This window comes from Bacteroidota bacterium (assembly GCA_016718825.1).
Lineage (GTDB): Bacteria > Bacteroidota > Bacteroidia > J057 > JADKCL01 > JADKCL01.
In genome coordinates this window covers 1-46,371 of sequence record JADKCL010000044.1, presented here as the reverse complement: position 1 = coordinate 46,371, position 46,371 = coordinate 1, and the positions used below count along the sequence as shown (strand labels likewise).

Here is a 46,371-nt window from a genome sequence, read left to right as displayed (position 1 = left end):
TTTGGACGTGGTGAAGTCTGGCATTCGGTCCCAAATCCAATACCTTGAAATCCTTTTCGAAATCGACAAATTGCGCCTTGGGCTGTTGTTCCGGCAAGCTGTAAAAATGGCGGGCATAGTCACTTTGGGCCTCCTTTTGGGGTTTGGGTGCAACAAATCCAGGCTTCTCAAGTTTCTCTTTTTTGGGGAATCCCATTTTGGATTCAAACATCAGATAGTTCTGACCGTAATATTTTATAGCTGCATCCACGACTTGCTGTTTGGTGACCATCCCGATTTTCTTGGGATAATCGACAAATTCCTCCCATTTGCGTCCTTGTACAAAGGCATCCGCCATCATCAAGCCCCTTCCGTTGTTGGTCTCGAGCGACCTTTCAAAGTCCAGGCGCAACTTGAGTTTTGCAGCTTGCAAGGTCGCTTCGGAGAATTCACCGTTTTTGAGCTTTTGCAATGCTGCCAATACCAATCCTTCGGCATTTTCCGTGCTTTGGCCAATGATTTTGGGTATGATAATGAGGAAGTTACCGCCATGGTCGTTGTAATCCATCGCCATCACCAAGGCCGCAAGTACCTCGTGGTCGAGTTGCAATTTGTTGAGGAATCCGGTTTCACCCTCGTTGTACAGCAAATGGCTGACGAGGTCCAAGGCAGGCTGATCGGGATGGCCATTCGGTACGGTGCGAAAACCCATGATTCCGGCCTTGACGGGAGTATAATTTCCGGAAACATATTCCCGTCCTTTGAACGGTGCCTCCGGATACTCCGGGAATTTGGGAACCTCTCCTTGTTTGAGTACCCCGAATTTTGCGCGAATCATCGGGAGGATTTTTTCTGATTCGAAGTCGCCACTCATCACCAAAGCCATGTTGTTAGCCACATAATAGGTGTTGAAGTAGTCGTACATCTTGGTAAGCGAAGGGTTTTTCAAGTGGTCGGTCAAGCCAAGAATTTCCTGCTGCCCATAAGGATGGTTCTTGAAAAATGTGCCGATGAACTTCTGGAAGACTTTGTAGGTGAATTCATCCATCGCCCGATTTTTTTCTTCGTAGACGGTTTCCAATTCGCTTTGAAAGAGGCGGAAGACTGGACTTTGGAAACGGGCTGCGTAGATATCAAGCCATTTTTCCACCTGATTGGGTGGAAACGAATTGTGGTAAACGATTTGCTCGTAGTCGGTGAAGGCATTCACACCCTCGCTGCCGATGGATTCAAGCATGCGGTCGAGTTCGTTGGGAATCGCGAATTCTGCTGCCGCAACGGCATTTTCATTGATTTGGGTTTGGATCGCCTTGCGTTGCACTTCGTCTGTTGTTTTTCCGAGCTCCTCATACAACGCATCAATTTTGTCGAGGAACGGCTTTTCCTTTTCGTAGTTGCTCGTCCCCATGGTATTCGTTCCCTTGAACAACATGTGCTCGAGGTAATGTCCCATGCCGGTTGCATCCTTCGGATCATATTTTCCGCCAGCCTTCACGACGACTGCACCAAAAATATTGGGGGCGGAATGGTCTTCGATCAAAAAGACTTCGAATCCGTTGGGCAGCGTAGTCTTTTGAACCGCTGCGGGATCGACCGTTGCAATTTGGGAAAAGGAATATCCTCCAAGAAGGAAGAACAGACAGACAAGAAAAGCTAGCTTTCGCATAGAATTGGGTTCGACAACTGTAGAGAAAAAAATTAACGCGCGAGGATCACCCGCACCGAACTGGACCAAGCAGCGCCCGTGACGCGCAACATGTAGGCGCCCGCGGGTAGGTCACGCGTGGAGAGAACATGCCTTTCGGAAAACGTCCATTCCTTTTTCAGAATCCTGCCCGTCATGTCCAGCAATTCGATGCAAGCGGATTCATTCAAGGGTTCAGGGAAAGCGATCATCAATTGATGATCAAACGGATTCGGATAGACGCGCAGGTTGGGTCCGGCATTCGAAGGCGAAACTGAAACCGCACAAGGTGTAAAATAAGGTCCGCCGGGCGAGCCTTCGGGGCAGCCTGCAAACCAGTTCGCGGGATCGCTGTAATTGCCGGCCGCGTTCAGCACTTCCAATGTATATCCTCCGCCATCTGGACTTGTGGGCCACGGGGCAAGATCCTCGAAGCGCATGGAAACCTGTTGGGTGTAATAAGCATCAAACAAGTTGATGTTGTCGCCGCCATTGCTGAGCACAAAATTGAATGGGCCCGCAATCGGATTTACCATCGGATGACGGGCATGAAAGGCTGCAGTGTCGCTGCAAACGACAAGGTACCCGCCGGCCGGGATCGTGGTTCCCGCTGGAAAAGTAAAAAGATTGTCAGGATTCTCATTTTTGAACCGCCATTCGGTCAGGGTTACCGTGGTGGTCCCTGCATTATGCAGTTCAAACCAATCGCCGGAATAGGCAGTGGGAGAGGAGTTGTAGTTGACTTCGGTGAGCTGAATGTCATTGGCGCCCGGGCTGCTGCACGTCGTCGAACTTCCAGGGAAGTTGGCGTCAAGCCAAATCATGCGGTTGGTGATCCATGTCTTGATGTAGTCAATTTCTTCGGCATAGGTATTTCCCACGAAATAATTCCAGTTCACATAGACTCCCAAGATCGGCCAACGCGCGAAGTTGCGTTCCTTGGATTCGTCGAGCACCGTGGCGACACTGTCGATCCAAGCCGTGAGCGTGTCGGTATGCAGGGGACCGTCACGCAAAAAGTCCCAACGGCAACGCAATTCGTTTTGCCAGCGGCTGTCTTGCATAAACTTTGCCCACCAAAAGGGAACTTCGGGGACGTAGCCTTGGCAGACATTTCCGAAGTTGAATTGGTAACCAGAGTTGAGATAGGCATCACAATAGTCTGCATTTCCGAAGCTCAGGTTAAAATCCCACATCGGTCCGGCGCTGAGTTTGCCGCCATAGCTGTCCCGTTGTTTGTGCAAGAAACAGCTGGACCGATAGCCATCCACCGTGCGCCCAACTTCTTGCATGATCATGAAGTCCATGAACGATTGCACGTCGATGTATTTCCGGTAGCCATTGATCGGATCGGCGTAGTTGGGTCCATTGTGGGCAACTTCGAAGTCGGAGACAAAGTCCTCGATATAATTTTTCTGTGTTTGGACCAGTTCGGTTTCCTCAGGATCGTGGAACTGGAAATAGACATTGGGGTTGATGGGGGAGGTCCAGTTGGGGCCGCCGGTTCCGGTGGTTTTGTCCACCTTGACGATATAGCCACCGGTGAGGGAGTCGCCAGCAAGATCATCCAGATCCAGTTTGGGCAGTGCAAGACGGTTTTTGTCAATTTTTACCCGCTCATGGATTTCGTAGACGCCTATATATTGTTGATTGAGAATGACTTCGCAAAACCGCGTTCCAGGTGTATAATGCCCCATCCGTCCAAAAAGATGGTAGGCCAAGGTGTTGCGCATCAAGGTTTTGTCAGGGTAGGGGGCATACAGAATCCAGTCATTTTCCTTGCCCATTCCGAGCAATGAAACATTGTCATTGTTGCCCAAGCTGTCTTGTGTTTCAAATCCGTAGCTTTTTTTAGGGTATTGCTGCGAAGTCGATCCCCGAATTTCAATGGCGATGTTCCCCTCGTAATCGTTGAATGGATCGCTCAGATTGTTACGGGCGCCGCCGGGATTGGAGATGATTCCCATTCGGGCGACGATTTTGAGGGAGTCGTTGATCGAACCACCACGGGAATCGATCACGACCAAGGGCAAGTTGGAGGATGAAATCGGCGGCACAAACCAAACGGGGTTCGGGCCAAAGTAGGTGTTTGCGTTTCTGATTCCAAAATGCAACCACGTCAAGGAGGAAAGATCTGGCGAATTGACCGTCGCATTGTGGACGGTGATCGCAAGGACGTTGGTTCCGACCACCATTGCGCTGCGCAACTTGGCCCGGTCGATGATAAATTGTTCGGCATCGCCGCCTTGGTACATCAAGGCTTCGTGTTGGCCGTTGGCATATTGGTTATAAGGCGGCCGGTCGCCGGTCACAGCACCAAGATTGGATCGGGCGATTTCCACGTTATTCAGGTAGGCAATGAACCCGTCGTCGTAGTCGATGCTGAGCAAACCCTGCATCAAAACCGAGGTATCGGTGATCGTAAATGCCTTTCGAAGATAGACCGAAGGTAACAGTGGAATGGTCGTATTGTCATCGCCATCTCCAAATCCTACCCCTCCGGTACCGGAAGCCCAAGCAGCATCATTGAAGCCAACCGTGGGCCAGGCAACAGGCGGTTCGGAATTGCCGGGAAAGTATTTCCACGTCGTATTGTAATTGACAGCCGTTTCCCAGTGATTGATTTGTGACCAAAGACTGTTGAAGCCCAAAAGCAAAAAGTAAAGGAGAATCCATCGAACGAATTTCATGCGCCATCGATTAAGTCCAAGGAAAGATAGGAAAACCGATGTCAGTGTCCAACGACACAATGATTTTTGCCACACAACCAATAAAAAACCCCGGAGTCCGGGGTTCTTAAAGGGCTGATCATGTCAGCCTTTCTTCGTTAAAACAAAGTTTGGGGATTCGTTGGCGAATCAATAACGTTGCCCGACCGAGTTGAAGCCGGCATCCAGTACGTTGATTCCCCATGCCGCCACGGTGATGATGAACGAAATGAGCCAACCGAAGGGGAGCAATCCGGGAACCATCATCAAATAGCCCCAAACGAAGGACAATCCCAAGAAAACCAGCCCCTTTGCATATTGGCGTTTGATCAACTGACCAACACCGGGGAAAAATGCGGAAACGACTGCAGGGATTGCGTAGAAGCCGTTTTTAGATTTTGTCAAAATGCCCATTGAAATTGGTGATGAGTGAATTTTGAAGATTTTTACGGAGAATCGGAGCTTATGTTTTGGCTCAATCCGGAATTGAGCCTATCCGCCCTCTGCCGATTCCATCAAAGCCGGATGTCAATGCCCATGATTTCCAAACCCAACCTTGCAAAAATGCATTGGTAGACCTGCTCCCAGGATTGCCTTTCCACAAAACGTGAAATGGCTTCCACCCCGAGGGAATATTGCCGAACCGCGGTTTCGCGTTGTAGGCGAAGGTTGCGGTCTCTCCAAACGACCAAACTTTCCGGGACATCGTAGGCGGGCCCGTAAATTAACCGCAAGTATTCGCGCGTGCGTACTTTGATCATCGGCTGCATCAATTCCGTTCCCTTTTCGTTGACCAAGGTGGATGGCTCCACGGCAATCCCCGTTACCGACTGTCCACTCAAGGATTCCCACCATGCAGTCACTTCCCTCAAATCGGCTTCACTGTCAAGTTCGATCCATCGACGCTCGACTGCGACCATCCAGTTGGGGGCCGCAGAAGCCACGATTCGAAGGAGTTCCTGCATGACCAATGCTGGTTTTTCGAGGTGGACTTGGCCCTCGGTGGCGACGAGGCGGGTGAGGTGCAATGTCAATTTTCCCGATCGCGGTTCCTCTACTTTGGTCCTGACCGAATCAAATGCCTCCACAGCGGCTTGCTGATTTTGTAGCCAACTCGCAGTTTCGGAAAGTTCGACACCGCGCGCTTGCGCACGCGTGACAGCGTCGAGGGCTATCGGCAAGGCCTTGTTTGCGGTTTCACTTACTGGTCCATAGACCAACTGCGCAAAATCAGGCGCAAAATCAGACAACGGACTCGCAATGGCCTCCAAACAAATCCAATCCGTTTTCAACTGATCCCATACCTCCATCAATTCCAAACCCTTCGCCAACTTTTGAAGCAGTTGTCGCTCAGCTTCCAAATTGCTGAAGTACGGACGTCCGGTGCGGGTATGGATACTCCCAAGGCCGTCGTTTTCCACCATGAAGCGCTTTTTTGCAGCGGCTTCGTTGCGGCAAAGTACAACGACAACCGGCGTTCCGACCGGAATCGCCCAAGTGGCAAGTTGCACGAGATTTTTCTTGCGGTAATAGTCAAACGCTTGCGCAGGATGCTCCAAGGTCCCTGGCAATTGTGAACTCGTCGGGGCGGAAACCGGGGCGGGCAGGTAAATCAGCCACTCCCTGCGCACGACTTCCAAGGCAATCATTTGCAAAACCGTCGCTACCTGCTGGGGTTGCAGTGTCAAATGATAGCCGTGGCGGGTACTCACCAAAGCGCGGGGACCAACGAGATCCATCGAAATCGAAGGATCGATTTTTTGAACCGCGGTAAATTGGTTGTTCCAGTGCAAGGGACGCAGTGGCTGGGAATGCATTTCCTTTGGTTTTACCGACACGATTTCGCGCGTGGGGTATCGAAGTGCCGTCAGCATCCCACCAAAAACGCAGCCTGTATCGATGTTGACCGTGTTTTTTTGCCAAATGGGCTCTGGAATGGGGGTGTGTCCATACACGACCAAAGCCTTGCCTTCGTATTCACCCGCCCAGTTGTGCCGCACAGGCAGCCCGAATTCGTCGGTTTCTCCTGTCGTTTCGCCGTAGAGGCAAAAGGCGTGCACTTCTCCTGAACTGCGGCCGTGCATACTCTCCTTGAGCCCCGCGTGTGCGACCACCAATGCGCCACCGTCCAATTCGATATGGCTGCTGAGTCCACCGATAAATTGCTTGATTTCCTCCAAAAATCGAGGATCCGCGCCCTCCAACTGCGCCATCGTCTTTTCCAACCCATGCCGGAGTTGGACTTTGTTGCCATTGAGCATCCGTAACAATTTATCGTCGTGGTTGCCAGGGACACAAAAGGCGAGTCCTGCATTTACCAGGTCCATCACGAGCCGCAATACGCGAGGTGAGTCGGGACCGCGGTCACACAGATCACCGACAAAAACAATTCGTCGATTTTTTGGGGCTGTCACCTTGAAATTTGGACCTTCCTCCAGACGCGAAGCAACAGATGATACGGCGTATCCGAGTTCTTCGAGCAGCAGAACCAACTCGTCAAAGCATCCGTGGACATCCCCGATGATGTCAAATTCACCCGTTTGGTCACGAAAATCACTGCGCATGCGCGTGCGCCGCACTGAAGTTTCATCCGATTCCGTGACGGTATATTGGGATTTAAAACCTTCTTCTTCAAGGTCTTTGGCAATGCGATCCATCCGTCCAAATTGATTTTTGACCAATTGACTTCCGGGATCGCCATCTGAGCGCTGCGCATTCCGATCCAGGCAAACCTGCGCCGATACCCTGAAAATGATCGAAACTGCCTTTGCATGGTACTTCCTGCTCAAGCGCCGGAGCTCCTTGCGACTTTCTTGCGAAAGCAATTCCGCATCGATCACGCATGTTTTTTTGTATTTCAGGCGGAGTTCAATCGTCTGATGCATCAGTTTGATCACTTCGTCATGCAGCACAGGGTCTTGACCATCGTCTGCCAGCATCAACTGAAACTGCTGCTGCGAGATAATTTGATTGGTAGGAAAATGATTGGCTGCAAAATGGGACTTGCCAGAACCTGAAGGGCCCACCAACAAAACCAAAGCAAAGTCGGGAATCTTGATTTCCATGATTATTTGGTGCTGCGTGCAGTGAAAATTGCGAGAGCCATCGGAACAGCTTTAGGGGCATCGGTCACTTTCGGAATTTTGAATTCGACATCGAATGGATATTCCTTGACAATTTCTGCCGCCCAATTTTTGAGCTCCTTGCCCATTGGTTCCACGACAATCACCCACTTGGGTGCGCCATGATGAAAAACGGTTGAAGCAACTGCGGCAAGCTGATGGGAGGGAAGCTTCCCTAACAGGCCTTCGATCACGTGAACATCAAATCCAGACTCCAACTCTCCGTGAAAGATCGGAGCACCCACGAGCAATTGCACCTTACGCTTCGATTCCGCAGAAAGTGCAAGGCCATTAAGTTCTTGTACGATGACCTGTAAATGCTCTGGAACAATATCGACCAGCGACACCTTATATATGTGTGCATTTTGGGAAAGCCCGGCTGCCAATTGACCGCTTTCAGGAAAAAGGTGCAAAACGGAGGTGCTTGATTGCAGAGGGATCAGGTCCCTGATTTCCTGATGGACTTGTTGGGCCTCCATCGGATTGCGATAGAATGCTTTTTTCGTCGGGAAAGAAAACGTCTCGTTTTCCTCGACCAAGTTTTGGCGGGCATTTCTCCCGGCCGTGTAGGGAACACCAAGCAAGGCCGATTTGATCGCAGCATGTGCCGAATGGTTTTCTAGCCAAGGTGCCGCAGCATTAAAAATGGAGACGGTTGCGTCTTTTCCAATCCAATGCACATGATCTTGGTCCATGGCACACAGCAGCGTTTGAAGGTGCCCGATGACGGCAGGCATGGACAAACCTGTCGTTAATTCTAGGTCTATGAATTGAGCTCGTTGCCCATCCTGCAACGTTGGGTGCGTTTCGCTGATAGAAACTTCATAACCCAATTCGGAAAACCAACCCTCCACGACCGAAGGTCCCAAATTGCAGGTCACCGTATTCATTCGAATGCGAATGGGGGCAGAATCTGGGTGCGCAACGACGTTTTCCAGCGCCGGGAATCCTTTTTGAAGGGCAACGGCCATCAGGGATGACGTCGCATAAGCCCTCTCATGGACATACGCGCGCAACGGATGCCCGCTTCCGAGATAGGGCGCGTCTTTGGGCAAGCGCTCAGGACTCACTTTGAGCAAGAGACTGCACTCGGTAAAATCAGATTCGAAGACAGGAAAAAAGGCCAACAATTCACCAAAGGGTAAATCAAAACGGGTGACAGTGTTGGGATCAAGGTCGAATGCCCGTGAGAGGGACTTGGCATCAACGCCCCGTTGTGAGAATGAAATCAACATGAGGCAAATTAACAAGTATGCGTTGGAAATGAAACTTGGGATGTTGTTTCATGCTGAATTGGTACGCCAAAAATGCAAAATGGGAAACAACCCGAAGGCCATTTCCCATTTTGAACATGGTCCTATTCGGCTTATGCAGCCAAATAAGGAGCAATCACGAGCGAAACGATGCACATCAACTTGATGAGAATGTTCATCGAAGGGCCGGAAGTATCTTTGAATGGATCACCCACTGTATCGCCGGTGACGGCGGCTTTGTGAGGATCGGAACCTTTGTAATAGGTTTTGCCGTTGATGTCGACACCTTTTTCAAAGGATTTTTTCGCGTTGTCCCAAGCACCACCTGCATTGGACTGGAAGATGGCCATAAGCACACCTGCGACCGTCACACCTGCGAGCACGCCACCGAGCACCTGTGCGCCCATGGTGAAGCCGACCAATACGGGAACGATCAAGGCCATTGCACCGGGAAGAATCATCTCGCGGATGGCAGCTTTCGTTGAAATCTGCACACAACGGTCATAGTCAGGTTTCGCATTTGGGTCACCGGCCAAGAGGCCTGGAATCTCGCGGAACTGACGGCGAACTTCCTCGACCATTTGCATGGCGGCTTTGCCGACAGCGCCCATGGCGAGCGAGGAGAACACAAATGGAATCATACCGCCGACAAAAAGGCCGCCCATCACTCGCGCATCGCTGATGTCGATGACGTTGATGCCCGTGATACTTTTGAATGCGGCAAACAATGCAACAGACGTCATGGCTGCAGAAGCAATCGCAAATCCTTTGCCGATGGCCGCAGTCGTGTTGCCGACGGCGTCAAGCACGTCCGTGTTGGCACGTACCTCCTTGGGAAGGCCGCTCATTTCTGCTACGCCACCTGCGTTGTCCGCAATCGGGCCAAAGGCGTCAATTGCCAATTGGATACCCGTTGTTGCCATCATTCCCGAAGCTGCCATGGCGATACCGTAAAGTCCAGCCACTTCGTAGCTTCCGATAATACCAGCGGCCAAAATCAAGATTGGCAGCGCGGTAGACATCATACCTTCGCCCAAGCCGGCGATAATGTTGGTCGCTGCACCGGTCGAAGACTGACGCACGATCGACATCACAGGCTTTTTGCCCATGGCAGTGTAGTATTCCGTGACGATCGAAATCAGGGTTCCAACAGCAAGTCCGATGACGGTTGCACCAAAGACGTGCATCGAAGTGAACTTAAATTCCTTGAAGAATGCAGTTCCAAGGGCACCGGTGGTCTCCGTAAGATCAGCAGGCAACATGTACTTGATGATGAAAAAGGAGGCGACGGCAGTCATGATCACCGAACCGAAGTTGCCGATATTCAATGCAGTTTGCGGATTGCCACCTTCTTTGACTTTCACCAAAAATGTACCGATGATCGAGAAGATGATACCGGCTGCAGCAATGATCATTGGCAGCACCACGGCAGAAATACCGCCGAAGCTGTCATTGGATCCGACCACGGCCACACCCAAAACCATCGAACCAACCACAGTGGAGACATAGGAGCCAAACAAGTCAGCACCCATACCCGCCACGTCACCCACGTTGTCACCGACGTTGTCGGCGATCACAGCTGGGTTGCGGGGGTCGTCTTCCGGGATGCCAGCCTCGACTTTGCCGACCAAGTCAGCGCCGACGTCAGCAGCCTTGGTATAAATACCACCGCCAACACGGGCAAAAAGTGCGATACTCTCAGCACCCAGCGAAAAGCCGGTCAACACACCAAGCACCTTGAAGATGCCGTGTTTGTCCACGCCGCCGAGTTCGCCGGCATACATATATGTGAGCAGGATGTACAAGCCGGAAAGGCCGAGCATGGCCAAGGCGACCACGCCGATTCCCATCACAGCACCTCCTGCAAAGGAGATGTCGAGTGCTTTGGAAAGGCTAGTGCGCGCTGCTTGTGCGGTGCGAACGTTGGCTTTGGTGGCGATGCGCATGCCCAAAAAGCCTGCAAGGGCTGAGAGGGTGGCACCCATGACAAACGAAAGCACGATCAAGGGATCGTTGACAGCATGCGGATTGTCGGAGGTTCCGGCGACGGAAGCCACACCCAATAGCACGGAAGCCAGAACCACATAGATGGCGAGCACCTTGTATTCAGCTTTCAAAAAGGCCATCGCACCCTGGGCGATGTAGCCAGCGATCTCTTTCATGCGGGCATCACCTTGGTCTTGTTTAGTGACCCATATTGCCCGGATGTAGATGAAGAGCAGGCCGAATAGGGCCACTCCTGGTACTGCAAAAATCAAACTATTCACGTCGTTTTTGTTTCGTGATCCAATAAAAAGCGGCCACAATATTAGCTGAAATTCATTAATCGGCCAAAAGGGAATTTACATTTGAAAATGTGCCTTTTGAGTTCCTCAGGGCTGATTTGTGAAGTTTTTTCTAATTTTTGGTGCGACTGGGAAATACAAAAGCCGAGCAAGCTCGGCTTTTGTGGGATCGATGGGATCCGATTATTTCGTTTCTGCAGCAGCAGCTTTGCTAGCGCAGCACTTTTTCTCAGCGCCTTGGCAGCTTTTGCCAGTGGCGTTGCTACCTGCATTTGTGCTTGTGCTCGTTGCAGCACCTGAAGATGCAGCGGTCTTAGAAGCGCAGCAACCTGTTGTAGTTGTGGTGCACTCTTTTTTCTTCTTTTTGCCACCGCCATCGTTCATAGCAGAAGCGGTCAATGCGCTGCCAGCGAAAAGGGCAACAGCAAGTGTCAGTGTAAATGCGATTTTCTTATACATTTCTTGAAGCGTTTATGTCCTGTGAAAGATAAAGACAAGCAATATAGGCAAATTCCGAGCCAAAATTCAAGGGCTTGGGCTTAAAAAAAGTGTTAAAAATCTAGAAGGATCATTGATTTCCATGGGCCTCGACGATTGCTGAAGGATAGTACCACTCAGGCAAACATGCTTTTTTTTGCCTCAGAGCCTGATTCTGAAGGTTTTGATCGTCTTTTTTGGCGTTTGACCTTGCGCAAATGTTTTTTCGCATCGCGTTCCGCCTTTTTGAGAATTTTATTCTTGTAGCGATCAAGTTTTTTCTGCTCCCGCGCCGCGGCTGCTTCTTTGGACGTGCTCGCCTTGATCTTTTGTTTCGCGGCTTTCACATCTTCCTTCAATTTGGAAATGCGCTCCTTGGCCGTGCGTTTTGGCTTTTCGGAAGGTTCCGTTGGTGTTTTGTCCCCTTCTCCCTCTGAAATCGTCCGTTTTGAGGATTCCTTTCGTTGCTTCGACGTCTTCTGTTGGATCAAACGTCCCTTGCTGTCACGCGCCTGACTTGCCATTTCCCAAGTTTGGTGTTCACCAGGCGCATAGACGATTTCCGGCTGTTCAACCAATTTGATGGAATCTTTTGGATTGAAGGTGGGATCGTTTGCTGCCAAGCTGTCAGGATTGCCAACTTGCAAACTGTCCTCTCCCATTTTGGGCAGGCTGTCGGGGCCGTCAATCCTCAAGGTATCGAGGGAATCAATGCCTCCGGTTCCTTCGGGTTCAGTGCCCATTGATTCGAGTATTTTCAGGAATTTCCCAAGAATGCTGTCTTGCCTCAAGTCGTAAATCGCAAACTCGACGTCTTCCAAGGTCATCATCAACGAATCGAGACGCAGCCTGATGGTATCGACACGCCCTTCGGATTTCGCGATATGCTCAAGCACCCATTCGGGATAAATCGGCCTATCCTTTTCACGCCATTCGAAGCCATCCAAGAGATTTTCCTTGTAGAGCACCATGTGCATCGGAAAAAATTCGCCCTCAGGATTCTCCCGAAACAGGATTTTACTCGGTTTATTGTCCTTGAAATCCACGGTCATGTCCGTACAACGGGCCTTGTTCATGCCGATGTATTGCTCTTTTTCGTCCTTGGTGTAGTAGATGCTTTCGCTATTCCCGAAAATCCACATGGTTTGGAGTTTCTTGAGGTTGAATTTGGCATGTAGCTCCTTCCCCTTGATTTGGTCATAGCCAACCGTGTCTTCTTGCGTGATGATAAACGGCGAACTCGGTATGCTCATGCTGTCAATCCCACCGCCTTTTAACTGTATGATAATGGTGTCACCCGTGATCTGACTCGCATCAGACCACAACGCCGGCCGTTTGTAAAAGAACATGAGCGAATCATCATACCAATAAACGAGGGAATCGCAGACGCCCTGAAGTTCGTTCATGAAGAAATAGGCGTCATTGTAGGCCTCAAAGTACCGTTTGTCGGTGACCGTGTCCTTGTAGGAGGTCAGGGTATCCGCAAATAGATAGAGGGTGTCATCGTCCATCCGCTGAATCGCGAAAGCACTATCTGTTACAAAGGAGGCTTCAGTCTTGGATTGGAACTCGGCATATTTCCCGAAAATCGTCATCGATGTGTCCTTCTGGACCACCTTGACATGTCCCATCGCCTTGCCGAGATCCTTGAGTTGGTCGTATTGAATGGTATCCCCAAAGAGGGTGTAGCTCGTATCGCCGATGGATGCATTTTGGGTCAGGAGCACGAAGTCGTTTTCGGTATCGTAGTACCCGTCTTCAGTGTACATGTCGTTGACGGAATCCTTGACAACGGTCGGTGCCATGAAGAAAGCGACCTTTGTTTCAGTATTGTAACCAAGTGTATCTGTGGTCAAGACAAAGTCAGGATTCACCAAAACGACCTCATCCTTGAAATAGGCCATGTCGTCCTTGGGATAGTAATAGCCTTTGTTGCTCGTAAGCGTATTGCTGTCGTTGACGATAACCCCGCCTTGAAGGTATTCCGCGTAGTCTTCTATTCTATAATATGTGAGCCTTGGCGTTGTCAAGGTAATATCCTTGTCGCGCAAGACCACATGGTCCCAAAAGTCGATGATTTTGGTATTCCCATTGAATGTGAGTCTGTCTGATTTGATGGTGCGACGCATCGAATCCGGCATATGGGTATTCATGACAATCCGCACGTTGCTGAATGCCTCGACGTAGTTGCTGTCAATGAATTGGTAGGCGCTGTCGCAATATAACGTAGTGCTATCTTGGCTCAGGCAGACGTTTCCGAGCAGCTTGCGGATCCGGATGCTGTCCTTGCCAAACGTTGCAAAATGGAAAACATCCGTGGAGTCAATGTTGATGCGATTGCCGCCATCTTGCGGGGGCGGGGCTGTCACCTGTCCTTGGACCACACTGGTCAATAGGAATGCTGCGACAAAAATGCCGAGCCGCGTGAAAACCTGGTATAACTCCCTGCAATGCATTCAACCAAAGGCCGCGAAATTACTACAAAAGCGCATGGCGCGCCAAGTCTATTCTTGAAATTGCCCAACAATGCAGCCTTTCCTTGAATTTTATTCGGCTCTTGGAATGCGGCATCTTCCTATTTTTGCAGGAAACGAGAGCAATTAAGGTGCCAGAGCTATCATCCAGGGTAAAAGAATTCATTCTTCAAAATGGCATGCCTTCGCCAGAAAGCCGTGTTTTGGTCGCTGTCAGCGGCGGTGCCGACTCGGTGGCCCTGTTAAGGATTCTTGTGGAGCTTGGTTATTCAGTAGAAATAGCCCACTGCAACTTTGGTTTGAGAGATGCCGCATCCGACGGGGATGAGGTTTTTGTCAAGGAATTGGCGGCAGATTTGGGCGTTGAGTGCTTTGTCCGGCGATTTTCGGGAGCTGACTTTGAAAACGGTCGGGGAGAAGGGGTTCAACAAGTGGCAAGGCGGCTCCGTTATGCGTTTTTTGAGGAGTTGATGCAAGAACACGCAATTCCGTACTGCGCGATCGCCCACCATGCCGACGATCAGACCGAAACATTGATTCAGTCCTTTTTCCGGGGCAATGGTCCGGTGATCCTGCGCGGAATGCCGTCGCAGCGCGGACCCTATTTCAGGCCATTGCTTTGCCTGCAAAAGTCAGAAATCATCGCATGGCTTACCCAAAAAGCCCAACCTTGGCGCCATGACCGCTCCAATGACAAAGACGATTACGAACGAAACTTGGTTCGCAATCAATTGATTCCCGTCTTGACCCAACTGAATCCCAGCTTTCGCGCTCGGTTCCAACTTCAAGCCGAGCGGTATTCCGCGCAGTGGCATTTGCTGCATGATGTCTTTTCCTCCCTATCCGATAAGGTTGTCATCGAGGAGGCAGACGTACAAATCGTTTCGAAGGAAGCATTTGCCAGGCAGCTCGAATTGCGGCATTTTCCGGTGTTTTTGGATTGGTGGCTTCTTCAGCAAGGTTGCTCCGGAACAGAGATTTCCGAAATCCATCGCCTAAGTCAAGGTGAAATTGGCTCCACATATAAAGGTGTAGCATTCGAAGTGTTAAATGACCGGGACAGGTTATGTTTTCGAAAGGCCCTGACATCAAAAGTTCGCACAGAAATCCAGATTTCGAGAACAGACTGTGAAGGCAGCGAGCTTAAAATCGGACCTGCGACGCTGATCCTCTCTATCGAACCCTTTCCGGTTGAACATTCCAATAATTCGGAAACGCATTGGTTGGCTTTGGAGAACCTTGTTTTTCCACTGACACTTCGACTATGGCGAGAAGGAGACAGGATGCAGCCACTTGGAATGCCAGGCAGCAAACGCATCAGTGATATCTTGATTGATCAGAAGCGTAGCCGCTTTGAAAAGGAAGATGCTTGGGTGCTTGAAGACGGGAACGGCATTGTATTATTGGGTGGGTACCGTATCGCCCAACGGGCGGCGGCGACTTCAAACGCCCCATGCCTCAGGGTGCAAGTCCAACAATCTATGTAATCAACCGCCTTGCTTAACCTTGTCTGGACAAATTGGAATGTGTATTATCGGCCCTGAAATGAGAATGATGAAACAATTGTGGATGTTTTTTGCGTCGGGCGTCCTGCTGATGCTCACCCTCGTCGCCTGCGATGGAAAGGAAGGGGAGGGGACTTCGGCGAATGTGACCCTCGATACGACCGCTGTCGATACCACTTCCCCCGAGGGCAAAATCAAGATTCTGACTGAAAGACTGAAGTTTGGTCCGGAGAATTGGAGGCTTTGGATGGAACGGTCGCAGTCCTTGTACGAGCTCGGAAACATTCCGCGTGCCCTCTCCGACATTGAAAAAGCCATTGAATTCAGTGCCACCGAGCCGGAGACCTATTACCTGCGTGGCTTTTATCGTTATGCGCAGAAGCAAGACAGTGCGGCCATGCGGGATTTCAAGCGGGCAGCTGACCTGGATTCCAAGAATCCTGAAAATTATCACCTGATCGGAAACTTGAACCTCCTTCAAGGGAAATACAAGGAGGCCGAGGAAGCGTATGACTACGCCATCAGGCTCGACTCGATGCAACCGACCTATTACTTTGCCAAGGGAGTGCTCCGGCAACAGCAAAAGAAGGTCGACGATGCCATCAAGTGGCACGACAAGGCCTTGCAGCGGGATCCGACGTTTATCAAGGCCTTGCTTGCCCTGCACGACATATTTCTCAAGGACAAGAAGAATGCGGACCAAGCCTATGCCTTTAATGAGCGCGTGATGTTGGTGGATTCCACACAGCCATTGGCGCATTTTAATCAGGGGAACTTCTTCATCGTACGTGCCAACCTTGTCACCGACCCCAAAAAGATGGCCGATTTTCAGGTTCTCATGAAGATCGCACTGTCCGAATACAACCTTTGTCTGAAGTATGACCCCAAATTTGTCCCAGCCTTATACAGTCGTGGCTATACTTTTTTCTCACTGGAGAAATATGGACAAGCACTTTCCGACTTCAACAAGGTCACAGAATTGGATCCTTTTCACCGTGATGGATTTTATATGAAGGCTACAATCCAAGAATTTCAAGGCGATTTGAGCAGTGCATTGGAAAACTACCGCCGCGCTTTGGAAATTGATCCAAAATTTTCTGACGCTGCTGTTGCTGTCAAAGAGCTGACTGCCAAGCTTGAGAAGTAAGCCTTGAAAAAAAGGTGAAAAAAACTTCAATTATTTTTGATTGAATGTTTGCCTTTACAAAAACACCTCCTACATTTGCATCCGCATTCAGCAACAGAGCAGGTGCAACGGCAGGTTCGAAAAAAAAACTGCTAATCTTTGAAAAAAAATATTGCAAAATCGAAAAACACTCGTACCTTTGCAATCCCTTTACGAAAGTAAGGTACTCGACAGGGTTGGATGACCCGAAACGAGTCTAAAAAATGGTTCTTTGACTAGACGAGACAAGAGATCGACATTAAGCACGGGCGCCCAAAATGGCAACGTCCACTTCTATGATCGGGACTGACAGCAGCGATGTTTGTTGGCGAAGGTGGTAGGAGTTGGAAGCTAAAAACAAAAATTATTACAATGGAGAGTTTGATCCTGGCTCAGGATGAACGCTAGCGGCAGGCCTAATACATGCAAGTCGAACGGTAAGGCCCTTTCGGGGGTACACGAGTGGCGGACGGGTGCGTAACGCGTATGCAACATACCTTCAAGCGGGGGATATGCCAGGGAAACTTGGTGCAACACCCCATAGCATTTCGGGACCGCATGGTCTTGGGATTAAATATTTATAGCTTGGAGATTGGCATGCGTGACATTAGCTAGTTGGCGGGGTAACGGCCCACCAAGGCGACGATGTCTAGCTGGTCTGAGAGGATGATCAGCCACACTGGGACTGAGACACGGCCCAGACTCCTACGGGAGGCAGCAGTAGGGAATATTGGACAATGGGGGGAACCCTGATCCAGCCATGCCGCGTGAGGGAAGAAGGTCCTCTGGATTGTAAACCTCTTTTGGCGGGGGACAAACCTGCACTATACGTGCAGCTGAGGGTACCCGCAGAATAAGCACCGGCTAACTCCGTGCCAGCAGCCGCGGTAATACGTAGGGTGCAAGCGTTGTCCGGATTTATTGGGTTTAAAGGGTGCGTAGGCGGTCTATTAAGTCAGCGGTGAAATCCTCCTGGCTCAACTGGAGAACTGCCGTTGATACTGCTTGACTTGAGTTCGTCCGAGGTCGCTGGAATGCGTGGTGTAGCGGTGAAATGCATAGATATCACGCAGAACACCGATTGCGAAGGCAGGTGACTGGGACGCGACTGACGCTGAGGCACGAAAGTGTGGGGAGCAAACAGGATTAGATACCCTGGTAGTCCACACCGTAAACGATGGATACTAGGTGTCCGGCCTTTCGGGGCTGGGTGCCCAAGGGAAACCGATAAGTATCCCACCTGGGGAGTACGTCCGCAAGGATGAAACTCAAAGGAATTGACGGGGGCCCGCACAAGCGGTGGAGCATGTGGTTTAATTCGATGATACGCGAGGAACCTTACCTGGGCTAGAATGCCCCTGACAGGCCGTGAAAGCGGTTTTTCCTTCGGGACAGGGTGCAAGGTGCTGCATGGTTGTCGTCAGCTCGTGCCGTGAGGTGTTGGGTTAAGTCCCGCAACGAGCGCAACCCCTATCATTAGTTACCATCGGGTCATGCCGGGGACTCTAATGAGACTGCCTGCGCAAGCAGAGAGGAAGGTGGGGATGACGTCAAATCATCATGGCCCTTACGCCCAGGGCTACACACGTGCTACAATGGACGGTACAATGGGTCGCAACACTGCGAAGTGAAGCAAATCTCAAAAAGCCGTTCTCAGTTCGGATCGGAGTCTGCAACTCGACTCCGTGAAGCCGGAATCGCTAGTAATCGCGCATCAGCATGGCGCGGTGAATACGTTCCGGGCCTTGTACACACCGCCCGTCAAGCCATGGAAGCTGAGGGTACCCGAAGCCGCTGTGCTAACCGCAAGGAAGCAGGCGTCTAGGGTAAAACTGGTGACTGGGGCTAAGTCGTAACAAGGTAGCCGTACCGGAAGGTGCGGCTGGATCACCTCCTTTCTGGAGCTCACGGACGATTGTCCGGGTGTTCGTGCAGTGTCGTCTCTCTTGTCTCAATAGCATAGCTTTGGTACCGCGCTGCGGTACCGGGGGATTCTGGAGTCTGGGGCATGGTCGCTTCACGGGCGGCTTGGCACCGGGGCTTGTAGCTCAGGTGGTTAGAGCGCGACACTGATAATGTCGAGGTCCGTGGTTCGAGTCCACGCAGGCCCACGAGGACAGAGCGGGAAAGCAGTGTGAGTGAGGAGAATGAACCCTCTTCACCCACACTCCACCCTCGCACTTCTTCCGGGGGATTAGCTCAGCTGGCTAGAGCACCTGCTTTGCAAGCAGGGGGTCGTCGGTTCGACTCCGACATTCTCCACTAAAAACAGCATGCGTACGGTTCGGTACATCCGAGCCAGGGATCGACCCCTTCCCGGGGCCCCTGGCAGAAACGGACTATGCGGCGCAGCTTTGGTTATTTGACGTACGGCGAAGGGAGGAAGCGGTTGTGCAGCGATGCACGACCGGGCAAAAGAAATGTATTCGAGCGTTTGGCAAGGCCTTGCCTCGGACGCCCCAGGCGGGCGTCAAAGAGAAAGCAAGGTAGGGCGCACGGTGGATGCCTAGGCATACAGAGGCGAAGAAGGACGCGGTAAGCTGCGAAAAGCTGTGGGTAGGCGCAAACGGCCTTTGATCCACAGGTGTCCGAATGGGGAAACCCTTTAAGTCCGCAAGGACGGCGAACCCCGTGAACTGAAACATCTAAGTAGCGGGAGGAAAATAGAACAATAGTTATTCCCAAGTAGCGGCGAGCGAACGGGGAACAGCCCAAACCAGGGGAGTCTCGGCTTCCCTGGGGTTGTAGGCGGGCATAATGGATCCATGAACGAGACCGGAGGATCGTTGGAAAGCGGCGCCAGAGAGGGTGACAGCCCCGTACGGGAATCGAGGTGGCCAGGCCCTGTCCCTGAGTACCGCGGGACCGGAGAAATCCTGCGGGAATCCGCCAGCACCATCTGGCAAGGCTAAATACTACTGTATGACCGATAGTGTACCAGTACCGTGAGGGAAAGGTGAAAAGCACCCTGGACAAGGGAGTGAAATAGACCCTGAAACCGTGCGCCTGCAATCAATCGGAGCCACTTCGGTGGTGACGGTGTGCCTTTTGCATAATGAGCCTACGAGTTGCTCCTCGGCGGCAAGGTTAAGTCCTTAAGGGACGCAACCGAAGCGAAAGCGAGTCTTCACAGGGCGTGAAGTCGCCGGGGGCAGACGCGAAACCTTGTGATCTACCCATGAGCAGGATGAAGGTTCGGTAAAACGGACTGGAGGTCCGAACGAGTAAACGTTGAAAAGTTTTTCGATGACTTGTGGGTAGGGGTGAAAGGCCAATCAAACTGGGAGATAGCTCGTACTCCCCGAAATGTCTTTAGGGACAGCCTTGTGTATGAGTGTCACGGAGGTAGAGCTACCGATAGGGCTAGGGGGCCTCACCGCCTACCAAACTCTGACGAACTCCGAATGCCGTGACATGCTCCACAGGAGTGAGGGCGGGGGTGCTAAGGTCACCGCCCGAGAGGGAAAGAACCCAGACCACCGGCTAAGGCCCCAAAGTCTGCGCTAAGTTGAGCTAACGAGGTCCGACTGCAGAGACAGCTAGGATGTTGGCTTGGAAGCAGCCATTCATTTAAAGAGTGCGTAACAGCTCACTAGTCGAGCGGCCGGGCATGGATAATGATCGGGCATCAAGCGCAGCGCCGAAGCCGTGGATTGTACAGCGATGTACACCTGGTAGGGGAGCATTCTCGTCGCCGGGAAGCTGTGATGCGAGTCATGGTGGAGCGTCGAGAAAAGCAAATGTAGGCATGAGTAACGATAATCAGGGTGGGAAACCCTGACGCCGTAAGACCAAGGTTTCCTGATCAACGCTAATCGGATCAGGGGTTAGTCTGGACCTAAGGATAAGCCGAAGGCGATTCCGATGGACAACGGGTTAATATTCCCGTACTGTTTGCATTGCGATGGAGGGACGCAGGAGTGACACTGCCGCCACGAGACGGAATTCGTGGTTAAAGGGTGTAGGGAAACCGAAGCCCGACAGTACCGCAAGGCCCCGGCCGAGCGGATAGTGCAGGTAATCAAGCTGCCTAGAAAAGCTCCTAAGCTTCAGATGCAAATACCAGTACCGTAAACCGACACAGGTGGTCGAGGAGAGTATCCTAAGGCGCTCGAGTGATTCACAGCTAAGAACTCGGCAAATTCGTCCTGTAACTTCGGGAGAAGGGACGCCTACCCTCGCGAGAGGGAGGCCGCAGTGAAGAGGCCCAGGCGACTGTTTAGCAAAAACACATGGCTTTGCGAATTCGAAAGACGACGTATAAGGCCTGACACCTGCCCGGTGCTGGAAGGTTAAGAGGGGGGGTCATCCGCAAGGAGAAGCTCTGAATCGAAGCCCCAGTAAACGGCGGCCGTAACTATAACGGTCCTAAGGTAGCGAAATTCCTTGTCGGGTAAGTTCCGACCTGCACGAATGGTGTAACGATCTGGGCACTGTCTCGGCTGTGAGCTCGGTGAAATTGTACTGCCGGTGAAGATGCCGGCTACCCGCAATGGGACGAAAAGACCCCGTGAACCTTCACTACAGCTTTGCATTGACAACGGGCCAGGATGTGTAGGATAGGTGGGAGGCTGCGAACCGGTATCGCCAGGTATCGGGGAGCCAGCGGTGAAATACCACCCTTCCTTGCTTGTTGCCTAACCCCGTGAGGGAGACAGTGCATGGCGGGTAGTTTGACTGGGGTGGTCGCCTCCAAAAGGGTAACGGAGGCTTCCAAAGGTCTGCTCAGCACGCTTGGTAACCGTGCGTAGAGTGCAATAGCATAAGCAGGCTTGACTGAGAGACTTACAAGTCGCACAGGGTAGGAAACTAGGGTATAGTGATCCGGCGGTACCGCGTGGAAGGGCCGTCGCTCAAAGGATAAAAGGTACTCCGGGGATAACAGGCTGATCTCCCCCAAGAGCTCATATCGACGGGGAGGTTTGGCACCTCGATGTCGGCTCGTCACATCCTGGGGCTGGAGAAGGTCCCAAGGGTTCGGCTGTTCGCCGATTAAAGTGGCACGCGAGCTGGGTTCAGAACGTCGCGAGACAGTTCGGTCTCTATCTATTGCGGGCGTTAGACGTTTGAGAGGGGCTGGCCTTAGTACGAGAGGACCGGGTCGGACGAACCTCTGGTGCACCTGTTGTGACGCCAGTTGCAGCGCAGGGTAGCTATGTTCGGAAGAGATAAGCACTGAAAGCATCTAAGTGCGAAACTCGCCTCAAGATGAGACGTCTTTATAAGGGTCCTGGGAGACGACCAGGTTGATAGGGTGTAGGTGTAAGCGTGGAGACATGCTCAGCCAAGCACTACTAATTACCCGTAGCTTTCCCCCGCCGCGTGGAGTCCGCGGCGAGGCCAAGCCAGACGCAAGAAACATTTTTCAATTGCCCAAATAAAACGCTTCCTCCCATCCCATGCGCCATCAAGACATTGATGGTGGCTTTAGCAAGGGTGTCCACCTCTTCCCATCCCGAACAGAGAAGTTAAGCCCCTTAGCGCCGATGATACTGCAGTAAAATGCGGGAAAGTAGGTCGCCGCCACTTTTTCATACACAACCCGTTCACCAAAAGTGAACGGGTTTGTGCGTTTTATGCCCCACAAGGGACCGTAGCACCCGATTGAGCCGGTGGCTTCCCATTTGAGCCGGTGGCCTCCGGCCACACGGCTATCGACATCACGCCTCCGGCGGAATTTCCAAAGATCTCGGTTTGGTCTTGGTTTTGCCTTCTGGGGATAACGATCTTCAACCGCCTGCCTCGGTATGAATTTCAAGATGTTTGGTTTTAATCTTGGTTATGCCCGGTGGCAATCAGGATATAAAGCAGTCCGCCTCCGGCCCTTCGGAGATTTTGATGCAGCATCCAAATCTCCGAAGGGCTCTTACAAAGCCACCACGAATGGTGAAGGTGCCCTGAATTGCCACGGAAGATCTTGGTGATTCAGCTTAGTATATGCCGATTCGAGAAAAGTAGGATGGGACTATCTGAAGCTACAACGGCAATGTGAATGGATTGGTAGTGTCCTTTGATTCCAGTGAATCGATGACGTATGGGAACCTTCGCATTGTCAGACAGCAACATTTTCAAGAGGACAACGAATTCCAATGCGTAGCGCAGAGCAGGTAACGGGTTCACGGAAATGCATTCCGAGGTCTGCTGTCCTGAGAATCTACTGGATAGTTGAGGAATGGCTAACGGGCGGCATTTGATATCCCACGCGATTTGGAACCAACAATAGCCATTGCCAGGATGCTCCGCTTGCCCAGGGTGGTCTCGATGCTATCATTGTAGCTTCATCAATAGGCCTACAGTCGAAAACAAAAAAGCCGCGAGTGGAACTCGCGGCTTTTTTGTATTGGTGACATTGTAGTGTGTTAACGCACGTTTTCGCAGAGGATTTCTGTTTTTGTAGGGTGAAAAAATAGCTTTTCGCTCGCGCTATAGTTGTTTCCATCATGGCGTTGAAACACACCAAATTGGTGCACCCAGCAACGCCCATTAGCGTCTTTGGTTACTACCAAAGCTTCCCTTTCCCTGCTAACGATAATGCCGCTGATATCATGACGTTTGATCGCCCAGTTGGGATAGAGGATGTTCACCTTTACGACATTGGCATTTTGGCCAGCGGGGGTGGTCAAAAATACTCTTTTAATATCCGCCTCAATAGCGGCATCGTTAGCACCTGCGGGTTGCATCGTTACTGTCGTGAGGTACTTCCCATAGTTTTTCTGTCGAATCTGCTCCATGTTCTCTTCTGAGCCACATTCGGCAATCGCTTTACGGGTATTGTCTAGTGCTGTTTTGTACTCCACATGACTTGGAAATAGTGCGCTATTTGATTCCCAGAAAATTTCAAGGGCGAGTAATTCGTCATAGCTTATCCAGTTGTCGCCCTTTCGATAAGCTTCAAATACCCATTTTTTGTGTTGTGCAACTTTTTCGTCATTGCTCGTAGCTTTTCTCGTGAGCTCGGCGAGAATATTATTGTCAATATAGCCAGAATGTAGTGTTTCTGCTTTCTTCGCAAGGTCTGTTCCAAGGAATTGGTTCAATTTTGCTTCCAAATCTTTGAGTTTCTGTCGATTTTTCAGTCTATCAGCTTCTTCATTTCCAGTTTGGACATTGCCTCTAAAACTGAGCAAACCAATAAATGCATTGTCATACGCAGTTCGAAAGTCATTCGCATCGTTTCGAGCTTGATCTTCATTCTTGAGATTGTTTTCCAAAAAGGCTACAAAATCATCAGACTCCTTTTGAAATTGGCTCGCGTCGTAGGTCGGATGGTTTTCCTTGAAGCTAGCAACTTCCCGTTGAATGCGGTATGCGATGTCTCCCTGATTGTAAACAGGCACTTGTCGCATCTGCTTAATCTCAGCCATACGCTTGTTCATGTTTTCAAGATCGATTTGTAACCCCATCGCATCCCGTTGGCTCGCCATCCTTGCCTTTGCGGCCTCGAGTGCTGCTTCATGTTTCTCCACCTTGTAGTCTGGAGCAGTTTTCCGCAACTGCTTCAGGTTTGACGTCGCTTGGGTAATGGTGTTTTCGTAAGTGGTACGATTGACGGTGTAATCCAGCCCATTCGCCTTGTTGATCGATGCCCAAAATGTCTTTTCGTACTGCGCTGCACCACTCGACAATGCCTGCGCATGGCCCACAAGGCCGATGAATGCCACGAATAGCAATAGAAATACTGTTCTCATAGTTGTCCCGATTTGGGTGTAAAAGGTAAAATGTTGAAAAAAGGTTTAATTGCCAGAAGGTGGTTTATTCCCCTAGGCCTAACAAACATAGCGTTTGGCAAGCACATTGCCAAACGCTTATGCAAAAAATACTTGTTCAGTAAATGCCCGAAGCAGCAGCGAGATGCTTATCGAATCAACGTCACACTGCCTTCCTTTTCCATTTCTTCGCCATTGTAGCCTTTCACCTTCACGCGGAAGACATAGACGCCTTCGGGGACAGGCAACCCTTCAAGATTGCCATCCCAACCTTGGCTGACGTCCTGACTGCGGAACAGCAATTTGCCCCAGCGGTCGTAGATGTCCAAGGTAAACGATTCGACAAATTCGCCAAACGAACTGAAATAGTCATTCAGACCGTCATTGTTGGGGGTAAATGCCGTCGGAATGTACAGCGTAGGCGGGAAGTTGACGCAAACTTCATTGGATTGGCTTTGCTCCGCGCAACCCGTGCCGTCGGAAATAGCGATGATGCGGTAACAAAGGCGCGCCTTGTTGACCACAGGATCGATGTAGGAAAACTGATTCGGAGAAACAGATTCCAAAAAGGTCGGACCAAACCCATTGGTAATCGGGGAATTGCGCCAGATTTGGTATTCTACAGGACCGTTGCCCCATCCGACAAATTCGGTCCAGTTGAGGGAGGATGTATAGTCCACCGGAATCGCATCCAACAAAATCGTACAAATCTGATCCGAGACCACCGAGGTATTGCCGCATCGATCCAAAACGGCCATTTGATAGCAATAACTATGCGCATCCGCCTGAACATCGATGACGTCTGAATAGGCAGTTGCCACCGTGGAGAAGAGCGTATCATGCGCCACAAACGCAGCTTGGTCATCCCGCTTCCTGTAAACGACAAAGCCTACAACGTCGCTTTCGACCGTTGCCTGCCAAGTCAAATTGATGCTTGCATCATTGTCCGCGACCGTCGCATTGCAGAAAGTCAGCGGCCCAGGCGGATTCTCAATGTGTGCAACAAGGACGGAATCATAGACGGTATTGCTCAAGCGGCAATCAAAGCTGTCGCGTCCCACCATCTTGATCTCAAAGACCTGATTGGCCAATTCGCAGGGAACTGTCCAACAGATCGTACCCTGCAACAAGCTGTCAGACAAGGTCGTGTAAGTGAGCGTCGGCAACGTTCCCGTAAACGGGGTACCATTCGCATAAAAGACTTCGATGTCATACAGCAACAACGCCGGGGTAACGGTATCCCGCAATTCGAAGGTGAAACAGAAATTCTCGTCGTCTTGCACATCGATTTGCTGATTGCCCGGGAAGTTGGGCCCAAGGTCATGGCTGATGAGCGGTTTGGGCTTGAAGGGTTCGTCCACGCGCACATACACCGTGTCCATGTCATAGGTGCGCAAGCCACAGGCATTTTCCTGCTCTCCACGAACGATAATTTTGATCAGTTGATCGACGCTCGGGCAACGCGGCGTCCAGCAGATTTCGCCGGAAATGCTGTCGGTATTGCCGGTAACCGAATAGCTGTATGGGTTATTGAGAATGGGAATCCAGTTTTCATCGTAAATATCAATGATAAAATTCACGCCTTGGCCTGCCAATACAGCGGTATCCAAAACGGCGATGTCAAAGCAGAAGGCTTCATTGACATTGGCCAAAATGGTGTCTCCGTTGGTCACATTCTGCGAAATATCGGTCTGAAGAAGGGGAGGCGGATTATAGGGATAGGGAATGCGGAGGTAAAGCGTGTCTGTGACCAAATTGGCCGGCGGACATTGGTAATCATCCCGCCCGATGATCTCAAACATGTAAACGCGGCCAAAATTGCAGAAGGTTTCCCAGCAAACCTGCCCGAAAACCGTGTCGCCTACAAAGGTAGTCGTGACGGTTTGCACCTGTCCCAAGAGATTGCCCAGCGTATCCTTGAGCAGGCATTGGGCAAAGAGATCCCCTCCGCCAAAAGTGTCCACCAAGGTGAAGTTGAAGCAGAAATTCTCTTGCACGCCCAATACGATCGTATCGCCAATCATCGGGAGGCTACCCGTACTGCTAGTCAGGATCGGCGGGGCCGGAATCGGTGGCAACACCCTGATCCACACCGTGTCGAAGACGATGTTGTAGTTGGGACAATCGTTGACATCGCGCGCGCTGATGATCATCGGAACCAAGTCTCCGACGTAGTCGCAGGATGGCCGCCAACAAATCGTTCCTTGCACGGGTGGCGTGGTGCCATTCGTTTGAATCGTCGCATAAGGAGGTGGAAATCCGCCATTGCCGCCAAAGCTCACACTCAAAGGTGTGACTTCGATGTTGCTCGGCAGTTGCGTATCCAGCACGTTGAATTCGTAGCAGAATGGACGGCCTGCAAGCACGAGAATCGTATCGCCATTCGTATTCAGGCCCGAAAGATTGTGGGTAAGCACAGGCGCCGGACCCTGAGGCCTACAAGCGATCACATGGAACTGAAAGTCACGTTTGTTTTCGCTGAGCAGGTTGCCATTCCGGTATTCCCGCACAGAAACACACATCACATAGATGCCGTTGTTGGCGGGGAAAGCAGCCAAATAGCCGGTCGTGGGGTTGATGCTGGCAAAGCTCCCTGGCCCAAAAGGGTTGCTTGCGCTATGTCCAGGGGCGTATTGAACAGGCAGATAGGGTGGAGGCCCCATGGGGTTCAAAGCATCAATTTGTGGCGGAAGCGTTGACCCACAAACGGGTTGCAAGCCGCCGTCGCCCGTGCCAAGCCCCTGCGAATTGATTCCGGTGAACGGGGTCGTGATCGCGTAGGCCAATGAATCGCCATCCGCATCGGTCGCCGAATAGTCAAAATAGTAGGTTTCACCCGCACAAAGAAATACCGACGGGGTATTGTTGAAGACAGGCATCGAATTGCAGGTCGCCAAGGCAGAACCAGGCACGTGGGCAAGAAAGGTGATGCCTTCGCATTCCGGGTTCAGAAAGTTGGTAATCACATTGTTACGGCAGCAACGCGTCCATCCGATATCATATCCTGCCGCAAGAGGGGGGAGGGTGATGGTGGTTTCGTAAGTACCTTCCTGCACACAGATATTGTAAGGTGTGGCAACACAGGCATTCCAATTTTCAGGTTGGATTTCAGGCGTCCAAGTTGGTGCTGGAACAAAATAGGTATCGTAAACACTCCCGTCGCTGCTGCGGAAGACGTAGAGCTCCAATGGATTGTCATATCCAGCGCCTGTATTCCCATTGAGACAATCACGGTACAATTTGAGTTGAACAGCATAGTTGTTCCCGCCTGTGCAGCGGTAAACAAGTTCTGCACCGGCGATATGAGAAGACTTCACGGAGCTTACCATGAATAGCAGGAGCACGGTAAGGAGAAGACTGAACTTTAATTTCATTGCAAAATCCCTGTTGCGGGTGTGAAAATGCTGCAAATTGAGTGCCAGCATCGTTTTTTAGCGAATATTCAAGGATAATTCAATACGGGCAAAGCCTCAAAGTCACTGACTATCCAAGTGCCGCTTTGTTTTCCAATTTGATAATAAATGACGGCACCGTGGGTAAATGCGGCGGGCAAATCGCTGGGCGGATTGTCAAATGGCACCACAGCCACGGGTCTTGGCGCCTCGCGCGGCCCAGGCTGACCGGGATAGGTTTCGGAGAATTTGACCGTGAAGTTGGTCACCCCCTTATGGGCAACCTGATGATTGGCCGTGTCGGAGGTCTGCGGAATCACGTTGAATCTTGGAAGCCAGCCCTTTTCGCGTTCGCCGATCCAGACCTTCTCGATCTTGACTTCCATGTTGGCCGGTTTGTCCAAGGTGACTTCGTACCTTTTTCCGCCCCCACTGCCCGCAGCACCGCCATGCCAAACCTGCGAAGTCGATTTGACCACCTTCGCAGTGCCTCCGCAACTCGCAAGCATCAGTGCCATCCAACAGAATATCAGCAGGTTTCGCATCGAATTTTCAATTTTTGAGGACAATTGCCAGCCTCCACTGCAAATTTGTGAAAATTTCCCGCTATAAGTAAGTAGTTTTCACGACTTTCGATTGCATAGTTTGCTGATGAATACAATGAAAAAATTCATTCTTTCCCTTGGCCTTTTCCTGATTTGTTGCGGTGTATTTGGCCAATCGAATGCGGTTTCTGAACGCTATTTTGTCTATTTCAAGGACAAGGATGTCAGCAGTTCGCCCATCGCTGATTTCCATCCCAAGGCATTGCAACGACGTTTCAAATCCGGTGTTGCCTTTCCGTTGATCGAAGACTTTCCGGTGCGCCAAGATTATATCGCAGCGGTGGGAAACCTTGTAGACCGCACGCGGCATTCGTTGAGATGGTTCAATGCTGTTTCCGTGGAGGCCACACCTGCACAAATTGAACAAGTGCGGCGATTGCCTTTTGTTTTTGCTGTGGAGCCTTTTGAGGACTTGGAAGTGCAGCTTGCTGAGGAATCCACCGATGCCGAATTGGCCAATGGGTCCTCGGACAGCGTTCAATTTCATCTGCTCTTCAATCATCAGCGGAATGCGGTCTCCATGGACTTTGTGGAGCAGCGCGGTTTGTCTGGTAAGGGCCTTTTGATCGCTGTATTTGACGCCGGATTTTCCGGGGTGGATGCACATCCTGCCTTTGCGCACCTTCGTGAAAAGAGCCAAATCAAGCTCACCAAGGACTTTGTAGGCGGCGGCGAAGACGTTTACGGGCATAGCGGACACGGTACGGCGGTGCTCAGCTGCATCGGCGGATTGTATGAAGGCAAGCGCATCGGAGCGGCGGTGGATGCCGACTTCCTGCTCGCACGTACAGAGCGCAACCTGCGCGAGGTCAAAAGCGAGGAAGACAATTGGCTTGCGGCGATGGAATGGGCCGATCAGCAAGGTGCCGACATCATCAGCAGCAGTCTCGGTTACGGCAAACCCCGCCATACCTACGCTGACATGGATGGCCAAAAGACCCTTGTTTCGCGTGCTGCCGCCATGGCGGTGCGCAAAGGCATCCTCGTCGTGAACAGTGCAGGCAACGAAGGTGCCGGCAAATTCCACTACATTTCTGCCCCATCCGATGCCGATTCGGTCCTCACCGTCGGCGCATCCTATCCCATGCTCTACTTTCGAATGCCATTTTCCTCCTTTGGACCCAATTTCAACGGCGTCCTCAAACCCGAAATTTCCGCTCCGGGATACGTCCTCGCAGCCAACAAAAAAGGTGGGTACAAACCGATCGGCGGCACCTCCTTTGCCTGTCCGATGATCTCGGGATTGGCGGCTTGCCTGATGCAGCAGTTTCCCGAAGCCAGCAACATGGAAATCAAGCAGCGGATCATGGAGGCCGGACATTCATATCCCTACTTTGATTACGCACTTGGCTATGGGGTGTTTAACATGGAGCGGGCACTGGAAGAGGCCTCGCCTGTCGAACCCACGTTTCAAACCGCCGTCAAAGGAGATACGACTTGGTTTTTGCTCGATCCGGTCGTTGTGAACCGCGACACGGCCACCAACAAAAGCGGCAAGCCGTTCAGCTACCGTTTTGTCAAGCAAGACGGAAAGTTATCGAGCTACCGCACCATTTTGGTGCTTGGTGGGATGTCGAGGTTTGGTCTGACATCGCAAAAACGCACGGAAGGGAAATTGGAGGCGTGGTTTCAAGGGTACTATTGGAAGGAAGGAAATTGAGTTCAGAGTTCAGAGTTTTCATGGTTATGCTAAGCGAAGCATCTCTGGGTTTGGTAGCAATTGATTCTGATCAATGAGGTACTGCGTTGTGGAGAGTGGAGAGTGGAAAGTTGAGAGTTAGTTCAGAGTTCAGGGTTCGGCTTTGGGTGGAGAGAATAACGAGCTGGGCCTGGCGATTTTGCTGGATTGGGTTGCTGTGTCAAATATCCGTGCTGCCAATATTGTTGGTTTGCTTGATGCTGCCGCGAATGTTGTCGTTGGAATCGAGCGCTTTATGAACAGGAAACTGACTTTTTTGATGTAGCGAATGGGAGAAATGGAATAATTTAGACAGCTCATTTTCAGTTGTTTAATTTTTATTTCTCCGAATCCGTATCCACCATGCATCAAAAACCCTTCATGTTTCGTACATTTCCATTGAAGTAGTAATTTTTCTCATACCCTTTTTGTTGTTCCCGACCATGGAACGAAAAATTCCCCCGCAGCGTCACTGCGGGGGATTCTATTTGTCGGCATTTCGTAGTTTTGCAACATGAGTCCCGAATCCGTTTTCCAAGCGCGCCAAACGCAGTTCAAATCCTCGATTGCAGCCATCCAAAAACAACTCGATCAAATCGCCTTGGTCCGTTTGGGGGTATTTCTCATGGCTGCAGGCGTTCAAATTGCCTCCTGGGGCTGGGGCGGTGCCTGGTGGTTGCTTTGTCTGATGGCCGGATTGATCGGATTTGGACTCACCGTAAAATGGAATGAAGCCGTCAACAAACGCCTGCGTTACCAACGCCTGTTGCTTCAATTCAACGAGGAAGAGGAGCGCCGGCTCAAGGGCGATCTCAAAGGGTTTGACGAAGGGGCAGAGTTCATCGATCCCGCGCATCCTTACACATCGGACCTCGATATTTTTGGAAAACATTCGTTGTACCAATTGCTGAGCCGCGCGACGACGGTGTTTGGCCGTGCCAAATTGGCCGAATGGCTCCAAAATCCAGTGGGAAAGGCCAAAGTGACCGAACGGCAAGAGGCTGGCAAACAAATGGCGCCGCTGATCGACTGGCGTCAGGAATTTCAGGCGATCGGAAAATTGCAGGATTCGCAGGGAGAAAATCCCGAGGTCTTGCGCAGGTGGATGCAGGAACCGGGATTTGTTTCGCAGCGGCCTTGGTTGGGTTTTCTGCCTTGGGTGATGATTCCGCTGGCGGCCGTCGAAGGGTTGCTTGAAATATTTGGACAGATTCCATCGGGGTACTTTTTCCTGATCATGGGATTCAACTTTCTTGTGAATCGGATGATCAATGGCCGCGTGCAACGGATTCAATCTGCATCCGAGGAACGTGGCAAATTGTTGGCTGCCTGGTCGGAAATGCTGGCCAAAATCGAATCCTTGGAGGTCTCTGCGCCTGCTGTGGCGACGCTGAAGCAGCGTCTCAGCACACAAGGCAGCCCGGCTTCGGCCGAGATTGCAAGGTTGGGCCGCATCGTCGGCAACCTCGAATTCCGGAACAGCGGCTTGCCGCATTTTTTCATGAATACCCTCTTTTATTGGGATGTCTTCTGTCTCAAGGCCTTGGAAAAATGGAAGCGTGAATTGGGCGAGCGTATCGTCGAATGGTTTGAGGTCATCGGCGAAATGGAAGCGCTCAACAGCCTCGCCGCGGTTCGGTTTGCATTTCCCGCTTGGACCGACGCTGAAATTGTCGAAGGTTCGTTTTTGCTCGAAGGAGAAGCGATCGGGCATCCGCTGATCGGGCAACAGCAACGCATCGACAATCCGATTTCACTCCCGGGAAATGGTGCGATTTGGCTTGTCACCGGCAGCAACATGTCCGGGAAAAGCACCTATCTCCGCACCGTGGGCCTCAACGCTGTCCTCGCTTTGACCGGTTCGCCGGTTTGTGCCAACAAGTTGCGCCTTTCGCCGATGGAAGTCGTGACCTCCATGCGCACGATTGATTCGCTGGAAGAAAACACCTCGAGCTTCTACGCCGAATTAAAACGCCTGCACAGCGTCATCGAAATCGTCAAGGCCAATCCCAACGTACTTTTCCTGCTCGACGAAATCCTGAAAGGCACAAACAGCCGCGACAGGCAAGCAGGAGCACGCGCATTGGTGCAGCAACTCCATAAATACGGCGGCTCGGGCCTCGTCTCGACCCACGACATCGAACTCGTCGACATGGCAGGGCAGATGCCCGAAGACATCCACAACTACAGCTTCAACTGCACCGTCACGCCCGACGGCCAATTGCATTTCGATTACACGCTCACCCCCGGGCAATGCCTCAGCATGAATGCGACCGCGCTCATGCGCGCGATGGGAATTGAGGTTTAAGGGAATTGAGAATTGAGAATTGAGAATTGACATCACGAAACGGTGTCTCTTGGACGTAGTTCGCGCAAGCAATGCCTTTGAAAAAGGAACGCCAATGAGTAATCAGCGCAGCTAATGGAGAATCAATGTTGTTGATTTGATTTTTCGGCATTGCCCCGTAGGGGGTAAAGTATGGTAGATCAATTAAATGCAAGCATTTTTCCGTCCGTCGGCTCGGCCGAGGGCCGAGCCGACGGACGGTTGAAAATTCCATGGGAACGTTGATCTACCATACTACACCCCCTACGGGGCAAAGAACATTAACTGGACAACATTGAATTGACAAACGAAGTTCAGCGCAGCGAATGCAACATCCAACTCCGTAATATTCAGCTGCCTTCGAACGCTATCATTGCCTTTTCGATTTTTTGGCAGCTTCGAACCGAATACGTAATCCCGCCCATCCGCGAATCCTATAACATTCGCGCAATCTTCTGTAATCCATCAACTTGGCATTTCAGCAACCTTTGATGGCGGAGGCTGGAGAGGAATGCCTTTCCTGGAACCTTGGCCTCGGAGGAGGTTACGGAAGGTAAGCTGACAATTGTCATGATTTCCAGTTGTTTACATCATCCTGATTTTGTGTTTTCTCCGCTTGTTTTGTGCAATATACCGGCTACTGAAGATGAAAAAGAAATTGATTGGATTGCTGATTTGCCTGTTTGGATGGGCTGGGATTGGCCTTGCACAAAGTTCGGATGCGATATTGGCGCGGTTGCTGCAGGATGACAAGGCGAGCGTCGAAGCGTTGGTATTGTACCCTGAAAATATCCGCAATGACATCCTGCAGGCCTGTCTTTACCCCGAATTGGTGGTGCGTATCGGAGAAATGCAGCGGCTTACGAGTCAGCAATTTTCGGATTTGTTGTCCACTGAAACCCGGGAAGATCAGCAAAGTCTCTGGGAATTGGCACGATTTCCTGCCCTTGTGACCCATATTTCGGAACGTGGCGGCCTGAAGGAAGAGGATTTGAAGACATTCCCCGAAGACATTCACAATGTCGCGCGCTGGGCCAATGACGCCAAAAGGCCCACGGTCATCCGCATGAATGAACTTTACGCTGCCTCCGAATCCGCATTTGCATCGCTTTTGCGCACCTATCCCGATCCCGCACAACGTGCCTTGCGCAATTTGGTCACCGTGCCCGAAGTGATGAGCATTCTGAGCGAAAGCCTGAAAATGACCGTTTTGGTCGGGGATATGTACCGTCGCGATCCGGCTTGGGTAATCCATAAATTGGATTCGCTGAACCTCGAAGTCGCCCGTCGCAATGCCGAAGACCTGCAAGCGTGGCGCGACAGCCTCAGCGCCAATCCACAAGCACTCCGTGAGTACGAACAATCGTCTGAAGAATTCCGGAAGGAGCAAGGTGCCCCTGTCGCTACGGAACAGGAAGTGACACAATACACAACCGTTTACAATACCTATAACTATGGAAATACCTACAATACAGGTAATTATCCCCGTAATTATGGCTATTATCACAATCCTTATCCTTGGTGGTATGGATATCCATCGTGGTATGATTATCCGTCTTGGTATCCGCAACCTTATTGGTACCATAGCGGCTATTATTATGGCGCAGGCGGCGTGCTGATTGTGTATGGAATGCCTTCGCCCTACTATACTTGGTGGTATTTCCAGCATCCTTGGCACCATCATCATTATCCGCATTTGACGCATCATTTCCTTTGTTACCACGAGGGACACCGCGATTCCCCCGGCGGATTTCACCGCGAAGTCAATAACTGGGTGGCTGAAAATGAGACGGTTTTTGGCAAGGATTGGCTGAAGAATGACGTCAATCGTCCGGATCGAATCAAGGAATTTGGGCAGTTTGAGGTATCGTACCACAATTCGTTGGTGACACAGCCCTCCAAAACGCCATCGGAGCAGGTCTATTTTGAAACGCATTCGAAGGAATATCCCAACTTGAATGCATCCGTCAACGCCTCTCCGCGTCCAATTGCGCCCAAACCAACGGTTTCCCGCCCCAATGAAACTTGGCCTGTGAAACCCAATACCGATTCCCGTCCGACGACGAATCCAAAGCCCAATACCGATTCCCGTCCGACGACGAATCCCAACAACGATTCCCGTCCAACCACGAATCCCAACAATGATTCCCGCCCGACTGTAAATCCAAAACCGAATAACGATTCGCGTCCGACCACCAATCCAAAACCGAATACGGATTCGAAGCCGACCTACACCCCGACGCCAAAAGTGGAGCGTCCGCCGCAAAACTTCGAAGCGCCACGGAGCAATCCCGCACCCTCGTATCACAATGATACGTGGCAGCGCGCGGATCCGAAACCGACGTATTCGCCTAAGCCACAGGTTGCACCAAGGCCGCAGGTTTCGCCAAAGCCAAACTTTTCCAATCCTTCTCCGTCGCCCAAAGGCGGCATCAAAGGCAGCAGGTAAGGACGCAACAAGTTTTGGGTGCGGGTAAACGGTTCCAACCGTTGCCCGCACCCAAATTTTTTGTGAGGCGACTAACTAGACGAATAAATCCTTGGATTGCTGTATATTAGGTTGCCGCGATGCTTATTGGTGTTGCGCAACGGCTTTTTAGTCGCCTCACTGCCCCTCTCCATTGCATAAATCGCTCTTTCGCTGGGCTCAGTCCCGATTTCTACAATGGAGAGGGGGCAAATCTGATCTTCTGCGAAGATCCAGCTTACCCCTCTCCGCGACTTTTCCGCTAGGAAAATTCGTGGAGAGGGGCAGGGGGTGAGGCGACTAACAAGGCGGAGAAATCCTTGGATTACTGCCTGCCTGAGCCCCCCACAAAAAAAGTGCCTCGAACAACCGCTCAAGGCACTTTCCATGAATAATTACGACTCAAAAAGCACCCCCAAGGCACTTTTCACTTTTCACTTATCACTTTTCACTTAAAGTGTTTCCTTTAGCCACTCAAAAAACACCCTGTGCCAGACCACGCCATTTTGCGGACCTTGGACCCAGTGGCCTTCTTCGGGGAAGTAGAGGAACCTTGACTTGAGGCCACGCATTTTGGCAGCGCCGAATGCTTGCATACCTTCCGTCACAGGCACGCGGAAGTCCTTTTCGCCGTGGATCACGAGGATCGGGCTGTCCCATTTCTGTACATAGTTGTGCGGACTTGCAGCGGCATACGACTTGGGTTGCGGATTGTCATAATACGCGCCTTTCATGTCCCAATTCGCGAAGAACATTTCCTCCGTCGAAGTGTACCAGCTTTCCAAGTTGAACAGTCCGCAGTGGGAAATGAAGGTTTTGAAGCGTTTTTGGTGGTTGCCAGCGAGGAAATACACGCTGTAACCGCCATAACTTGCGCCAACAGCACCGATTCTCGCAGCATCCACATAAGGCTCCTTTTTGATGTCATCCGTTGCGCTGAGGTAATCCTTGATCGGTTGTCCGCCCCAATCACCGCTGATTTGGTCGTTCCATTCCTGACCAAAGCCAGGCAAGCCGCGACGGTTGGGCGCAATCACGATATAGTCATTCGCAGCCATCAACTGAAAATTCCAACGGTAGCTGAAGAATTGGCTCACAGCACTTTGTGGTCCACCTTGGCAATACAGCAGGGTTGGATATTTCTTGTTCGGATCAAAATTTGGCGGATAAATCACCCAGGCCAACATGTCTTTGCCGTCGGTGGTTTTGATGGTACGCGGTTTCACTTCGCCCCATTCGACGCCTTTGAGCAGCTCCGTGTTGAGGGTGGTGAGCATGCCGATCGAACCGGTATTCGGGTCTACAGTATAAAGTTCTGTCGGGTAGGCCATCGAGCACAATTCGCCGACGAGTACCCCATTGGCCACGTGGATGCTGTTGAAATTGTGTTGACCATCCGTGATTTGGCGAACTTTTCCCGTAGGGACTTCGATGTTGAAGACCTGCACGGTGCCTTTGATGTCGCTCGTGAAGTAGATGCTTTTGCTGTCATTTGCCCAGGTGACGTTGTCAGCGCTGCGGTTTTTGTCCTTCAGCAATTCGGCGCTTGTGCCGTCGGCGGTATTGAAGAGGAAGATGCGCTTGCGGTCGCTTTCAAAACCGTCGCGCTCCATGCTGGTCCAGGCGATGTATTTTCCGTCTGGCGAATACACTGGATCTTGGTCATACCCTGGATTGGTTTCGGCGAGCGAGGTGGTCGCACGGGTCGCAAGGTTGTACAAATAGACATCGCTGTTGGTGCTGACCGCGAATTCCTTGCCGATTTTTTTCTTGCTCGTATAGGCAATCGTCTTTCCATCGGTGCTCCAAGCGATTTGTTCGCCGCCGCCCATGGGAGGGATCGGGCAATCAAACCTTTCGCCCGCCATAATGTCCAAGGGGTCGCCGACTTTACCGTTCTCGTAGGGTGCAATAAACACGTGGCTATAAGAGAAGTCGTGCCAAGCATTCCAATGGCGGTACATCAGATCGTCGGTGAGGCGTGCCTTGGCGAGGGGCAAGTCAGGATAAAGCTCATTGACCGTTTGATCGAGCTTCACGTCGCAGGTGAAGGATACATGTTTTCCGTCGGGAGAATAGGCAAAATTGGAAATGCCACCTTCGACGGTGCTGACCTGAGCGGGTCCTGTGCCATCGGGATTGATTTCCCAGAGTTGCATTTCGCCGGATTTTGCACTGAGGTAACCGATTTTGAGTCCGTCGGGACGCCAAACAGCATTGTATTCGCTTTCCGGAGTCTGTGTAATCTGCGTCATCGTGCCGGCTTTGATCGCATTTTTGCCCTTGTCACCGGGAAGTTTGAGGCGCAAGGTCCAAATATCGCGGTTGCCTTTGTTGGCGGCAAGGTCGTAGTAGGTGACGCCAAACATGACCGTAGAACCGTCAGGGGAGATGTCTTCCTCCGAAATCCGGCCCATTTTCCAGAGCAATTCCGGCGTCAGGCGCGTCTGTGCGAACAATGTGAGCGTGGGTGCGAGTGTGAGAACCACTGCGCAGCATAGAAGAATGTAACGTTTCATAGGACGTATTTTCATTAGGCGGGCAAGATAAGAATTTTTTGCACGGCGGATGGGGGCGAAGGTTGCGGGAAATGGAGGGGGGCGTGTTTCGAGGATCGACCGTTGTTGTGAGCCGCCGTTGGGTGATCATTGTGTTTCACTGTCTGGTTTGACCATCGCGTATGACCATCGCGTATGACCATCGTTTATGACCATCGCGTAGGGACAGGTCGTCCCGATCCTCGGGATCCCTACGCGATGCCAATGTCGACATCGATGTCAATGTCCGATTTTTTTGTACAATCTTTTGGAAATTTGATTCTTGCTGATGAATTTGTATTACGAATTCAACCATTTACCAATTTTCATTTCAACCGTCGATCAATGATACCTTACCGCAGAAAACCCACTATTCGCAAGCCAGGATACGACTACAGTCAAGATGGCTTGTATTTTGTAACGTCGTGTGTGAAACATCAAATTTGCCATTTTGGGAATGTGGAGAACAACAAAATGGTTCTTAACACCTTTGGCTTGATTGCCCATCAACGGTGGGATTGGTTGCTGAATCGTTATCCTTATCTGGCTTCACATGCCTTTATCGTGATGCCTAACCACATTCATGGAGTTCTTGAAATCAACCGGAGCCTAGTATATTCGAGGGAAGGGAAATTGGGATGTAATGAAAAAATGGATCGAATTCCGACCTCCGAGTTGTTGGAGCAGCCGGTTAAAATCAAACCATTAGATCAACTATTGGGTGCGTATAAAACGACATCCTCTAAGTTGATTCATTTGGCAGAACTGCAGGAGTTTCAATGGCAACGATCTTACCATGACCATATCATTCGTGCAGAAAAGTCCTACCATAGGATCGTTGAGTATATTCGCACAAACCCTGAACGCTGGGAAGAGGATCGGTTTTATCGATGACCCGCAAAGATGATGATCCGCGGTGGTTGTCCGTTGTTGTGATCCTTTGTTGTGATCCGCAATTGTTGTGACCCGAATTGTTGTGACCCGCAATTGTGACCCGTCGCGTAGGGACAGGTCGCGACCTGTCCCTACGCGACGGGTTTAACCTGTTCAACGTGTTCAACGTTTCGACAGATTCGGCGCAATCAGATGTCACCAACCTTCCATCAAATGTCGACTGCCTTCCTATTTGCCTTTGCCACCGCCTTTGCTCCCGCCGCCATTTCCGCCGCTATTTCCCCCACCATGGCCGTTGCCGCCCTTGCTGCCATTTCCACCGCCATGGCTACCATTGTTGCCTTTAGGATAGATGATTGCGGGTTTCCCATTGCTGGGATGGCCGTTCGAGGGGCTGATCTTCGGATTGTTGGGGAAGCCCTTGGGGTGACCACTCCCTTGATGTCCCTTGCTGCCATTTCCTCCATTGCCGATGACCATGCCCTTGCCGCTATTGCCTGGCTTTGGGCCGATCGATACCTGCTGACCTGCACGGTAATCGGGCTTATATTTGATTTTATAGGCTGGATAAAAGATGTACGGCGAATTGCCCTTGTACCCGCGAATCGGCTGTTTGTACCCACGGTAGAGGTCATAACTGCGATATTGCGCCGGCAAATAGGCACTCCGAATCCACTTGCTGTTTTCATAATAGATGAACCGCGAAGTCGAAATGTCATAATAGGAATGCACATCCGGAATGTAATAATACCGCACCTCCGTATAGCCCACAGGTCCCCATGCAGGAGGATTTCCCACCACAATCACTTGGCCGATGGCAACTTGCATCACCATCATCAGCAGCCCTACTCCTAACATTTTGAGCGCAATCATTTTCATTTCGTATCGTGTCAAATTCATCATACGTCAAAGGTCGCCATGGATGGCTGCGCAGATGTTACAGAAGGAGAGAAATGGATTGCAGGATTCGCGGATTTTGTGGTTGGGGTGAGGGGATTAGTGCAGGCAGGTTGAAAATATCATTGCACTACCGATTTTTTCTTATCGCCTCACCCCAACCCCTCTCCATTGCAGAAATCGCTCTTTCGCTGCGCTCAATCACGATTTCTACAATGGAGAGGGGCACAATCTGATCTTCTGCGAAGATCGATCTTGCCCCTCTCCGCAAATTTTCCGCTAGGGAAATTGGTGGAGAGGGGTTGTCGGATGCGGGTGAAAATATCATTGCACTTTGTGTTTTTTTTCCTCTCCATTTCCTGCGCTCAATCACGATTTCTACAATGGAGAGGGCGTAATCTGTCTTCTGCGAAGATCGATCTCCCAAATTTTCCTAAATTGGTGGAGAGGGGATCAATGCGGACAAGAAAATTCGTGGAGACCGATGTTATTGTGAGTCGATAAAAACAGGTAGATACTTCTTGAACATGTTTCAAACTTTTTGCAATTTGCAGTACCAATCTACTTAAAATGGACAATAAAAAACCAGTACAAGGTGGCCCCATCACAGCACTCGTCAGACAATTGCGAAGAGATTCTACTCCTTATGAGGATAAGTTGTGGCAGCTCATTCGAAATAGGCAAATTCTGAATGTGAAGTTTCGGAGACAGCATCCGCTTTATTATGCAGGAAGAGAAACGCTATTGCGGCTATATGTGGCCGATTTCTACTCAATTGAGGCAAAGTTAGCGATTGAATTGGATGGCGCAGTTCACGAAGGCCACGAGCTTGAAGATGCAATTCGAGACGAAGGACTCGATTCCATCGGCATTACAGTGCTTCGGTTTAAAAATTCGGAGCTTGATGATCCTTCAAATGTGCTTGAAGCAATTGCGGCGGTATTGATGGAGCGGATCTGATCTTCTGCGAAGATCGATCTTGCCCCTCTCCGCAAATTTTCCGCTAGGAAGATTGGTGGGGAGGGGGTGGGGTGAGGCGATCGGCACAGGCAGGTTGAAAATATCATTGCACTACCGATTTTTTCTTATCGCCTCACCCCAACCCCTCTCCATTGCATAAATCGCTCATTCGCTGCGCTCAATCACGATTTCTACAATGGAGAGGGGCGAATCTGATCTTCTGCGAAGATCGATCTTGCCCCTCTCCGCAAATTTTCCGCTAGGAAAATTGGTGGAGAGGGGTTGGGGTGAGGCGATCAACACGAGCATTTTGAAATTGAATTCCGCCATCGAATTTTCGTTATCGCCTCACCCCAACCCCTCTCCATTGCAGAAATCGCTCTTTCGCTGCGCTCAATCACGATTTCCACAATGGAGAGGGGCCCAATCCGATCTTCGCAGAAGATCGATCTTGCCCCTCTCCGCAAATTTTCCGCAAGGAAAATTGGTGGAGAGGGGTTGGGGTGAGGCGATCAATACGAGCATTTTGAAATTGAATTCCGCCATCGAATTTTCCTATCGCCTCACCCCAACCCCTCTCCATTGCATAAATCGCTCTTTCGCTGCGCTCAATCACGATTTCTACAATGGAGAGGGGCGCAATCTGATCTTCTGCGAAGATCGATCTTGCCCCTCTCCGCAAATTTTCCGCTAGGAAAATTGGTGGAGAGGGGTTGGGGTGAGGCGATTAACACAAACAGACCATCAACACCCTCCCAACAAAAATGTCAAATGCCTCCCTCTCACCACTGAAAATACGGCCTCCCCGCAGCCGCATCCACCACGGCTTCAAATCGGGCATCGGGGCCGCCTTTGCCATAATTGGTGATGACCGTTTCCCCGGAGATGCGTAGGCGGCGACCACTCGGGATGATGTCCAGGACTTCGATGCGCACGTTCACGATACCGTGGTGTTCGAAATAGACGCAGTTGGAAAGGTGCCGCTCATGCACCGCGTCATAGTCGGATGCCTGCTCCATCACCATTCCCGGCCGCAAGGGGCGTTGCGCTTGCGTCAGGAAGACACGCACCTGCAAACTCGGACTGCCTTTCATGACCTCCTCCAACTCGGGCGCACGCAATTGTGCAGCACCCATGCGCAATTCCACAAGCATTTCAAAAACGGGCTTGTTGGGGTCAGGTGCAGCGGGTTCGTGCGCTTCATTTTCATCTTCATCCTCATCATCCTCTTCTTCGTCAGCCGGCATTTCATACAGGGCAAGCACCGCATGGGCGACCTCCCAAACCTCGCGACCTTCGTCGTCTATGTCGATGGTAAACAGTCCTTTGGATTCCATGGGATGAAAATACGGGGCGGATGGGGAATGTGCAAATGGGGGATCTGTACGTCCTGCGTAGGGACCGGTCGTCCCGATCCTCGGGATCCCTACGCGATACGATTGATTTTCAAAGTGCCAATGGGTATTCCTCGTGAACCTTCTCCTTCCTTCACCTCACCCAAACCACAGGCAGATCCTTCTCCAACAAGACCTTCTCCTCCGTAAACCGTCCAATCCTCGACAGCTCCATTTTCACCTCGTACAAATTCCTGTCCTCCACATAAATATAACTGACCAAAAACAATCCCCCAACCGCCGTCGAGACTGGGCCATGCATCTTGTTGGCGTAGGTTTGCAAGAGGGATTCGCTGCGCTGTGTTTCCTCGGGGCTAAGTTTCGGAATAAACCGAAAACCGAATTCCTGCTCCACAATATAGGCTTTTCGGCTTTTGCAGGCTTGAAACATCGTGTTCGTGTAGGCAATGGCATCGTCATTCGTGTGAAGCAACAAGTTGTCCTCGACGGCGGCCGTTTCGAATTTTTCTGTATTGCCTGTGAGATTGAGGACCTTGCCTTCGGGGCCTTTGGAGAAATAATACACGATCGGATGCGTCGGCAAGCGCTTTTCGATCTTTTCAATGGTGGTATGGTGGAAAAACGGCGTCACCAAAGTCGTGGATTCGGTGATGCTATCCGACAGCAGCGATGCCAACAATGCGGCTTCCGAAGGAAATGTTGCTAGCTGAGGAAATGACTTTTCGGGTGTATGCATTTTGCAATTGAGCGAGAGTAGGAGGAGGGGAAGCACTGCTAGGAGTTGCCTTTTGCGGTTTCGTTTCATTTCCCGGCTGGGTGATTTTTGTCCCAAGCGTCGCCGTAATAAGCCGAATAGGATTCGCCCGTATTGGAGGTTTGAACCTTACCGTCCAAAAATCCTTTCACGACGGCATCCTTGCCTGCCGATCTTGCACATTGTTTTGCCTCTTCTGCCATGCTTCCTGCCTTAATTCCAGCATCGTAGGCCGTCTTGTAGGCCGTCCGATATTCAGTTTCCAATGGAAATGAAAGTCCCTTCGTATCGATGATGGTTCCCTCCAATTCGATTTTTGCCTCAATGCTCTTGACGGTCCCTTCGGCTTCTTCCTCGACCATGCCAGCAACGTAATCCTTTTTGTTGTCTTTCATGATGTCCTTGCGTAGGCCAGCCTTTTCGTAGTAGGCGTGGTTCATTTCATGTACAAAGGTCAAGGCTGCTTCGCGAACGGTTTCATTGGCATCGATGGTCATTTTTCCAGCACTGTGGTAAGAACCGCCACCCGCAACAAATTCAATTGTAGTACCATAGTCCTTGAAACGTTGCAGTGACTCTTTTCCAGTGGGAATTGTTTGGAGAATGACTTTGAGATCATCGAATGACTCCGCCTTTTTTGAACCAACCGTGAGCAAATTTTCGATGCCTCCTGCGTAAAGTCCACCAGAGATGCCACCCATGAACATTCCTGAAATGCCTCCTCCTAGCCCTCCGATTGCACCACCCAACACAGCGCCGCTCCAATTAAAGTTGGTTTTTTGCTCCTCTTTCTTTTTGTCATCGCCTCCTTCATCGGCTTTGAGCTGAAAAACAGGAGGTGCCATGGACTTTCCCTACGATGTCGTCGTTTTGCGAATTGTCAAATGCGGTGCGATCCGTAGATTCCCTTTTGGACGGACGAGGTGACTGGTGAACGAGTGAATTGGACATATTGATAGCTTTCTGGGGACAATTTAGAGGAAATTGATTGGGAATGCAAGTGGAAAGTCAGGTCCTGCTAGGCATCCCTCACTCCAACACCTTCACCCAAAAGACATCCGCAGCGCGGTCCTTCCACAACAATTGCAGTTTGTATTCCCCCACACGCGGAAACAACCCGGAAGCAATCGAAGAGAGATTTTCGGAGACATGCTTTTTGGGCCCAAGGGAGAACCATTCGCCGGACAGGATGCGGTTGCCACTCAGCATGAAAATAAACGACAGCGTGTCATTGACAAGTAACTGAAATTGAGTGTATTCGGGATTGATTTTTTGGTAGCCCGTGTTGGTTACGTCGACCGTGATCGTCGTCTTTTCCACATCGGCAAGGCGAAACTCCAAGGGTGAAATGTTGATTGCAAAGGTCATTTTCTCGTGTGCCTGGCGAATGTGCGGTTTTTCTTGGGTGACCTGACCGGATGCTACCAACCACGAACTTCCAAGGAATAAAACAGCGATCCAATGGACGCGTAATTTTTTGATTTTCATCGCTGTGGGTGGGCAGTATTGGATTTCATGGGTTGAAAATACGGGGCGGATGGGGAATTTGGGATGTATACACCCGCAAACCGATTGGTTTCCAATCAATGGTTCCGTTCGGGTAGGGACCGGTCGCGACCGGTCCCTACGCCCCCCCCCCCTGATACGATTCTTTAGTTGCCCAGGATGAACTTAACCCTTCGCGATACGTCCATTTAATCCACCCAAAACAACACAACCCATCCAAACGGACAGGTTGTGTTGCAAACAAAACATGGTCAATGCTACCGAATATTATGCAATATCCTCTTGCGGTCCGGGGCCGGGAATCGGAGTTGGATTGGGGCCGCCGCTCGAGCTGTTTTCGTCTTTTTTCTTCTTGAAATTGCCTTGTTGCGCGTACCGTTCATCGAGGGTTTGCAACACAGCACGCATACCCGGTTTGCCTTTTTGCGCAGCCAATTTGACGGAAAGATGCAGGTCACGTGACAATTTGAAGAGGTTTGCGCCGAGCATATGTTTCGCATCTGCCAAACCTGCACGAAAAGTGTCCACGTCACCCAAGAGATGGGACACCCAGAGGAAATCTTGATAGGTTTGCTGCAACTCGGCGACTTCATCGTTGGTCATGTTGAGCGCAGCTTGATGGTCAACTCCATAGTCATTGCAGTCTTTGCAATAGGGGAGGCGAGCATCGGCAACCGTCGGATTCGCCCTGCGCTCGTCGTCGTCCAAATTGAGGCGAAACGGGGTCAATTGAATCATTTTGTCCAAGGCATCTTTGAAGAGGGCTACATCTGCAGGAGTCCAATTCGTCTTAACATTAAGGTCCTTCATCTTGTAATGAGTTTAAATGGTGACAAGTTTGAGCGGTGGGTTAAACCGCAGATTTTATGGACGGAAAGCAAGCGCAAGTTTAAGGTTCCATTCGCTGATTGTCCGGTCAGCGGCGGTTTTTCTCCTTCTACGAAAAGTGCTCAGGAAAAAGTTTCACCGAAGATGAATTTTTTTTCAAGGATCGAATGGAATCTATTCATACGGCTTAAATTCGAAGATTTTGTAGCGAAAATTTTTTCTAAAGACACCTTTTTTTCGTGATTCTCCGGCAGTTGATTTGGAAAGGACTGACCAGATTCGCAGCAGGAATGTAGTCTGCATTCGGCAAGCTGAAAACATGTGCAGCCAAAGGTCAACCATGTCTGGGCAAAGGTCAAACATATCTGGCGCAAACAGCATATCTACCGCAGCAAAGGTCAAACATGTCTGGCGTAAACAGCATATCTACCGCAGCAAAGGTCAAACATGTCTGGCGTAAACAGCATATCTACCGCCGCAAAGGTCAAACATGTCTGGCGTAAACAGCATATCTACCGCCACAAAGGTCAAACATGTCGGGCGTAAAAGGCATATCTACCGCAGCAAAGGTCAAGCATGTCTGGCGCAAACACCATATCTATCCACGGTAAACAGCACCCTCGACAAAAGTAAACATCACCGAAGGGACGCGTAAATAGCGCCGTAGTGAATTTTAAACAGCGACCCTGTCCAACCAAAGGTCAAACATGGCCGCGGCAGAAAGCATATCTACTCGCGGTAGACAGCATGTCTATTCCAAGTAGGTTTTGGCGCTGTTTGCCGGATGCCCATCTGAATCGGGCGTGACGGAGGCAGTTGATCAACGACGAGCCTCCATTCTTCATTTGTTCAGCGTTTTCTCTTTCTCAAAGGTCTTCAAGATCCCGCTGCGGGATTCTAATTTCTAATTTCAAACTGCTAACCGCTAACTGCTACCTGCTAACTATTCCAGCGCTATGATAAGGCATCCCCATATCAAACCGCACATACAATTCTGCTGCTTTCCCTGCCTCGGCAAACAAAAACGCGCGCTGCTGATGCCTACCCGCTGTCAGTTTGGCTGCAAACAATTCGATGCCGATCACCAAAAAGCTTTCCTCGGCCCATATCCCATCCAGACTTTCGCCGATGCCCGGGATGACGGTGTAGCTTTGCAGCTCCTTTTTGAGCATTTCATTGCGCCGAATGTTCTGCTTCAAGGGCAACGCCTTCGACATCGGATTCCAAGCCGTCAAGTAGGCCCAGGACTGTGGCTTGGCAACATTCGGGGATAGGTGCGTCGTCAACAGTGCATCGACTTCCGGATTCAGCTGTCCCAGAACAATGGGAGACGACAAACCCTCGACCTTGTAGCGCGTGTGCCGATAAGTCGCAATCCAATCCTCCAACCCCACAAGCGGATTCAAACGAGATTCCGGTCGCCGCTCCAATTCATATTCCCGCTGATCTTTCTCCAGCACCGCAAATTGAACATGCAATTCCAACCGCTCCTCAGCGAGCCTTTTGGCCGCTTCTGCCGCATTCAACTGCTGCTTCTCCTGCCGAAGGTCCTTCTGGGCCTGCGCTTTCGGGTTGCGTGGGGTGTCTTTGGACATGTGATCGTGGGGGTAATGAATTCCGAATGGGAAGTTCGGGAAGTTTTTTGGATTGGGGGGCGAGGATGTCAGAATTCCCATCGTTGGCGGTGGGAGCGGAGGTTGTCAATCCCTGGATGGCATCTAGGATCATCCGGCAACAAAATCGGTCGGCCATCAAGCTTCTTCAACGAATAATCTCCATCGCTTTCCTGAATCCCTGGCTTGACGATGACTTTG

The 46,371-nt window shown here is 50.9% G+C and carries 27 protein-coding genes, 2 tRNA genes and 3 rRNA genes; 14 read left to right on the top strand and 18 right to left on the bottom strand.

Features of this window, described 5'->3' with window-relative positions:
• The 6 genes from IPN95_27355 to IPN95_27330 form a co-directional block, all read right to left on the bottom strand.
• A partial coding sequence (locus IPN95_27355) for an insulinase family protein (GenBank protein MBK9453066.1) occupies nucleotides 1–1,645 on the bottom strand: 1,645 nt, incomplete at its 3' end.
• Between the two features lie 32 nt (nucleotides 1,646–1,677).
• Nucleotides 1,678–4,353, bottom strand: a complete 2,676-nt coding sequence (locus IPN95_27350; protein ID MBK9453065.1) for a CotH kinase family protein — start codon at nucleotides 4,351–4,353, stop codon at nucleotides 1,678–1,680.
• A gap of 168 nt (nucleotides 4,354–4,521) precedes the next feature.
• Entirely contained in the window at nucleotides 4,522–4,785 is a 264-nt protein-coding gene (locus IPN95_27345) for a hypothetical protein (protein MBK9453064.1), read from the bottom strand.
• Nucleotides 4,786–4,886: 101 nt separating this feature from the next.
• The gene (locus IPN95_27340) at nucleotides 4,887–7,436 is read right to left on the bottom strand and encodes a polynucleotide kinase-phosphatase (protein ID MBK9453063.1); all 2,550 of its coding nucleotides are present in this window, start codon (nucleotides 7,434–7,436) and stop codon (nucleotides 4,887–4,889) included.
• Nucleotides 7,437–7,438: 2 nt separating this feature from the next.
• Complete coding sequence (locus IPN95_27335; protein ID MBK9453062.1) at nucleotides 7,439–8,728, bottom strand: hypothetical protein; 1,290 nt, start codon at nucleotides 8,726–8,728, stop codon at nucleotides 7,439–7,441.
• A gap of 131 nt (nucleotides 8,729–8,859) precedes the next feature.
• Nucleotides 8,860–11,013: a sodium-translocating pyrophosphatase gene (locus IPN95_27330; protein MBK9453061.1), complete on the bottom strand. Its 2,154-nt coding sequence runs from the start codon at nucleotides 11,011–11,013 to the stop codon at nucleotides 8,860–8,862.
• A 118-nt stretch (nucleotides 11,014–11,131) separates the two neighbouring features.
• Here IPN95_27330 and IPN95_27325 point away from each other — a divergent pair, with 118 nt between their 5' ends.
• Nucleotides 11,132–11,497 carry a hypothetical protein gene (locus tag IPN95_27325; GenBank protein MBK9453060.1) on the top strand — a complete coding sequence of 122 codons (366 nt, stop codon included), beginning with the start codon at nucleotides 11,132–11,134 and terminating at the stop codon, nucleotides 11,495–11,497.
• A gap of 148 nt (nucleotides 11,498–11,645) precedes the next feature.
• Here the strand turns inward: IPN95_27325 and lptC are convergent, their stop codons facing one another.
• Nucleotides 11,646–13,892 carry an LPS export ABC transporter periplasmic protein LptC gene (gene lptC, locus IPN95_27320; GenBank protein MBK9453059.1) on the bottom strand — a complete coding sequence of 749 codons (2,247 nt, stop codon included), beginning with the start codon at nucleotides 13,890–13,892 and terminating at the stop codon, nucleotides 11,646–11,648.
• Between the two features lie 269 nt (nucleotides 13,893–14,161).
• Here lptC and tilS point away from each other — a divergent pair, with 269 nt between their 5' ends.
• The 7 genes from tilS (at nucleotide 14,162) to rrf (ending at nucleotide 22,181) form a co-directional block, all read left to right on the top strand.
• Nucleotides 14,162–15,469, top strand: a complete 1,308-nt coding sequence (gene tilS / locus IPN95_27315; protein ID MBK9453058.1) for a tRNA lysidine(34) synthetase TilS — start codon at nucleotides 14,162–14,164, stop codon at nucleotides 15,467–15,469.
• A 58-nt stretch (nucleotides 15,470–15,527) separates the two neighbouring features.
• Nucleotides 15,528–16,634: a tetratricopeptide repeat protein gene (locus tag IPN95_27310; GenBank protein MBK9453057.1), complete on the top strand. Its 1,107-nt coding sequence runs from the start codon at nucleotides 15,528–15,530 to the stop codon at nucleotides 16,632–16,634.
• 387 nt (nucleotides 16,635–17,021) lie between these two features.
• A 16S ribosomal RNA gene (locus IPN95_27305) occupies nucleotides 17,022–18,550 on the top strand.
• Nucleotides 18,551–18,689: 139 nt separating this feature from the next.
• Nucleotides 18,690–18,763 (top strand) — tRNA-Ile (locus IPN95_27300).
• A 77-nt stretch (nucleotides 18,764–18,840) separates the two neighbouring features.
• Nucleotides 18,841–18,914, top strand: a tRNA-Ala gene (locus IPN95_27295).
• 213 nt (nucleotides 18,915–19,127) lie between these two features.
• A 23S ribosomal RNA gene (locus tag IPN95_27290) occupies nucleotides 19,128–21,969 on the top strand.
• A gap of 100 nt (nucleotides 21,970–22,069) precedes the next feature.
• Nucleotides 22,070–22,181, top strand: a 5S ribosomal RNA gene (gene rrf / locus IPN95_27285).
• The 16S, 23S and 5S rRNA genes sit together here with 2 tRNA genes alongside, the layout of an rRNA operon.
• A gap of 830 nt (nucleotides 22,182–23,011) precedes the next feature.
• Here the strand turns inward: rrf and IPN95_27280 are convergent.
• From IPN95_27280 to IPN95_27270, 3 genes are all read right to left on the bottom strand, one after another.
• Nucleotides 23,012–24,340 carry a hypothetical protein gene (locus IPN95_27280; protein ID MBK9453056.1) on the bottom strand — a complete coding sequence of 443 codons (1,329 nt, stop codon included), beginning with the start codon at nucleotides 24,338–24,340 and terminating at the stop codon, nucleotides 23,012–23,014.
• A 167-nt stretch (nucleotides 24,341–24,507) separates the two neighbouring features.
• Nucleotides 24,508–27,732, bottom strand: a complete 3,225-nt coding sequence (locus IPN95_27275; protein ID MBK9453055.1) for a gliding motility-associated C-terminal domain-containing protein — start codon at nucleotides 27,730–27,732, stop codon at nucleotides 24,508–24,510.
• Between the two features lie 68 nt (nucleotides 27,733–27,800).
• On the bottom strand, nucleotides 27,801–28,295 hold the full coding sequence (locus IPN95_27270; protein ID MBK9453054.1) for a hypothetical protein: 495 nt from the start codon (nucleotides 28,293–28,295) through the stop codon (nucleotides 27,801–27,803).
• A 115-nt stretch (nucleotides 28,296–28,410) separates the two neighbouring features.
• Between IPN95_27270 and IPN95_27265 the strand changes: the two genes are divergently transcribed.
• The 4 genes from IPN95_27265 to IPN95_27250 all read left to right on the top strand — a co-directional run bounded on the left by IPN95_27265 (nucleotide 28,411) and on the right by IPN95_27250 (nucleotide 34,808).
• A complete protein-coding gene (locus IPN95_27265) occupies nucleotides 28,411–30,015 on the top strand; it encodes a S8 family serine peptidase (protein MBK9453053.1) in 1,605 nt (534 codons plus the stop codon).
• Between the two features lie 142 nt (nucleotides 30,016–30,157).
• Nucleotides 30,158–30,319: a hypothetical protein gene (locus tag IPN95_27260; GenBank protein MBK9453052.1), complete on the top strand. Its 162-nt coding sequence runs from the start codon at nucleotides 30,158–30,160 to the stop codon at nucleotides 30,317–30,319.
• Nucleotides 30,320–30,547: 228 nt separating this feature from the next.
• Nucleotides 30,548–32,341, top strand: a complete 1,794-nt coding sequence (locus IPN95_27255; GenBank protein ID MBK9453051.1) for a hypothetical protein — start codon at nucleotides 30,548–30,550, stop codon at nucleotides 32,339–32,341.
• Nucleotides 32,342–33,005: 664 nt separating this feature from the next.
• Nucleotides 33,006–34,808, top strand: coding sequence for a hypothetical protein (locus IPN95_27250; GenBank protein ID MBK9453050.1), 1,803 nt, complete (start codon nucleotides 33,006–33,008; stop codon nucleotides 34,806–34,808).
• A 470-nt stretch (nucleotides 34,809–35,278) separates the two neighbouring features.
• Here the strand turns inward: IPN95_27250 and IPN95_27245 are convergent, their stop codons facing one another.
• Nucleotides 35,279–37,345, bottom strand: a complete 2,067-nt coding sequence (locus IPN95_27245; protein MBK9453049.1) for a S9 family peptidase — start codon at nucleotides 37,343–37,345, stop codon at nucleotides 35,279–35,281.
• Nucleotides 37,346–37,708: 363 nt separating this feature from the next.
• Between IPN95_27245 and IPN95_27240 the strand changes: the two genes are divergently transcribed.
• Entirely contained in the window at nucleotides 37,709–38,257 is a 549-nt protein-coding gene (locus tag IPN95_27240; GenBank protein MBK9453048.1) for a hypothetical protein, read from the top strand.
• A 228-nt stretch (nucleotides 38,258–38,485) separates the two neighbouring features.
• On the opposite strand, the gene IPN95_27235 is transcribed toward IPN95_27240, so the two are convergent.
• The gene (locus IPN95_27235) at nucleotides 38,486–39,157 is read right to left on the bottom strand and encodes a hypothetical protein (protein ID MBK9453047.1); all 672 of its coding nucleotides are present in this window, start codon (nucleotides 39,155–39,157) and stop codon (nucleotides 38,486–38,488) included.
• A gap of 567 nt (nucleotides 39,158–39,724) precedes the next feature.
• On the opposite strand from IPN95_27235, the gene IPN95_27230 reads away from it, so the two are divergent.
• Nucleotides 39,725–40,114 carry a DUF559 domain-containing protein gene (locus IPN95_27230; GenBank protein ID MBK9453046.1) on the top strand — a complete coding sequence of 130 codons (390 nt, stop codon included), beginning with the start codon at nucleotides 39,725–39,727 and terminating at the stop codon, nucleotides 40,112–40,114.
• A gap of 782 nt (nucleotides 40,115–40,896) precedes the next feature.
• Here IPN95_27230 and IPN95_27225 read toward each other — a convergent pair.
• From IPN95_27225 to IPN95_27200, 6 genes are all read right to left on the bottom strand, one after another.
• A complete protein-coding gene (locus IPN95_27225) occupies nucleotides 40,897–41,451 on the bottom strand; it encodes a hypothetical protein (GenBank protein ID MBK9453045.1) in 555 nt (184 codons plus the stop codon).
• Nucleotides 41,452–41,602: 151 nt separating this feature from the next.
• A complete protein-coding gene (locus IPN95_27220) occupies nucleotides 41,603–42,205 on the bottom strand; it encodes a hypothetical protein (GenBank protein MBK9453044.1) in 603 nt (200 codons plus the stop codon).
• A gap of 65 nt (nucleotides 42,206–42,270) precedes the next feature.
• Nucleotides 42,271–43,068 carry a hypothetical protein gene (locus IPN95_27215; protein MBK9453043.1) on the bottom strand — a complete coding sequence of 266 codons (798 nt, stop codon included), beginning with the start codon at nucleotides 43,066–43,068 and terminating at the stop codon, nucleotides 42,271–42,273.
• A 184-nt stretch (nucleotides 43,069–43,252) separates the two neighbouring features.
• Nucleotides 43,253–43,711, bottom strand: a complete 459-nt coding sequence (locus IPN95_27210; GenBank protein MBK9453042.1) for a hypothetical protein — start codon at nucleotides 43,709–43,711, stop codon at nucleotides 43,253–43,255.
• Nucleotides 43,712–43,996: 285 nt separating this feature from the next.
• Nucleotides 43,997–44,539, bottom strand: coding sequence for a hypothetical protein (locus tag IPN95_27205; protein MBK9453041.1), 543 nt, complete (start codon nucleotides 44,537–44,539; stop codon nucleotides 43,997–43,999).
• Nucleotides 44,540–45,489: 950 nt separating this feature from the next.
• Nucleotides 45,490–46,152, bottom strand: coding sequence for a DUF3293 domain-containing protein (locus IPN95_27200; protein MBK9453040.1), 663 nt, complete (start codon nucleotides 46,150–46,152; stop codon nucleotides 45,490–45,492).
• Nucleotides 46,153–46,371 lie beyond the last annotated feature (219 nt).

What these genes read in the sequence shown, in the direction of transcription:
- IPN95_27350 (MBK9453065.1), bottom strand. Translation starts at nt 4,353, where the DNA reads ATGAAATTCGTTCGATGGATTCTCCTTTACTTTTTGCTTTTGGGCTTC.
- IPN95_27345 (MBK9453064.1), bottom strand. Translation starts at nt 4,785, where the DNA reads ATGGGCATTTTGACAAAATCTAAAAACGGCTTCTACGCAATCCCTGCA.
- IPN95_27340 (MBK9453063.1), bottom strand. Translation starts at nt 7,436, where the DNA reads ATGGAAATCAAGATTCCCGACTTTGCTTTGGTTTTGTTGGTGGGCCCT.
- IPN95_27335 (MBK9453062.1), bottom strand. Translation starts at nt 8,728, where the DNA reads ATGTTGATTTCATTCTCACAACGGGGCGTTGATGCCAAGTCCCTCTCA.
- tilS (MBK9453058.1), top strand. Translation starts at nt 14,162, where the DNA reads ATGCCTTCGCCAGAAAGCCGTGTTTTGGTCGCTGTCAGCGGCGGTGCC.
- IPN95_27310 (MBK9453057.1), top strand. Translation starts at nt 15,528, where the DNA reads ATGAGAATGATGAAACAATTGTGGATGTTTTTTGCGTCGGGCGTCCTG.
- IPN95_27280 (MBK9453056.1), bottom strand. Translation starts at nt 24,340, where the DNA reads ATGAGAACAGTATTTCTATTGCTATTCGTGGCATTCATCGGCCTTGTG.
- IPN95_27275 (MBK9453055.1), bottom strand. Translation starts at nt 27,732, where the DNA reads ATGAAATTAAAGTTCAGTCTTCTCCTTACCGTGCTCCTGCTATTCATG.
- IPN95_27270 (MBK9453054.1), bottom strand. Translation starts at nt 28,295, where the DNA reads ATGCGAAACCTGCTGATATTCTGTTGGATGGCACTGATGCTTGCGAGT.
- IPN95_27265 (MBK9453053.1), top strand. Translation starts at nt 28,411, where the DNA reads ATGAAAAAATTCATTCTTTCCCTTGGCCTTTTCCTGATTTGTTGCGGT.
- IPN95_27255 (MBK9453051.1), top strand. Translation starts at nt 30,548, where the DNA reads ATGAGTCCCGAATCCGTTTTCCAAGCGCGCCAAACGCAGTTCAAATCC.
- IPN95_27250 (MBK9453050.1), top strand. Translation starts at nt 33,006, where the DNA reads ATGAAAAAGAAATTGATTGGATTGCTGATTTGCCTGTTTGGATGGGCT.
- IPN95_27245 (MBK9453049.1), bottom strand. Translation starts at nt 37,345, where the DNA reads ATGAAACGTTACATTCTTCTATGCTGCGCAGTGGTTCTCACACTCGCA.
- IPN95_27240 (MBK9453048.1), top strand. Translation starts at nt 37,709, where the DNA reads ATGATACCTTACCGCAGAAAACCCACTATTCGCAAGCCAGGATACGAC.
- IPN95_27235 (MBK9453047.1), bottom strand. Translation starts at nt 39,157, where the DNA reads ATGAATTTGACACGATACGAAATGAAAATGATTGCGCTCAAAATGTTA.
- IPN95_27230 (MBK9453046.1), top strand. Translation starts at nt 39,725, where the DNA reads ATGGACAATAAAAAACCAGTACAAGGTGGCCCCATCACAGCACTCGTC.
- IPN95_27225 (MBK9453045.1), bottom strand. Translation starts at nt 41,451, where the DNA reads ATGGAATCCAAAGGACTGTTTACCATCGACATAGACGACGAAGGTCGC.
- IPN95_27220 (MBK9453044.1), bottom strand. Translation starts at nt 42,205, where the DNA reads ATGCATACACCCGAAAAGTCATTTCCTCAGCTAGCAACATTTCCTTCG.
- IPN95_27215 (MBK9453043.1), bottom strand. Translation starts at nt 43,068, where the DNA reads ATGGCACCTCCTGTTTTTCAGCTCAAAGCCGATGAAGGAGGCGATGAC.
- IPN95_27210 (MBK9453042.1), bottom strand. Translation starts at nt 43,711, where the DNA reads ATGAAAATCAAAAAATTACGCGTCCATTGGATCGCTGTTTTATTCCTT.
- IPN95_27205 (MBK9453041.1), bottom strand. Translation starts at nt 44,539, where the DNA reads ATGAAGGACCTTAATGTTAAGACGAATTGGACTCCTGCAGATGTAGCC.
- IPN95_27200 (MBK9453040.1), bottom strand. Translation starts at nt 46,152, where the DNA reads ATGTCCAAAGACACCCCACGCAACCCGAAAGCGCAGGCCCAGAAGGAC.